Raw genomic sequence first — 52,809 nt, 5'->3', positions numbered from 1 at the left:
GGTACCCCGTAGGGGAATCGAACCCCTGTTTATAGAGTGAAAATCTATTGTCCTAACCACTGAACGAACGGGGCAACTTCCGCTCTCGCGTCGTTGCTACATAATAATAGTACCATCTTTTTTAAAAAATGTCAACAACTTTTTTTATTTTTTTAAAACTTCCCACTCTTTCTCTTTAAATCCTATTAAAACCTTATCGTTTCCAATAACTAGAGGTCTTTTTACTAACATTCCGTTTGTTGAAAGTATCTCTAAAAGTTCATCTTCATTATTTTCAGCAACTTTCTCTTTCAAATTCATCTCTCTATAAAGAATACCACTTGTATTGAAGAATTTTTTTACAGGTAATCCACTTAACTCTAACCATTTTTTCAATTCATCTTTTGTTGGGTTATTTTCTACAATATGTCTAGCCTCAAAATCTACTCCATTTTCCTCTAACCATTTTCTAGCTTTAACGCAAGTTGAGCATTTAGGGTAGTTTAAAAATAAATATCTCATAAGTATCCTCTCCTATTCTTTTTCATATAGCTTAACATTAAAAAAGAAAAAAGGGAAGCACATTCTTCCCTTTTTTTGTATACTATTATTTAGTTAAGGCTTTTTTTAACTCTTCAACTTTATTTACTCTTTCCCAAGGTAAATCTAAATCAGTTCTTCCGATATGTCCGAAAGCTGCTAAATCTTGGTAGTTAAAGTTTCCGCTTCTTAACTCTAAATCTCTTTCAATTCCTCTTGGTGTTAAATCAAATACATTTTGAACCGCTTCAGCTAATTTTATCTCTTCAACTTTTCCAGTTCCAAAAGTTTCAACTTTTACAGATGTAGGTTCTACTACTCCAATTGCATAAGAAAGTTGAACTTCACATTTGTCAGCTAAATCTGCCGCTACGATATTTTTTGCAACCCATCTAGCTGCATAGGCTGCTGATCTATCCACTTTTGAAGGATCTTTTCCAGAAAACGCTCCTCCACCATGTCTAAAGAATCCTCCGTAAGTATCTACGATTATTTTTCTTCCTGTTAATCCAGTATCTCCGTGTGGTCCTCCTATTACAAATCTTCCTGTTGGATTGATATGGTAATGCTTAACTTCTTCAGCATTTAAGTTGTACGCCTCTAATACTGGCTTTATTACTAACTCTTTTACATCGTGATGAATTTGCTCTTGAGTTACTTCTGGATTATGCTGAACTGAAACTACTACAGTGTCTACTCCTACAACAGCACCATTTTCATCATAAGCTAAAGTTACTTGTGATTTTGCATCTGGTCTAGCCCAAGCTAAATCCTTTGATCTTGTTAATCTTGTTAATTTTACGATAATCTCTCTTGCTAAAACTAAAGCTAATGGCATTAATTCTGGAGTTTCTTTTACTGCTCCTCCGAACATTATACCTTGATCTCCTGCTCCTCCAACATCTACTCCCATAGCGATATCAGGAGATTGCGAGTGAATTGCATTTAAAACTCCACAGTCAGAGTCAAATCCCATACCTTGCTTGTAACCAATTTCATCTATTTTATTTCTTACGATATCTTGAATATCGATATATGTTGTAGTTGTGATCTCTCCACCTACGATTACTTGACCAGTTGTACAGAATACTTCACAAGCAACTCTTGCTGCTGGATCATTTTTTATACATGCATCTAATACCGCATCCGATATTTGGTCTGCTATTTTGTCTGGATGTCCTGGTGATACACACTCTGAAGTAAAGTAAGTTAAATTTTTCATTTGTTCCTCCTAAGATTAATCAAAAGAGATAAAAAAAGCCTTTTATCTCTCCAGAAAGATAAAAGGCTAAATGCTCTTTATAGGTCATCTTTCTGGAATTAGCACCACACCTCTAAGGTAGGTTGCTGAAACGTCATAGGGCCAGTCCCTCAGTCTCTCTTGATGATTTTTTTGTTTTTGTTTTTTACTGCTAAATTATATCGTATTTGTATCTTTTAGTCAATACTTTTTTATTTTTTTTCTTCAATTAATGTTAAGTTTACCATCTTGTTGAATATTGTTGCAATATAATTAAGTTGAGAAAGTCTATTATTTTTTACAGCTTCATCTTTATCCATAACCATTATAGATTCGAAGTATCTATTGATGATATCTTCCGTTGACAGAATTACATTTAAGTATCCTATATAGTTTTTAGCCACTAGCATCTCTTCTGCATCTCTTGCAACTTCTTGTGATTTTTGGAACAACTCTTTCTCTATATCTTCAACTAAAAGATCAGAATTAACGATTACTCCTTCAAATCCTTTAGAGATATTTCCAACTCTTTTCATTAATGAAACTAAGTTATTGAAACTATCCATTTTTGTGAATTCATCTACAGCTTTTATTCTTAATAGAGTATCTACTAAATTATCAAAACTCTTATCTACAACTGCTGATACGATATCTTTTGAATATCCCATCTCAGTAAACACATTAAGTGCTCTTTGCTTGAAGAATTCCATAATTTCATTTATAACTTCAGCTTTATCTCTTTTTAAAACTGATGCAGCTTCTAAAGTATCTACCGCTCTTTCAACTAAAGCCTTTAAAGAGATATTTAAATTAGAATCTAAAATTATATTTACAATTCCTAATGCTGCTCTTCTTAAAGCAAATGGATCTTTAGAACCACTTGGGATAATTCCAACTCCGAAACATCCACAAAGAGTATCTACTCTATCAGATATTCCAGCCACTATTCCTTCAACACCTTTTGGTAATAAATCACCTTGATATCTTGGGTAGTAGTGTTCTTCGATTCCTTTAGCTACTAATTCAGACTCTCCAGATTTAAGTGCATAATCCGCTCCCATAAATCCTTGTAGTTTTGTAAACTCTTTTTCTCCAATCATATTAGATACTAAATCTGCTTTAGCTAAAAGAATTGTTCTTTCAATAGTTTCTCTTCTTGTTTCCATTCCGATAGCTTCTATTAAATAATCCGCAATTTTATTCGATCTCTCAATTTTGTTGTAAATTGTTCCTAAATCTTTTTGGAATACAACTTGCTTTAATTTTTCTACATTTTCAATTAAAGGTTTCTTTAAATCTTCGTGATAGAAGAATCTCGCATCAGCAAGTCTTGCTGATAAAACCTTCTCATTTCCTTTTCTTACATGCTCAGAATCCTCAATACCATTTCTAACAACAACGAACTTTGGTAATAATTTCCCTTCTAAATCCAAGATTGGGAAGTATCTTTGATGAACTTGCATAGATATTATTAGTACATCTTGAGGAACTTCTAAGAAGTCTGAGTTAAATGTTCCAACTATAGGGAATGGATATTCAACTAAGTTTGCAACCTCTTTTAATAGTTCTTCATCTATTAGAACTTGCTCTCCAGTTTCTTCACAATTCTCTTTTATAAGTTTTTTTATTAACTCTTTTCTCTCTTCAACATCTATAATAACGTTGTTTTCTTTAATTTTTTCGAAATACTCATCTATAGTTGAAATTTCGAAATTAGTTCCAAAGAATCTATGTCCTCTTGAAGAATTTCCACTTTTAATTCCCTCTATTTCAAAGTTTACTATCTCTTCATTTACTAAAGCTAAGAACCATTGAATTGGTCTAGCAAACTTTAATTTTTTCTCTCCCCATTTCATCGATTTTGGGAAATTAATCTCTAATACTAACTCTTTTAAAAGTTCTGAAAGAAGAGCCTTTGTAGATTCTCCTTTTAAGAATTTTCTTACAGCTATGTATTCACCTTTTGGAGTTTCAATAATCTCTAAATCAGTTGCTTCTACTCCTTGAGATTTAGCAAATCCTAATCCAGCTCTTGAAATCTCTCCATTTTCACCAAATGCAACTTGCTTTGCAGGACCCATATTTAAAATATCTAAATCCTCTTGAGTTTCAGCTAAACCTTCAACTAAAACAACAAGTCTTCTTGGTGTTCCAAAAGTTTTTATCTCTTCAAACTTTACTCTTTTATCATTTAATTTACCTTCTAAATTCTCTTTCATCTCTTTTAGAGTTTGAACAAGGAATCTTGCAGGTAGTTCTTCCATCCCTATTTCAAAAAGTAATCTCACTTTCTATTCCTCCTCTTTTTTCCTTTTACTTCTTTTTTAGTAAAGGATATCCTAGTTCTTTTCTATTTTGTACAAATACCTCTGCACATCTTTTAGCTAGGTTTCTAACTCTTAAAATATAAGCCATTCTCTCAGTTGTAGAGATTGCTCCTCTTGAGTCAAGAACGTTGAATGTGTGAGAACATTTTAAAACATAGTCATATGCCGGCATTACTAAGTTTTCATTTAGTGCTCTATCAGCTTCCTTCTCATAGTCATCAAACCATTTAAAATGATTTTCTAAATCTGCTACTTCAAATGAATATTTAGAGTTTTCATACTCATATTGGTATCTCATATCTCCATATTTGATTCCTGGAGCCCACTCTAAATCATAAACATTCTCTTTATTTTGAATGTATAGTGCTAATCTTTCTAGTCCATATGTTATCTCAACCGGAACAACATCTAACTCTAATCCTCCAACTTGTTGGAAATATGTGAATTGAGTTACTTCCATTCCATCTAACCATACTTCCCATCCTAATCCCCAAGCTCCTAAAGTTGGTGATTCCCAATCGTCTTCTACAAAACGTATATCATGCTTTAAAGGATCAATCCCTAAAACTTTTAACGATTCTAAGTATAACTCTTGAATATTATCTGGTGATGGTTTCATTATAACTTGGAATTGATGATGTTGATAAACCCTGTTTGGGTTCTCTCCATATCTTCCATCCTTTGGTCTTCTTGATGGCTCAACATATGCTATATTCCAAGGCTCTGGTCCTAAAGACATTAAAAATGTATTTGGGTTAAATGTTCCAGCTCCTGTTTCTATATCGTATGGATTTCCAATGATACACCCTTTTGAACTCCAATACTGTTGAAGAGCAAATATCATCTCTTGAAATGTCATTTCACTTCCTCCTAATTTCTCTTTTTGCTTTTACTTTCTAATAAGCTATCTATTATTATTAGAATAACTCCTATATTTATCCAAACATCCGCTAAATTGAATACAAATACCCATATTCCTCTAAAGTCGATCATATCAATAACAAAACCTCTACATATTCTATCGATTATATTACCAATTGCTCCACCTAAAATAAACGAGTACCCTAACTTTTCAACAACCGAAAACTTCTCTCTATTTTTGTAAAAATAAAACCCTAGTCCAAATATCACAACAACTGTAAGTATAGAGATTATATCTAATTTCCCTTGAAACATTCCAAAAGCTATCCCTCTATTTTTTACATATGTTAGATGGAAAAAGTTCCCAATTACGGGGAACGTTTCTCCTTCTATTAACCAAGTGTCTATTTCATATTTTGAGATTTGATCTAGAAAAACTAATACAAATATTATCCCTATATATAACACAGCTCACCTCTTTGAATAATTAATCAACTAGTGCCGATGTACATCTTGGACAGATTGTTTCGTGCTCAGGGTTAGTTCCTAACTCTGTTGAGTACTTCCAACATCTTTCACATTTTTCTCCATCTGCATGCTCTACTTTTACAAATAAAGCTTCTTGCTCCTCACCTTTTACGAATGAATCATCTTTTTCATTAGCAATTACTAATTGAGAAACTATGAATACCTCTTCTAAAATCTCTTTATTCTCTTGTAAGAACTTCTCTAAATCTGCATCTGCTGTATTTAATATAACTTTTGCATCTAAAGAGTTTCCTATTATTTTATTTTCACCTTGTCTTGCTAACTCTAAAGTTTTGTTTACATCTTTTCTAAGTTTAGCAATCTCTTCCCACTTCGTATCTAACTCATCATTTAAGTATTGATCGTTGTTTGCATACCAGTCAGTTAATAGTACTGACTCAGAATCTTTTAATGACTCTGGTAATGTTTCCCAGATCTCTTCTGCAGTGAATGATAGGATTGGTGCAACCATTTTAGTTAAAGTTACTAAAACTTCTGACATTACTGTTTGAGCTGCTCTTCTCTCTTTTGAATCCGCTTTCTCTGTATATAATCTATCTTTGATTATATCAAGGTAGAATGCTGACATATCGATTCCTGAGAAGTAGTGAATCTCTTGGAACAGATTGTAGAACTCATACTTTTCATATGACTCTGTTACTGTTCTCTTTAATCTCTCTAACTTATTTAATGCCCACTTATCGATTTCCATTAAATCCTCATATGCTACTGCATCTGTTGCTGGATTGAAATCTGCTGAGTTTCCTAAGATATATCTAGCTGTATTTCTTACTCTTCTGTAAGCTTCTGCCATTTGCTTTAAGATGTTATCAGAGATTTTTACATCTTCGCTGTAATCTACTGAAGCACACCATAATCTTAATATATCTGCTCCGTAAACTTTGATTACATCTTGAGGTGCAACAACGTTTCCTACAGATTTAGACATCTTTTTCCCTTCACCATCATTTACAAATCCGTGAGTTAATAACATCTTAAATGGAGCATCTCCTGTTGATCCAACAGATGTTAATAGAGATGTTTGGAACCATCCTCTATGTTGATCTGATCCCTCTAAGTATAGATCAGCTGGTCTATGAAGTCCCTCTCTAGTTTCTAATACAGATCTATGAGAAACACCTGAATCGAACCAAACGTCCATTATGTTTGTTTCTTTTCTTAACTCTAAACCTTTTAAGTTATATTTTACTAAAAGCTCTTCTCCGATTAACTCTTCTGCTGAGTATTTAACCCAAGCTGCAGATCCTTCAGTTTTTACTATTCCAATAACTCTATCTAAAATCTCTCTTTCGAAAATCTCTTTTCCAGTTACTTCATTATAGAATACAGGAATTGGTACTCCCCAAGTTCTTTGTCTCGAGATACACCAGTCAGGTCTTGTCTCTAACATTGAACCAATTCTATTTCTTCCCCATTCAGGAACAAACTTAACATCATCTAATGCTTTTAAAGCCTTTTCTCTTAAATCAGACCCTTCACATCTAATGAACCATTGCTCAGTTGCTCTAAATATTACTGGAGTTTTTGATCTCCAATCGTGTGGATAAGAGTGCTCAAACTCTTTGTAACTTAACAGATGTCCTGTTTCTGTTAAATGTTCAGCTATAACTTTGTTTGCTTTTTTATAGAATAATCCAGCAAATTGTCCAGCTTCTTCAGTTAAAACTCCTTTGTTATTGATTGGAGAGATAATTGGTAATCCGTATCTAACTCCTACAACATAGTCATCTTGACCGTGTCCTGGTGCTGTATGTACTACTCCTGTACCTGCTTCTGCAGTTACGTGAGTTCCTAAAACAACTTTTCCAGTTCTATCTAAGAATGGGTGCTTATAAGTTAAGTTTTCTAAGTCTGCTCCTACGAACTCTTTTACTAGCTCTACTTCTTTTACTCCCATATCAAGGAATGCTTTATCAGCTAAAACTTTTGCTAAGATTAAGTTTCCTTTTTCTGTTTTGTATATTCCGTACTCAAACTCTCCGTTTAATGCTATTCCAGTGTTCGCTGGTAAAGTCCATGGAGTTGTTGTCCAGATAACTAAATAAAGTGATTCAGTCATTCCTAACTTTTCCATAATCTCTTCGTTAGCTTCCATCTTTACGTAGATCGATGGAGAAACGTGATTTTTATACTCAATTTCTGCTTCCGCTAAAGCTGTTTCTGTAACTGGAGACCAGTAAATTGGCTTTAATCCTTTGAATATATATCCATTTTCATAAAGTTCTCCAAATACTTCTAATTGCTTTGCTTCATACTCTGGGTTTAAAGTTAGGTATGGATTATCCCATTCCCCTAAAATTCCTAATCTTTGGAATCCTTCTTTTTGAACTTCTACCCATTTCTTAGCGTACTCTGTACACTTCTCTCTAATTTCAAGAGGTGACATCTCTTTCATTTTAGCGCCTAACTCTTCACTAACTTTTAACTCGATTGGTAATCCATGAGTATCCCATCCAGGTACATAAGGTACTGAATATCCAGATAATCTTTTATACTTTAAAATAATATCTTTTAAGATTTTATTTAAAGCATGACCAATATGAATTCCACCGTTAGCGTATGGAGGTCCATCGTGAAGTATAAATGTTTTACTCCCCTTTTCTAATCCCTTTTCATAAATTTTTTGATCATCCCATTTTTTTAAGATGTTTGGTTCCTTCGTTGGTAAGTTCGCCCTCATTTGGAAACTTGTTTTCGGAAGGTTTAACGTTTTACCGTAATCTCTTTCTTCCATTAGACTTCCTCCTTATATGCATTTAATGTTATTTTTACTTCTGTACTATTCCCCTCTTCTGAGAAGTGTTTAATTACTCCACCATGATCTTTGATTATCTTATGAACAAAGAATAATCCAAGCCCTAATGTTTGAGGCGAATAACTTACAAATGGTTCATATATATCCTCTAATTGCTTAAATGACATTCCGTCCCCATTATCAATAATTTTCAACTCTATTTTTTCATTAATTCTTCTTTTCGATAGAATAATATCTATTCTTCTGTTGTTCTTTTTATTTAAAAGAGCATTACATGCGTTATCTATAAGCTCCTTAATAACTTTTTCAAGTTGTTTTCTGCTTCCTAATACACTACCTGTCGTAGCATTGAAAAACGAAACAGAGATATTTTCACTTTTAAATTTTTTACTATAATCTGCTATAGCTTCATTTATAACTTTATCTAAACAAACCCGCTCATATATAACTTCTTTCTCTTCAGAATAGAATTTCAAAGATTCATTATCCTCTTTAATTCTAGTTAAATATGGCTTTATTGTTGTTAATTCTTCTATTATTTTTTCATCTGGATTTTCAGAGTCTACACACTTTAAAAGTTTGTCTACAACCTCTCCACGTAATCTCAAAAATCTTGTAGCTAGCTTCTCAATTGTCATCACTCTTTGACTCTCTAAAGTATCTAACACGATTTCTTTATTATTAATTCCTATTGAGAAGTTCATCGAAAGTAGATTTAATAATTCTAACTCTTCTTGGTTTATACGAACATCTTTTGTATAGTTATCTACAAGAATAACTCCTGAAAACTTTCCAGCTCCATGAATTGGAAATATAAAGAAATTCTTTAAACCAACAGCTTTTAGAACATCATTACCTAAATCATACTTATATCCGTCATCATTTTTATATATAATTTTTTGTTCTCTAAAAGATTTCGCTAATAAACTTTCATTATTTATTGGAACTTTTGTAAATAGGATTAACTCTTTTAAATTTTTCAATTGGAATTTAAATCCTTTTCTACTTTCCTCTTTTAGGGTTCTATTGATAGATATTTCCTCTCCAATTAAATAGTCATTTTCTCTACTATATCTAAAGTACATAGCTCTACTATATCCAAGCCCTACTTCCGATGTAAATCCATTAACTAATTTTTTGATAGTTTTAAACGTATCTTGCTCTATATTCATTCCCATTAAAAGTTTATCTATAGCTTCAATTTTTTCAATATTTCTTACAAGCTCTTTATTTTGAAGAGTTAGATCCTCTTGTGCTACGTTCAACTTTTCGATCATCTCTTTAAAAGATATTGATAAAGTTCTTATCTCACCTTGTCCAACAACTTTTATGTCCTCAACTTTTTCTCCGTTTGAAATCTTATCAGCTAAGTCAGCTATTTGACTAAGGGGTAGCAATAATTTTCTAAATACTTTGCTCGAAACGGTTGAACTTATTATCATTATTAGTAAAACTAATATTCCTATATAGATAGCTGTCATAAGTTTTTCCTCAGTCAATTTTTCTTTTGAAAGGGATATAACAAAACTTCCTAAATAACTATCATTATAACCTATTAAATTATAAATTCCTACATAATATGATAAACCATTTATCTTTTTATTCAAATAATAATTTTTATAATCTTTTCTCAAAATCTCTCTATAAGTTCTGTGTGAAAAAAAGAATTTTGCTTGAAGTTCAGATTTATCAGAACTATTAGTCACAAAATAAATCTTATCTTTCGATCCTAATTCTAATCCTTCTGTTAACGAAGTTAAAAAATCCCTATTAATTGGAACTGAAACAACCAAGTAATATGTTATATCTTCAGTTCCATACGGGATTACTACTCTTCCATAGATTTTCCCTTGAACTTCTGCTAAATAATATCCTAATTCTTCAAACTCTTTCTTAGTTGATGTCTCAAGTAAGATATGAATATTATCCTCTGTTAGAGTCCCTAAGTTCCCTTTATTTCCATACTCTGCCAAAAGTTCTCCTTCAGAGGAGATTATAGTTATTACCGAATTATAATAATTTCTAAAATCCTCTTTCAGAAGGTTGTATTTCAACATCTCAGCAACTCTTTGGTTGCCTTCATTTATTCTATATTTTGCAATCTCTTTATAGACATCATTTCGAATCTCACCAAAATATGATTTATAGTTTCCCATAAGAAGATTCATTTTATTTTTAGTTGTATCCTCTACCCTTTGTTCCATGTCTTGAAAGGATGTTAATATTACAACTACAGCAATTAAAATTGAGGTTAAAAATATTGCTATATCATTGTAAAAAATTATTTTTATCAACAATGAATTTTTTTTTATTCTCATCCTCTAAATCCCCTTTTTAGTAAGTCCTACTCTTTCCCTCTCTCTATCAATATCTTTTATCTTAACTTTTATAATCTGTCCAACAGCAAGAACTTTGCTAGGATCATCTATAAACTTGTCTGATATTTCAGAAATATGAAGTAAAGCGTCATTTTTTAAACCTATATCTATAAAGGCACCAAATTTAACAACGTTTCTTACAGTTCCCTCTAATTCCATTCCTGGTTGAAGGTTGTCTATTTTTAAAATGTCTGATTTTAATATCGGTTTTTGAATACTATCTCTAGGGTCTCTTCTCTCTTTAACTAAGGCGTCAAAGATATCCTTTACAGTTTCATATCCATATCCATTTTCCTGTGCAAATTTTGCATAATCAAATCCTAATAAAATCTCCTTAGCTTTTGCTAAATCACTTTCATATTCATTTAAAGATAAATTTACACATTTCAATATTTGCTGAGCTATTCCGTATGATTCAGGATGTATTATTGTGTTATCTAAAGGATTTTCACCTTCAAGTATAATTAAGAATCCTGCCATCTGCTCATAAGCTTTCGCTCCTAATCCTTTAACTTTTAAAAGTTGTTTTCTATTTTTAAAGTTTCCATTTTCTCTTCTGAAATCCACTATGCTTTTCGCAACACTTTTTTTAACTCCAGATACATATGATAAAAGTGCCCACGAAGCTGTATTTACATTTACTCCAACATTATTTACAACAAGTTGAATAACTTCCTCTAACGATAAATCAAGTCTTTTTTGATTAACATCGTGCTGGTACATTCCAACTCCAATGGATTTTGGATCTATTTTAACCAACTCTGCTAACGGATCTTGAATTCTTCTTCCGATAGAGATTGCTCCTCTAACCGTTACATCTAAATCAGGAAACTCTTCAACTGCAATTTTTGAAGCCGAATATATCGAAGCACCCGCTTCGTTTCCAATTAAGTATTTCACATCAGAGTCTACAGTTTTTAAAACCTCTGCTACAAAGCTCTCTGTTTCTCTTGAAGCTGTTCCATTTCCTATAACAATGATATCGATATTATATTTTTTTATAAAATCTTTCATTTTTTTCTCTGCATCTTTAAGCTGATTCTCATGATGCATCTCTTTAACTAAATAGAAAACAGTATTCTCTCTAAAGAATCCATCCTTATCTATAATAGCTACCTTACATCCTGTTCTATACCCTGGATCTAAGGCCAATATATTCTTTTCATGTAGAGGTGGTTGCATTAAAAGGTTTTTTAAATTTTCTTTAAATACCAATATCGCTTCATCCTCTGCTTTTTCAGTTAATATATTTCTAACTTCTCTTTCAATAGAAGGTAAAATTAGTCTATCTAAAGCATCTATTACAATCTCTTTATGAAGACCATTCAACTCTTTATTTTTGAAATCTTTTAATAGGTATCTTTCAACGCTCTCTCTATCTTTCTCTTCAAAATTTAAAGAAACCGCTAATATACCTTCATTTTCTCCTCTATTTAAAGCTAAAACTCTATGAGATAAGGCCTTACTTACAGGTTCTGTATACTCGTAGTAATCTTTGTATATCTGTTTTGCATCTAACTCTTCAGCTTTTTTAGTTTTTTTAGCAACTATCAAAGCTTTTTTTAGCATATCCTCTCTTAATCTCTCTCTATACTCCAAAGTTTCAGATAGATTTTGAGCGACAATCAATTTTGCTCCCTCAATAGCTTTTTCTATACTTTCAACCTCTTCTGTTATATAAGCCTGACTTTCCTGCTCAAGCTCATTCAACGAATTTAGTGTATAAATTTTTTCAGATAAAGGTTCTAATCCTTGCTCTTTTGCTACGTCTGCTTTTGTTTTTCTTTTCTTTTTGTAAGGGAAATAAATATCCTCTACTGTTTGAAGTTTTTCTGCTGAATTTATCTGTAACTTCAGTTCATCAGTTAACTTCCCTTGCTCTTCAATTAATCTGATAACCTCTTCTTTTCTTATTTCTAAGTTTCTAAGATAAGTTATCGACTCAGATATTTTTAAAATATTTGTTTCATCTAAATTTCCAGTAACTTCTTTTCTATATCTTGCAATAAACGGAACTGTTGCTCCCTCATCTAAAAGTTTTACCGTATTAGTGATCTGCTCAACATTTAATCCTGTTTCCTTTGCAATTCTATTAAAGAGTGTATCCATTAATCCATCTCCTTTTCATAGTTGAATTTACCTTGTATTATACCATATTTTAATAATCAATGTCTAACACAAACAGAAAAAAAGGTGCCTTTTCAGGCACCTAAATTTATGCAATTAGTTTTTCTTTGCAGCTTCGAACTTTGCCCAAACTCCAGCTTTGTCTAATAAAGACTTAACTGTTCTTGTAGGTTGTGCTCCGTTCATAAGGAACTTAACGATTTCCTCTTCTTTAAGAGTTACTTTTCCTTCTTCTAATGGATAGTAGTTTCCTAAGTAAGCTACTGCCTTTCCATCTCTTCTTGATAAAGCTTCCATTGCAGCTATTCTGTATACAGGTCTCTTTTTGCTTCCCATTCTAGTTAATCTTAATTTTAACATTTAAAATCACTTCTCCTTCTTATATTTCTATTTTTTTATTTTTGGTATCTCTATATTTCTATTTAAAATGGAAACTTCATTCCACCTTTTCTTCCGCCCATTCCAGGAAGTTGTGGGAACTTTCCAGTTGAGAACATCTTCATCATCTCTCTCATCTGTTCAAATTGCTTCAATAATTTATTTACATCCGCTACGTCTGTTCCACTACCCTTAGCTATTCTTTGTTTACGACTAGCTTTTAATATCTCTGGCTTTTTTCTTTCCTCTTTAGTCATCGATTGAATAATGGCTTCGACCTTTTTCATCTCTTTTTCAGCTGGTGCTAAATCTCCAATTTGACCCATACCTGGAATCATTTTCAAGATACTTCCTAGCGAACCTAACTTTTTAATATTTTGTAACTGCTTTAAGAAATCATCTAAGTCAAACTTTTGAGTTCTGATTTTTTCTTCAAGAGACTTTGCATCCTCTTCTCCGATTGCTTCTTGAGCCTTTTCAACTAAAGAAACAACATCTCCCATTCCTAAAATTCTTGATGCCAATCTTTCAGGATGGAAAAGTTCTAAATCATCTATTTTCTCTCCAGTTCCAACAAATTTAATTGGTTTTCCAACTACTGATTTTACTGATAACGCAGCTCCACCTCTTGTATCTCCATCAAACTTTGTAAGTACCACTCCATCAATGCTCAGTGCATTGTTAAATGATTGTGCAAGATTTACAGCATCTTGTCCTATCATTGCATCCACTACTAAAAGAATCTCTTGAGGTCTAACAACTTTCTTAACCTCTTTTAACTCCTCCATTAGCTTCTCATCTATATGTAATCTACCAGCAGTATCTATTATTAAATACGTTGCTCCAGATTCTTTAGCTTTTTGTAAACCTCTTTCACAAATTCCTACTGCATCGTTACTTCCAATTTCAAAGTAAACTTCTGCTCCTATTTGTTGAGCTAAAACCTCTAATTGCTTCATAGCTGCAGGCCTATATATATCTGCTCCTATTAAGAAAGGTTTTTCACCTTGTTTTTTCAAGTATTTTGCTAACTTTCCTGCAAATGTTGTTTTTCCCGCTCCTTGAAGACCGGCTAACATAACTACAGTTGGGTTCTTAGCACTTTTTGTAAGTCTTGAGTTAGTTCCTCCTAAAAGTTCAATTAACTCATCGTTTACTATTTTTATAAATTGTTGTCCAGGATTAATCCCTGTTAAAACTTCTGCTCCAACAGCTTTTTCTTGGATTTTCGCAACAAACTCTTTAACAACTTTGTAGTTTACATCGGCCTCTAGTAAAGACATTCTAACTTCACGTAAAGCCTCTTTTATATTACTTTCGCTTAGTTTTCCATGACCTCTTACTTTTTTCATTATGTCTTGGAATCTATTTCCTAAATTTTCTAACATGGCCACCCCTACTAAAAGTTTTTTTCGATTATCTCTTCTAGCTTTTCAAGTTTAAAATCTTTTTTCAACTCTTTTAGCTGTGATAGTAATTCTAAATCTCTCTTATAAAATCCTATCTTCTCTTCATAATCTCTTAAAATTTTTATTCCTCTTCTTATGTTATCATAGACAGCTTGTCTAGTTACATTATACTTCTTTCCAATCTCGCTAAGAGAAAGGTCTTCCTCGAAGTGCTCTAACAAATATTCTTTTTGTCTATCACTTAAAAGATTACTATAATAGTCAAGCAGAATAGAGACTTCTAACATCTCATTCAATTCCATAATATCACCAACATATTATATCCATTCTTATATTTTTTGTCAAGCATTTTTTCTTTACAAAACTTTAAGTTTTTTTACACTTCTCTCTATGCTATAATTTAAACAAATACAAAGTTTATGAGGTGATTTAGTGAATTTAAAAAATCATATTAAAAATATAATTTTAAATATAGATAACGGGAGTGGAGTTATTTCTGAAGAAGTTATTCAAAACACTCCTGAAAGAATTGAACTCTTTTATAAAGAAATTTTTTCTGGTCTTTCTATAGACCCATACAAATTCCTAGAAAGAAAATTCCCTGTTAAAAGCAACGATCTAATAATTGAAAAAGATGTTACTTTTTACTCTATGTGCGAACATCATTTTCTTCCTTTTTTTGGAAAGATATCTATAGGATATATTCCAAACGGAGAAATCGTAGGCTTCGGAGATATTATAAAAGTTATCGAGACCTACGCTAAAAGACCTCAACTCCAAGAAAGACTGTGTGAAGAGATTGCAGAAACAATCTATAAAGGCATTAATTGCCAAGGCGTTTATGTTCTTATAGAAGCAGAGCATACTTGCATGACTATGAGAGGGGTTAAAGCATTAGGGTCTAAAGCAATAACAACATCTTCTAAAGGTATTTTTAATGAAAATAGCAATCTTAAAAATGAATTTCTTAATCTAATAAAATAACAGGAGTAAAATATGGATAAAATATATATTGAAAATTTAGAATTTATTGGTAACCACGGTGTTTTCCCAGAAGAAAAATTTCTTCAACAAAAATTTACAATCTCTGTAGAGATGGAAACTTCTACTAGAAAAGCTGGAGTAGGTGATGATTTAAATCACTCTACTCACTACGGTTTTGTATCTGAAGATATTGAAAAAGTATTTTTTTCCAAATCCTTTGATTTAATCGAAGCTCTTGCTGAAGCGATTGCAAAAGAGATTTTAATAAAATACAATTTAATTAAAACCGTTAAAGTTACAGTAAAAAAACCTTGGGCACCTATTAGAAAACATTTTGATTTTGTTGCAGTAGAGATAACTCGTTCTAGAAATAAAGCTTATCTTTCAATAGGTACAAACATCGGTAATTTAAAAGAAAATTTAGAAAATGCTATAGAGCTAATCAACAAATTGGAGTATACATCTGTAACAAAAATAAGCTCACTTTTAGAAACAGAACCTTTCGGTGATGTTATTCAAGATAATTTTTTAAATGCTTGCTTAGAAATAGAGACCCTATTCACACCTCAAGAACTTTTAAAAGAGTTATTGAGTATAGAACTAGAGTTAGGAAGAGTTAGAGAGATTAAGTGGGGGCCTAGAATTATCGATTTAGATATTCTTCTGTTTAATGATTTGATTATACAAGATGAAAATTTAGCTATTCCTCACCCTTGGATGTGTGAACGTTCTTTTGTTTTAGATCCTTTATCTGAAATTGCTCCTAATATAGTTCACCCATTAGAAAAAAAATATATATCAACACTTAAAAGAGATCTAGATAAATCTAGATAAGGAGGAGTTTTATGATTTTTTCATCATTAGGAAAAATATTTTCTTTAGAAAACAAAACATTAATTATGGGAATTTTGAATGTTACTCCAGATTCATTCTCAGACGGCGGTAAATTTGATTCTGTCAATTTGGCATTTGAACATGCTAAAAAACTGATATCAGAAGGTGCTGATATCATAGATATCGGTGGACAATCAACAAGACCCGGACATATCGAAGTAGATTTAGAAACAGAAATTAATCGAGTAGTTCCTATCATAGAAAAGATCTCAAAAGAACTTGATTGTATAATTTCAATTGATACTTACAGATACGAAGTTGCCGAAGCTGCTATAAAAGCTGGAGCTCACATTATAAATGACGTTTGGGGATTACAAAGAGATAACGGTGAAATGGCAAAAGTTGCAGCTAAATATGATTGTGTTGTAATCGCTATGCACAATCAAGACTCTAAAATCTACGACACCGACATCATATTATCTATGAAGAAATTTTTTAATAAAACTTTTAAAATTGCAGAAGAAAATGGTTTAAATATAAATAAAATTATTATAGATCCAGGAATCGGCTTCGGAAAAGGATATGAAGAGAATATCAGTGTCTTAAATAGGCTAAACGAGCTTTCTTTTATTGCCCCTATTTTACTTGGCGTATCTAAAAAAGGCTTCATTGGAAAAGATTTAACTCTTTCTCCTGATGAAAGAGTTGAAGGAACAATTGCAGTCAATACTCTCGGAATTTCAAAAGGAGCTAAAATTATTCGAGTTCACAATGTTTTAGAACATTATAAAGCTCTTTCTATCTTGGATAAAATTATCTACCAAAATATATAGAAACTGTAAAAAAGGGAGAAAATCTCCCTTTTTTTATCAATAATTATAAAAATAACTCCCACCAATAAACTCTTTTAGTATTGATTCATCCGGAACATATCTCTCTGATATCGTCGTAAAATAACTCAGCATCCGAAGAAGTCTTCTAGCTTCTTCATAATGAGGACTTGATATTTTTATTTTTATTAACTCTCTCTCCACCGCTGGTTTTAAAACTCCTATCTCATATGCTAAACTTGTATCAAATATAACATCTGCATTCTCTTGATATGGAAATATATTCTTACTCTCTCCTCTACGAACTCTATCCCACATTTCCAACGTTTCTTCTGCATCAAAATTCCTTGAAATACTATCTCTAACAATTCTTCGCATTTTTCTAACAACACTTGTTTTTATACGATTGTGGGAATCTATATTAAGTTGTGTTAAACAGCTTATATATATTTTAAAAATATGATTTTGAGCTATTCCTTCAATAAGACTATCATTTAAGCCGTGTATACCTTCTAAAATAACCAAATTATCTTTTGAAATCCTTGCTAATTCACCTTTCTCTTTCCTTTTTCCAGAGCTAAAGTCATATCTTGGTATCTCCACCTCTCTTCCAAGCATCAAATCTTTCAAATTTCTATTTAAAAGTTCAACATCTAGAGCTTTCAAAGTTTCAAAATCTTTTTTTCCATCCTCATCTAACGGAATCAAATCTCTATTTTTATAATAATCATCTAAAGAAATCATCAAAGGTTTTATTTCAGATGCCATTAGATGAAGCTTCAATCTATTACTAAATGTTGTTTTCCCAGATGAACTTGGTCCAGCTATCGTAACTATCTTGATATCTCTGTCTTCTAATATTTTTTCCGCTATTTTTGTTATCTTTGTATCGTGCAAAGTTTCATTAACTCTTATAAGTCCAACTATATCTCCACTCAAATTAATTCTATTCAAACTTCCAACACACGAAACTTCCATTATATCATTCCATTTAGAACTCTCTTTGTAAACTTTAGCTAGCTTTCTATCATCAATCATCGGTGGTATTTGTATAACCCCATTTATCTCTTTCGGAGTTTTAAATATAAACCCTTCATCATATGAATATAGCTCAAACAAATCTACACAATATGTATTATCATAAAGTTCTTCTATAAAATAACTTTTATATCCATCTAATTCGTACATAAAAAACGAAATTATTCCAGTTGTTTCTAATAACTCCTTTAAATCTAGTCGTACATTTTCTAAATTATTTTTTGTTATACGCTCTGATGTAAAATGCATTTTCTTTATCGGTTTTCCTTCTAAAACAATCTCATTCATTCTAGATTCAATTTTTTTAAGTTCCTCTTCTGAAACATAATCTCTTCCATTAATAGTTATATATACTCCATTATTTAAAGAATTTCTAAAAGTTAATTCATATTCAGGATAAATATCATTTATAGCTTTTAATAATACCAATTTAGATGTTAAATGGTATTTTCTACTCTCAAATCGTTCCATGATTCCCTCCTTTTAATAACATTAAAATAAAAATAACTCTAAAATAGTATTTAACTAAATTTAGAGTTATCCTTTTTATATTTTTAATTTTTTTCAATCAAATGACAAGCATAGAAATGTCCTGGTGAAATCTCTCTCAGTATTGGCGTTGAGTTTCCACATTCTGGAACAGCCATAGGACATCTTTTTCTAAATCTACACCCCACTCCTGGGTTTACTGGTGAAGTTATTTCTCCTTTCAATCTCTCCCTATTCATTTTGTGCTTTAAACTTGGAACAGGAATCGCCGACAATAAAGCCTTAGTATATGGATGCACCGGATTTTTGAATAACTCCTTCGCAGGAGCTTTTTCTACTAATTCCCCAAGGTACATTACTGCTATATCATCCGAGAAATGTTTTACAACCGATAGATCGTGAGTTATAAACATATATGTAAGTCCAAACTCCTCTTGTAAGTCCTTCATTAAGTTCAACACTTGAGCTTGAATAGATACATCAAGAGCTGAAACAGGCTCATCACAAACTATAAATTTAGGATTTAATGCAAGTGCTCTTGCTATTCCTATTCTCTGTCTTCTTCCTCCATCTAGCTCATGAGGATAAGTATTTGTTAGTCTTTCACTTAAACCTACCGTTTCCATAAGTTTAGATACTTTCTCTTCTAACTCTTTTTTATTCTTACACTTTTTATGTATTATTAAGGGCTCTGCTATAATCTCACTTACAGTCATTCTCGGATTTAGTGAAGCGTATGGATCTTGGAATATTATTTGCATCTCTTCTCTCAATTTAACCATTTCAGCTTTTCCATACTCTCTTATATTCTTACCTTCAAACAGAATCTCTCCATCTGTCGCTTCAAGAAGCCTCAAAACAACTCTTCCAGTTGTCGATTTTCCACAACCAGACTCTCCTACAACTCCTAAAGTTTTTCCCCTTTCAATAGAGAACGTAACTCCATCAACTGCATGTAGCAACCCTTTTGGTGTATTAAAATATTTTTTTAGGTTTTTTACCTCTAGTATTTTATCTGCCATTTCTTCCCCCTTGTAACTCAGGTACGTTTATTATACCTTCATAAGCTAAGCATTTAACTTTATGTCCATTATCATCAAAAGTTCTTGGACTTCTTTTTGAGCACTCATCTTGTGCATGTGGACATCTCGGGTGGAATCTGCAGCCCGTTGGTAAATTTGTCGGATCAGGCATCAATCCTTTTATTGGTCTTAATCTAGTTACCTCTTCATCTAAGTTAGGTATTGAGTCAAACAATCCATGAGTGTATGGATGCTTTGGATTTTCAAAAATTTCATATAAAGTTCCTGATTCTACAATCTCTCCTGCATACATTATCGCTACTTTATCACACACTTGAGCAACTACTCCTAAATCATGCGTTATTAAAATCATTGATGTTTTTAATTTTTCTTTTAAATCGTTCATCAAGTCTAGCACTTGTGCCTGAATCGTAACATCTAGAGCTGTCGTAGGTTCATCCGCTATTAAAAGTTTTGGATTACATGCCAAGGCAATAGCAATTACAACCCTTTGCTTCATTCCTCCCGAGAATTGGTGTGGATAATCATTCAATCTATTTCCTGGAATTCCTACTAATTCCAACATCTCACTTGCTTTTTCCATCGCATCTTTTGTTGAAAGCTTTTCATGTATCTGAATAACTTCAGCTATCTGATCTCCAACAGTTAAAACTGGATTTAAAGATGTCATCGGATCTTGGAAAATCATACTTATCTGTCTTCCTCTTATAGCTCTCATATCCTCTTCTGAAACTGTAAGTAAATTTCTTCCTTGGAAGAAAATCTCACCCGACAAAATCTTTCCAGGAGGATTTGGAACCAGTCTCATTATTCCTAAGGCTGTTGTACTCTTTCCAGCTCCAGTTTCTCCAACTAATCCTAATGTTTCTCCTTCATTTAATTCGATTTCCAAGTCTGTAACTGCTAAAACTTTCTCATCATTTGTTTCATAGTTTATAGATAAATTTTTTATATTTAATAATTTTTCCATTACGTTCATCTCCCCCACTGTAATTATTGTTTTAATCTCGGATCTAATGCATCTCTCAATCCATCTCCTAAAAGATTTAGTGATAGAATTGTTATCATGATTGATACTCCTGGGAATGTAGTTACCCACCATGCATATCTCAGGTATTGTCTACCTCCTGATAGCATTGATCCCCACTCTGGTGCTGGTGGTTGGATTCCTAATCCTATAAAGCTCAATCCTGCTGTCGATAATATTGCATTAGCAACCCCTAAAGTTCCTTGTACAATTACAGGTGCTAAAGAGTTAGGAATAATATGTCTGAATATTATTCTTGCGTCACTTGCTCCAATCGCTCTTGCTGCTTCGATAAACTCTTGATCTCTTATTGACAGAACAGATGCTCTTACTATTCTAGCATATCTAGGTATCGAAGAGATACTTACAGCTATCATTAAATTTAATAAATTCGGTCCTAGTGCTGATACAATTGCAATTGCTAATAATATACTAGGTACTGCTAAGAAAATATCCATTACTCTCATTATAATATTATCTAATTTACCACCATAATATCCTGCAATGGCCCCTAAAAATCCACCTGCAATTATAGCAATCCCTACAGCTAATATTCCAACTTTTAACGATACTCTAGCTCCATGAACTAATCTTGCAAAAATATCTCTTCCAAACTCATCCGTTCCTAACCAATGAGTTGATGAAGGAGGTTTTAATCTCATTCTTAAATTTTGCTTTATAACAACTTGATCATAGTTAGCTATTTGATCCGCAAATAACGCAAGTAAAACTATTATAACCAATATAACTAAACCAAACAATGCCATCTTATTTCTTTTTAAATTTTTCCATAATTCAGCCCATTGGCTTCTTTTTTTTCCAATATTTTCATTTTTTGTAGTAGTCTCCACTTTATTCACCCCTCTATTTGTATTGCGATTTTATTCTTGGATCTACATAAGCGTATAATATATCAACTGCTAAGTTTACTATACTAAACGTTACCGCCAAGAAAATTACCGATGCTAAAACTGTCGGTGTATCTTTTTGTCTAATGGCATCAACCATCATTCTTCCTACACCAGGCCATGAATAAACTGATTCTGTTAATACAGCTCCTCCTAAAAGTCCACCAAATTGTAATCCAACTACTGTTATAACTGGTATCAAAGCATTTTTTAGAGCATGCTTATTTATTACAACTTTTTCTGCTACCCCCTTAGCTCTTGCCGTTCTAATGTAGTCTTGTCTTATAACTTCTAACATAGAAGAACGAGTCATACGAGTAATTATGGCTGCCGATCCTACCCCTAATGTAATCGATGGTAAAATCAAACTTTTTAATCCATCAAATCCTCCAGAAGGTAACCATCTTAAATTTACTGAGAATGTTAAGATTAACATTAACCCTAACCAGAACACTGGCATTGATACACCTAAAAGTGCTCCTATCATACTCACGCTATCTATTAATGTATACTGTCTTGTTGCTGAAATTATCCCTAAAGGAATTCCAATGCAAACAGCTATAATTATTCCTAAAACTGCTAATATTAGTGTATTCGGGAATCTCGAGAATATCTCTCCAAATACCTCTCTTCCTGTAGTATAAGACTGTCCAAAATTTCCTACTACTGCATTTTTAACAAATCTGATATATTGAACTATAAATGGATCATTCAATCCCATCTCTGCTCTCAATTGAGCTACAGCTTCCCTAGGAGCACTTTCTCCTAAGATAAGTTGTGCTGGATCTCCTGGTGTAAATGACATTATTGTAAATACTAGAAACGATACTCCTAACAATACTGGTATTAGTAACAGTATTCTTTTTAATATATACTTGTGCATGTGTATCCCCCTTTATTTGCTTTATACTAGAAAGGAAACCAAAAGGTTTCCTTTCTAAATTTTATTTATATGTTATTTTGTTTTGTACGCTCCGTATATTTTATGATGTCCTGCTGGGTGCATTTGGAATCCTTCAACAGTTTTTTGCTTTCCTATATTTTGAGTTGTATAAGCTATTGTAAATATAGGTGCATCCTCTTGAATTATTTCTTGAGCTTCATAGTAATACGCTTTTCTTTCTTCTGGATTTGTTGAATTTTTTGCTTTTGTTAATAATTCATCAACTTTTGGATTTTCATAGAATGATCTATTTCCTGCTCCACCTTTATTTGCAGAGTTAAATAAAGGCTCTAATCCATAATCAGCATCTCCTGTTACAGAAACCCATCCTAAAATAAACATATCGTGCTCTCCTCTTGCTGTTCCATCTAAGTATGCTCCCCATTCAAGAGTTTCAATAGTTACATCTATTCCAACTTGTTTTAATTGATCTTGAGCTATTACAGCTATATCTCTTCTTGTAGGATTATCATTTGTCCATAACTTTAACTTTAATCCCTTTTCATATCCAGCTTCTTTTAATAACTCTTTTGCTTTTTCAGGATTATAATCGTACCCTTTTGCATTAGGATTATAGCCAAATACTTTTGGTCCTATTGGCGAGTTTGCTTTTGCTCCTGACCCTTGGTATGCAACATCAATTATATCTTGTACATTTAAAGCATAAGAAATTGCTTGTCTTACTTTTTTATCTTTTAACGCTTCTTTATTCACGTTAAACCCTATGTATGCCATTGATAACGATGGTTCCTCCACATAATCTAAAGTTGGTAACGATTTTACCATCTCTTTATCCACAGGTTCTAAATCATATGCGATATCAACTTCACCAGTCTCTAATCCTATTGTTCTATTTGTTCCTTCAACTATACTTCTAAAAATTACTTTTTCAGTTGGAGCTTTTCCTAAATAATATTCAGGATTTGCTTGAAGAGTTATTCTATCTCCAGCTTGCCAACTAACAAATTTATAAGGTCCTGTTCCTACTGGATTTTGACCATAAGCTGAACCACCTTTTTCAACTGCCTCTCTATTTAAAATCGATGCAGCTGTATGTGATAGATGACTTAATAAGGCACCAAACGGTTTATCTGTTTTTATTCTTACTGTATTATCGTCCACTACTTCAACTGAATCAATGGCTTTAATTATATGTGATACTTGAGGTGATGATTTCATTCTATCTAACGTGAACTTTACATCATCCGCTGTTAGAGGTTCTCCATTATGGAACTTTACACCTTTTCTTAATTTAAATTCAGTTGTTGTATCATCAATTTGAGTCCAACTTTCAGCTAAACCAGGAATTATATTCATATTGATATCTTGTTTTACTAATGAATCATAGATTTGTCCTGCCACTCTAGAAGATGGTTGATCATTTGTTGCATGAGGATCTAAAACTTTCGCATCAGCTCCTTGCGCTACAATCAAAGTATCTTTACTTGCTACTGCATTTAAACTATTTCCTAAAAATATTGCTAAAGCACTTAATAAAAGTATTTTTTTCTTCATTTTTATCCCCCTATAGTTTTTTTTGTTTAATTTTAAGATTTTATTTTTTTAATATTCTTAATAAAATATAACCTTTTATATCGTACAAATCAAATTTATTTAATAAATGAGCTCCATTTAAAAAATAAATTTTTTCAATATTACTGAAAAAAGAAAAAATATTTTTATTTTGTTCTTTTTTTCGGTATTGATTTATTTAATTACACCTGTTATAATATAAAAAATAAAATTTTGGAGGATTTATAATGAAAAAATTATTTTTACTATTAACTTTAATTTTCAGTTCTTTAACTTTCTCAAAAGAAGAGGATATCTCTGGAAAATGGATTACCGAAAAAGCTAAAAACGGAAACCAAATAATCGTTGAATTTTACAAAGTAGAAAATAAGTATTTTGGAAAAATTAATGAGCTAACTATCCCAGTTTATGAGAAAGGTCACAAATTAGAAGGACAAATGAAACTAGATTTAGCTAACTCTGATGAAAATTTAAAATCAAGACCTTTAGTTGGTATAAACTTCGTTAGTGAATTCACATACAACCCTGAAAAAGATAGATTTGAAAACGGGTTCATCTACAATCCAGAAAATGGAAAAACATACTACTGCTCAATTTCCTTTAAAGATGCTAATACTATCATTGTTAAAGGAAGCTTAGATAAATCTGGACTAATTGGTTCTAAACAAACTTGGACAAAAATTAAATAATCTTTATTATAAGTAAAACCTCCTAATTTCTTAGGAGGTTTTTACTTTTTATACGACTAAATTTAATTAAGGTGGCTAAATTTTATTTTGCTTTTTTTTCTACTTTTTCTTCGCTCTTTTTTTGCATAGCTAAATACTTCTCTGGTCCATAGTAAGCTCTTAAGTACATCTCTTTTAAGTCGCTCATTAATGGATATCTAGGGTTTGCACCTGTACATTGGTCATCGAATGCATCCTCTACCATTTGATCTAATTTAGCTAAGTATTCTTGCTCAGAAATTCCGTATTCTGCAATTGTTGATTTTATTCCAATTTCAGCTTTTAATTCTGCTAATTTCTTTCTTAATAACTTAGCTTTCTCTTCTGGAGTTTCAGTTCCTTTTGTTAATCCTAAGTAGTCAGCTAATTTTGCATAACGCTCTTTTGCGTTAGGATATTTATATTGTGCAAATCCTGCCATCTTGAATGGTTTATCAGTTGCATTAAATCTAATTACTTCATCTAATAATAAAGCGTTTGCTACTCCATGTGGTAAGTGGAAAGCTGCCCCTAATTTATGAGCCATTGAGTGACATATTCCTAAGAATGCATTCGAGAATGCCATTCCAGCCATACAAGATGCGTTTGCCATCTTTTCTTTAGCTTTTACTGCTGTCGCTCCTCCTTTTACAGATTCTGGAAGATATTTAAATGTTAATCTTGTAGCTTCTAATGCTAATGGATTAGTAAATTCTGAAGCTAATACTGATACATATGCTTCTACAGCATGTGTTACAACGTCTATTCCTGATGCTGCTGTTAATCCAGCTGGCATTGATAACATTAATTGAGGATCTACTACTGCTACATTTGGTGTAATTTCGTAGTCAGCTAGAGGATATTTTACTCCTGTAGCATCATCAGTTATAACTGCGAATGGAGTTACTTCTGATCCTGTTCCTGCTGAAGTTGCTACTGCCCAGAACTCAGCTTTCTCTCCCATTTTAGGGAATTTAACTATTCTCTTTCTAATATCCATGAATGTCATAGCTAAATCTTTGAAGTTTACAGATGGGTGCTCATACATAACCCACATAATCTTAGCAGCATCCATTGCTGATCCTCCACCAAGAGCGATGATTACGTCTGGATTGTATCCTCTCATTAATTCTGCACCTTTTTCAACTACACTTAAAGTTGGATCAGCTTGTACATCTGAGAACACTCTGAAATCTACTCCGATATTTTCTAAAACTGTAGTTATATGATCTGTATATCCTAATGTAGCTAATTGTTGGTCAGTTACGATTACAGCTTTTTTCTTTCCTTTTAACTCTTCTAAAGCTACAGGAAGAGATCCGAATTTGAAGTAAACTCTTTCAGGAATTCTAAACCATAACATATTTTCTCTCCTTTTAGCAACTGTTTTTATATTGATTAAGTGTTTAACTCCAACGTTTTCAGAAACAGCGTTTCCTCCCCACGATCCACATCCTAAAGTTAATGATGGTGCTAATTTGAAGTTAAATACATCTCCGATTGCTCCTTGAGCTGCTGGCATGTTGATTAATGTTCTACCAGTTTTCATTGTTTGTCCAAATAAATCAATTTTATCTTTAGCAATTAATTCATCTGCGTATAGAACTGAAGTATGTCCCATTCCTCCTAATTCGATTAATCTGTCAGCTTTCTTTAAAGCATCTTCAAAATTAGTAGCTTTGTACATTGCTAATACTGGAGATAACTTTTCATGAGAGAATGATTCTTCTAACTCTACTGATTCAACTTCTCCGATTATTACCTTTGTAGTTTCAGGAACATTTACTCCTGCCATTTTAGCTATTTTATATGCTGATTGTCCTACGATATCTCCATTTAAGTGTCCATCGATAACTATTGTTTTTCTTACTTTATCTACTTCTTCACCTTTTAAGATGTAAGCATTTCTTGCTGCAAACTCCTCTTTTACTTTATCATAGATTGACGCTGGTATGATTACTGCTTGCTCAGATGCACAAATAACTCCGTTATCAAATGTCTTAGATAATAAGATTGAGTTTACTGCCATTTTTATATGAGCAGTTTCATCGATGATTACTGGTGTATTTCCAGCTCCAACTCCGATTGCAGGTGTTCCTGACGAGTAAGCAGCTTTAACCATTCCTGGTCCTCCAGTTGCTAATATAAGATCCGCCATCTTCATTAAATCATTTGAAGCTTGAACTGAAGGTTCTGCTATCCATCCGATTATATCTTTTGGTGCTCCAGCTTTTACTGCTGCTTCTAAAACTATTCTAGCAGCTTCTATAGTTGCATTTTTTGCTCTTGGGTGTGGAGAAAAAATGATTGCATTTCTTGTTTTTAAAGCTAATAAAGCTTTGAATATTGCAGTTGATGTTGGGTTAGTTGTAGGAACGATTCCTGCAATAACTCCGATTGGCTCAGCTATTTTTTGTACTCCGTAAGCCATATCTTCTTCTATTACTCCACAAGTTTTTGTATCCTTGTATGAGTTATAAATATATTCTGAAGCAAAGTGATTTTTTATAACTTTATCTTCAACAATTCCCATTCCAGTTTCTTCTACTGCCATTTTAGCTAATTTTATTCTAGCATTATTTGCAGCTAATGAAGCTTCTCTAAAGATTTCATCTACTTTTTCTTGTGTAAATTTAGCATATTCTTTTTGAGCTAATCTTACTTTTTCTATTGTATTTATTAGTGTCATAAACCATCACTCCTTTGTGAATTTTTATTTTATAATGCTAGTATACTTGTGTTTTAGTGTTTTTAAAAATATTTTTTTGCCTACTTTTCAAATTTTTAACCATCACTTTTTAACCATTTTGCAATTGTCAAACCATGATTCAACTTTTTTTTATTTATATTAGCTTTTTTTATTTTTTTGAAGTATATTGTATTAAGCTTTGATTTTTCTAGGAAGGAGTATATCTAAAATGAAAGAAAACTATTTAAAAAATGTATGTTTAAAAGAATTGAATCTTTCTAATAATTTTGAAAATCTTCTAATTTCTAATCTAAATTTTGAGCAATTAATTGCCGTAAAAAGTTTAAATGGAAATTTTTTAGTCCTTGCTGGTGCAGGTTCTGGTAAAACTAGAGTTATTATTTACAGAGCACTTTTGTTACTTAAATTACAAATTCCACCCAAAAATATTTTAATTCTAACATTTACAAGAAAAGCTATCAATGAAATTAAAGAGAGAATTCAAGCTTTTATTCCTGATTCAAATATAAACATTGAAACTTTTCACTCTTTAGCCTATAAGTCACTTAAAAAGTATACTCAAAATAAAAACTTTCAAATTTTAACTTCTGATAACGCGCTCGAGTTTGCTAACTCCTCTATTTATTATACTCAGATTTCAAAATTTTTGACTAAAGATGAAATTATAAAATGTACTACTTCTATAAAAGATAGATATACCGAATCATTTTTTTTCAAAAGCTTAAATAAAACTTCTAAAAATATTTTATTAAATTTTTTTAATGATATAAACCTCCGAAAAAAACAAACAAATTTCTACACTTTTGATGACCTACTAAACGCATTCTATAAACAGCTTCATTTAAATATAATCCCTACAGATTTTAAATATATTATGATTGATGAATATCAGGATACAGATTCTATTCAAGTAGATATCTTAAAAATATTTTCAAAAAATAGTTTCATTATGGCTGTAGGAGATGATTATCAAAGCATATACAGTTTTAAAGGAGCCTCTACAGAAAATATTCAAAATTTCTCCAATGATTTCAATGACAGTAAAACTTTTATTTTAAAAGAAAACTATCGATGTTCAAAAAATATTTTAAATCTATCTAATGAATTTGCTAAGTGCTTACGCTACTCTTTTAGAAAAACTTTAACAACAAAAAATACTTCTGACTTTTTACCTACACTCAATATTTTTAAAAATCATACTGACGAGATAAATTTTATAATATCTCAAATAAAAAAAATTTTATCCTCTGATTTATCATCAAATATAGTTATTCTTTTCCGAAACTATATTCATATGGAAAACATTATAAAATTTTTTAATGAAAATAATCTTACTTTTAATATCACTCAAAATATTTTTTTAGAAAACATCTTCAAAGATCTATCTTTTAATGAAAATAGTCGAGTAACTTTATCAACTATACACAGCTCTAAAGGTTTAGAGTGGGATTATGTTTTTATTCCACTTCTTCTAGATGGAATTATTCCAACCTCCATGGGAAGCGAGATTAATATAGAAGAAGAGAAAAGATTATTTTATGTTGCTATAACCAGAGCTAAAAAAGAGCTTATACTCACTTATCCTCTGAATTTTTATAACTCATGTGGATTTTTTTCTAAGCCTTCCCCTTTTATAAATAATATTGATTCTATTTTTTTCAATATAAAAAGAGGGTAGTATCTACCCTCTCCTAAATTCAATTATAAATTTCTCTATCCCAATACTCTCTTCTATTCCACCACTTTTTACTGAGTGCTCCACTTTTAATAGATTTTCTATAGACTTCAATAAAAATTCCTCATTAAATGAAGACATATACTTCAATTTTAAAAATATAGGATATTCTCTCATCATTCCTCTTGACGTTTTAAAATATTTTTTGATTTTTTCATAGCTTGATGCTTTAAACTCATTATATGATATATTAGCTCTTAACTCACCAGATTTTTTCAATCCAACTAGTTTCAGCGCCAAATTAAGCTCCTCTGTCATTAAATATAAAAATAGCATATACTCTTTTGTTTTCTTTAAATATTCTATAAGTATGCTAATATTATCAGTTATCATGAAGTCTTCAACCAATTTTTTTAAATTATACTCATCACTTACTGATAATATTGGTAATATTTCTTCTAAAATAAAAGTTTTTCCGTTTAAAAAACTCTTTATCTTCTCGACTTCATTTTTCACTTTAAAAAAGTCATCACCTAAAACTTCTGCTAACTTCTCTGATTCATACTCTGAAATTTGTAATTCCTTCTCTATATAAAAATGTATTCCTTTTTTTTCCAAGGCTTTTCTTGCAACTATAGTTTGGCCAAGTTTCTCTGCATTTGTTAAAACTCTTTTTCCAACTTCGTTTATTGCTTTTCCATAGTCATTTAACTCCTCTTCATAGACAACTATAACCTCTTTTTTAGTTAAATCGTAATCTCCAACAATCTTAAGAAGATTATCTAACTTTTTAGATTTATCTGCTCTTTTTAAAACAATCATCTCTTTTGCTACAAACATTGAGTTAATCGATATACTCTCTAAAAATTGTTCCTCCTCTCCTTGAGAGGCATCATAAATTTTAATTGGAATATGAGGATTTGATTTTTTTATTTTTTCCACTAACTCTTCATATTTTAATGGAAGCGGGGTATCACCATAAATAAAATAAAACATCTCTACCACCTTTTGATTTTTTTATATATTATAACATAAAAAATAAAAGAGAGGCTAGCTCTCTTTTATTTCATTAAAACCATTAGTCTTTCTTTGTTAAAATTTTTGATGCATTTAAAACTGCTAAAACTGATACTCCTACATCGGCAAAAATAGCTAACCATAAGTTTGCAATTCCTAAAACTCCTAGTACCATAACAACTATTTTTACTCCCAAAGCGAATCCAACATTTTCAATAACAACCTGATGATTTTTTCTTCCTAAATTTAAAGCTTCTAGAACTTTATAAGGATCATCATTCATTAAAACTATGTCTGAACTTTCAATAGCTATATCACTACCTATTTTCCCCATAGATATTCCTATATCCGCCATTGCTAAAACAGGGGCATCATTTATTCCATCTCCAACAAAAATAGTTCCTTTTTTACTTTTAGCTTTTATCTCTTCAAGTTTTGAAACTTTATCTTGTGGTAATAAATTTGTACATATTTTATCGTCATCAATTCCTAAAGCTTCTCCTATATATCTTCCTGTTTTTAGATTATCCCCTGTCAACATATATACATTTATTCCTTGAGCATTTAACTCGTCAATTGTTTTTCTTGATGTCTCTTTAATCTCATCCTCAACAATTACTCTTCCAAGAAGTTCAGAATCCACTGCGATATACACAACCGTCCCAAAATCTTCTGCTAAATCAATCGCTATATTATGGCTCTCTAAAAACTTTCTACTTCCTACTAATATCTCTTTTCCACAATAAAGGGCATTTACTCCATAACCTGCTTTTTCATTATGCCCTTGAATATCCCATTCAGAAACTTCAACACTACCATAGTTTAATATAGCTTTTCCTATTGGATGATTTGAATAAAACTCTCCAGCCTTGGCATACTCTAACAATTCATTCTCTGTTCCTTTGAAAACTTCAACTGCCGTTACCTTAAATCTTCCTTTTGTTAAAGTTCCTGTTTTATCAAATACAACAGTATCAATATTTTTTAATCTTTCTAGATAGTTTCCACCCTTAATCAAAATTCCCTCTTTCGATCCTTTCCCTATAGAACTAAAGAATGTTAAAGGAACTGAAAGCACAAGAGCGCAAGGGCAAGATATAACTAAAAATATCAATGCTCTACTAAACCATAACTTAAAGTTACCATCATACATCAATGGAACTAAAACTGCAATTAAAATAGATAGTGTAACTACAATCGGTGTATAATATCTAGCAAACTTTGTTATAAACTTTTCTGCATGTGCTTTTTTACTTCCTGCACTCTCTACCATCTCAATTATTCTACTTACAGTTGATTGAGAATATAACTTAGTCACTTTAAACTCTATTGTTCCATTTATATTTATCGATCCACTTAAAACTTCGCTTCCAATCTCCCCTATTACAGGAACTGATTCCCCTGTTAATGCAGATTTATCCAGTGTCGTATTTCCTAAAGTAATAACACCATCTAAAGGAACTCTCTCTCCTGGTTTAACAATTAAAATATCTCCAACATTAACTTTTGAAGGATCAACAACTTCTACTGTACCATTTTTATTTTTTAAGTTTGCAAACTCTGGCTTTATACTCATCAGTTTTTCTATTGATTTTTTAGAGTTATTTACAGCCATCTCTTGGAAATATTCTCCTATTTTATAAAATATCATAACTCCCGCTGCTTCTCCAAACTCTCCTAATGCAAGTGCACCAATAGTTGCAATACTCATCAAGAAATTCTCATCTAAAAACTTTCCTCTTTTAATATTTTTAAAAGCATTCAGTAGAATATCATAACCTGACAATCCATAAGCTATAACTAATATTATATCTTTTTGTAAACTTTTAGGTAAAGTTAAACCAACTATAAATAAAGTTATCCCAACTGTGAGAATTATTAAATCTATTTTTGATAAGATATCTCCCGACGATGAATGAGTATGATTATGTAAATGCTCATCTAACTCTTCCTCTTTTAAATATGTTCCTGGCTCAACTTTATCTGCAATCTCATTTATTTTTTTTAAAAGACTCTTTTCATCTGTTTCTTCAACTAAAGTAAACTTAACTTTCTTAGTGTAAAAATCCACATTGACATCTTTTATTTCTTTCACTTTATCTAATTCATATTGAATCTTTGAAGCACATCCTCCACAATGAAGGTTTACAATCTCATACTCTCTTTTCATGTGTCATCTCCTTTTAAGGTATATACCAATACCCCCTATATCTATAATCTAAAATATCATAATTTATCTCTTTTGTCAAAATTTTTTTGAATATTTCTAACTTAAATAGTATAATATAAATTATTGAAAAAAAGGAGTCTGGTATGAAATACAATATTGATGACATTTTAAATATTTTTATCGAAAATATTAATAGTAACAAATTTATTAGAGCTATCTTTTCAAATCCAACAAAAGAAAACCCTTATAAAAAAATAAATTTAAAACCCGTTGAAATAAAAGGAGAACTTTTTATTCAAATTGAAAGTTTTAAAGATAACAAAGCTTTTCACAAAAATTACACACTAGATGAATGCTTTGATCATTTAAAAGATATTACAGAAAGTTTCAAACAAATTCTTATATCTGCAACAGAAGAAGAGATTCAGGTCTTACAAAACAAAAAAGGATTTTCTCTAAAAAGAAAGAGTGTTATAGGAAAAAAAATTGAACTTTCTCATAACAAACAAAAAAACTATATTCTTCAAGACAATACACCAATTCCATTTTTAATAAAATTAGGTGTTATGTCTGAATCAGGTAAAGTTACTAAAGAGAGATTTAATAAATTTAGACAGATCAATAGATATTTAGAGTTTATCGAAGATACTTTAAAAGAGTTACAAGAAAAAAATCTAATTCAAAATAGTATGAAGATCGTTGATTTTGGTTGTGGAAAATCATATTTAACTTTTGCTCTTTACCACTATTTAAAAAATGTTAAAAATTTAGATATCGAAGTAATTGGTTTAGATTTAAAAGAGGATGTAATCACTCACTGTAACTCGATTGCTCAAGAGTTAGAGTTCAACAATCTAAAATTTTTAAAAGGAGATATCAAAGAGTTTCATGAGTTCGATAATGTTGATATGATATTCTCTTTACATGCTTGTAACAATGCAACTGATTACTCTATTTTAAAAGGATTAGAACTTGGGGCAAAAGCTATTCTTGCTGTTCCATGCTGCCAATCTGAAATAAATCAAAAAATTGATAAATCTTCTACCACAGAGATAAAAGGTGTGCTTTCACCTTTCGGAAATCACGGAATCTTACAGGAAAGATTTAGTTCCCTAGCTACAGATGCTTTAAGAGCTTTATCTTTAGAACTTTGTGGATTCAATACAAAAGTTATGGAGTTTATAGACATGGAGCACACACCTAAAAATATCCTTATTAAGGCTATTAAAGGTAATCCAACAGAGGAAAAGTTAACTCTAAAAAGAGAGGAATATAATAGATATATACAATTTTTAGGAGTTAATCCGCTTTTAGATAATCTACTTAAAACTATTTTAAAAAATAAACAAATAAAAAAGACGGAAAATAAAATCCGTCTTTTTTATTTTATCTTTCTAAAATGTATAGTATGCCTCCTACTAATAGAGCTGGAATAACATTATATAACGTAACCATAAATGCCGATTTCTTACTCAATGCCAGAAGTGGAAATAAGGCATCACCATCATTACAGATTGCATTAGCTGCTAATGCTGAAAAAGGTATCGCTCCTGATATATAAAGTGCTGCTAAAAGAATTTGAGGACCACATCCTGGAATCAATCCTATTAAAATTGCCATAATCACAACTAAAAAACCACCGCTATCTAAAATATTTTTTAATACAATCTCTCCACCTATATAATTCAAAAATATTTCATAGCTAAAAAAAGCTACAAAAACCCAACTCACTAAAAAAGCGACTTCCTCTGCTGTATGAATTAAAGTCTCTTTTAGTGATCCCAATTTGCTTTCTGTTTTATCAAAATCACTTCCTTTTACAAGTTTCCTACTCAAAAATGTATAAAAAATACAAAGAAAAGTTCCTAAAAAAGCTATAATTTCAATTAGATTTAAATCGCCTTCATGCTCTACATGAGAGTGCCCCTCTAAAAGATGCTCAATTGCAAAAGGAGTTGAAACTATAACTAAAATCCAAAATATTTTATACCAAACTGTGTGTGTCAACAAATATATCTCTTTTATATCAGATTTTCTATGTAAAACTTTATCAACTATATCACCCTTTTTGTGAGCTATATGATTATGAATTTTGTGTCCACTTTCTTCGTTTACAAAACCACTTTCCGAAGTCTGATTAAAATCTTTATTCATAACTATATTTTCACCAACTCCAAATCGGTCTATCAGCAATCCAGAAACTATTCCAACCACTCCGCTTATCAATAATATTTTAAAATACGCTGTAATATTTCCAACAATTAAAACAAAAGCAGCATCCCCCATTGTTGTTATAAAAGCTGCAACTAGCGCTCCAAAACTAATCTTACCCAAAATAAAAAGTGGTACTACAACTATAGCTCCTCCACATCCAGGAATTAATCCCAAAAGAGCAGATAAATACACACCATTTTTACTACTTTTTTCCAATAGTTTTATTACAACTCCATTAAATTTATAATCTATAATCCCCATAGTCAAAATAGATAACGATACAAATACTCCAACTTTAAAAAAGGCATCTACTCCAGCTGAGTAAATTATATGATACAATTCCATCTTCTCACCTCGTATAAATATTTTCTTCTCTTATCTTTATACTATTTTTTTTATTAATTCTTTCAATAAAAAAACCAGCACAAAGTACTGGCTTTAATATTTATTACATTCTTTCTAAAGTTTCAATTCCTAAAAGGTTTAATCCCTCTTTTAAAACTGCAGCTGTTCTTTCAGCTAATAATAATCTCGAATAAAGAATTTCATCCTCTTGATTTAATATTGGACAAGCGTTGTAGAATCCATTGAACTTCTTCGACAATTCAAATAAGTAATCTGCAACTAGATTTGGTCTACAGCTATCTGCTGCTTTTAATATAACTGCTGGGAATTGAGTTAAGTGATGTGCTAATGTTCTTTCTGTTTTATCAGTAAATGTAACTGCTACATCCTCTCTTAAATCTTTTCCATTCTCTACTGCTCTTCTTAAAATAGATTTTATTCTAGCATAAGAGTATTGTAAGTATGGTGCTGTATTTCCTTCGAAACTCAGAATTTTATCCCACTCAAATATTACAGCTGTCTGTCTATTTTGAGATAAATCAGCATATTTTATAGCTCCAGTTCCAACAACTTCTGCTATATTATCTTTTTCCTCATCTGATAATTCAGGATTTTTTTCATTTACAATCTCTAAAGCTCTTCTTTTTCCTTCATCTAAAAGCTCTTCTAATCTGATTACATTTCCTTTTCTTGTTGAGAAAACTCCATCAGCAAATCTCATGATTCCAAACCATACGTGTTGCTTCTCTACATTCCATCCTAACATATCAGTTATTCTGAAGAATTGTCTGAAGTGATCTTGTTGTCTCTCATCAGTTACATAGATTAATTTATTTACATTATAGTTGCTTAATCTGAATTTTACTGTAGCTATATCTGATGTTGCATATAGGAAAGCTCCATCTCTTTTTTGAATAATACAAGGGTGTAACTTCTCCTCTTCTGGGAAGAATACAACTTTTGCACCTTGATCCTCTACTGCAATCTCTTTCTCTTCTAACTCTTTAACAACACCTGGCATTAAATCGTGATAGAATGATTCTCCATAGTAAGTATCAAAATTAATTCCCATTCTAGTATATAACTTTCCATACTCATCTAAAGATACTTTTATAAACTCTTGCCATAATCTGTAGTTCTCTTCATCTCCATCTTGAAGTTTCTTTAACTCTTCTCTAGCTTGATCTTCAAGTTCTGGATGCTCTTCACTTTGTCTAGTGAATTCAACATATACTCTTTCTAACTCTTCAATTGCATTTTCTTTGTAAGCTTCTGCATTTAACCAGTTTCTATATCCTATAATTAGCTTTCCAAATTGCGTTCCCCAGTCTCCAATGTGGTTGTCTGCAACAACATTGAATCCTAAATATTTATACATTCTTTTTATAGAATCACCTATTATAGTTGATCTTAAATGACCTATATGCATTCTTTTTGCGATATTTGGTGAAGAGTAATCAATTATTACATCTCCCTCTGTATTTAATCCTTTAAACTCATAGTTCTCTTTAGATATCTTCTTAACTAAATCTGCTAAGTATGAATCTTTTAAAAAGATATTTAAAAATCCTGGTCCAGCAATCTCAATTTTTTCAATAACATCATTTACAACTAAGTTATTTACTACATTTTCAGCAATCGCTCTTGGATTTCCTCCTATTATTTTCGAGTTCATCATTGCAAAGTTTGATTGGAAATCTCCAAATTTTTCATTTGTTGCAACAGTTATCTCTACTGGTTTTAACTCTTTATCTGAATACAAATTTTTTACTGTATCTAATAAAATTAACTCTATCTGTTTTTCAATAGTTAACATAATTTACTCCTTTTGTTGTGAAATAAAAAAAGGACCCGAAAGTCCTAAAAAAGAATAACTCCAGTCTACCGCCTTCCTTACGGTTTTGGTCGCCGTTTCATATACGTGGTAATCAGATAATGCCTATATACAGGGTCCGTGAAACAAGGGTTTCCGTGACGTATCTGAGTTATAGACAACAGAGCCAATCCCAATAGCGACCTTAGGCCCAAAACCTCCAGATAACAGCGAGTAGACCAGAAATATTTACTCTTAAGACAATTATATCACTTCTATATTATTTTTTCAATTAAAAAATCCTTTTGAATAGTATATTTTTTATAACTAAACTATTTCTGGATTATATGTTGAATCTAAATAAAGCTCTTCTAATTGTTTGTCATCAACTTTGCTTGGAGCTTCAGTCATCAGACATTGACCTTTATTTGTTTTAGGGAATGGTATTACGTCTCTTATAGATTGCTCTTTTAACATAACCATTAACCATCTATCGATTCCAAATGCTAATCCTCCATGAGGTGGTGCTCCATATTTAAATGCATCTACGAAGAATCCAAACTTATCTTGAGCTTCTTCTTTCGATAATCCTAGTTTTTCAAATACTTTACTTTGAATTTCTGGATTGAATATTCTAATTGATCCTCCACCAATTTCTGAACCATTTAATACTAAGTCATAAGAGTTTGTTCTTACTGCATCCATTTCTCCATCTAAGAACAGTTGCATATCCTCTTCTTTTATTGATGTGAACGGGTGATGTTGAGCCTTATATCTTTGCTCTTCTTCATCATACTCGAACATCGGGAAATCTACTACCCATAGGAATTTAAATTCATCATTATCAATTAATCCTAACTCTTTTCCTAATTTTAATCTAACTGCACCTAAAGCTCCGTAAACAACTTTTGCTCTATCTGCAACTATCATAATTACATCTCCAACTTTTGCTTCAGTTCTAGATATAATTGCTGCCATCTCTTCCTCTGTGAAGAATTTAGCGATTGGAGAGTTCACTCCCTCTTCTGTTAGCTTTATCCAAGCCATTCCTTTTGCACCAAAATATGTTTTTGCATAATCTTCGTACTCAGTTAATATCTTTCTAGAGAATTGCTCAGCTACACCAGGAGCTACTACAGCTTTAACTACTCCTCCAGCTTCTACTGCACTTTTGAATCCTTTGAATCCACAAGTTGCCATTATATCAGTTAAATCTTTTAATTCTACACCAAATCTTGTATCAGGTTTATCTGAACCAAATCTTTCCATAGCTTCTGCATATGGCATTCTTGGGAAATCATACTCAGCTGATTCTCCTGTTACATTTTTGAATACTCTTTTTGCTAATCCTTCAATCTCGTTCATTATATCTTTTTGCTCAATGAATGACATCTCGATATCTAATTGAGTAAATTCAGGTTGTCTATCCGCTCTTAAATCCTCATCTCTGAAACATTTAGCTATTTGGAAGTACTTTTCTACTCCTGAAATCATCAATAATTGCTTGAATAATTGAGGTGATTGAGGTAATGCATAGAAATCACCTGGATTTGTTCTACTTGGAACTAAGAAATCTCTTGCTCCTTCTGGTGTTGACTTAGTTAAGATTGGAGTATCTACATCTAAGAATCCTTTTTCATCCATATAGTTTCTTATAGACATAATCATTTTATGTCTCATTTTTAAATTTCTAGCCATATGTGTTCTTCTTAAATCTAAGTATCTATATTTTAATCTTATATTTTCACTTAAATTATCATCTCCAGAGATTTGGAATGGTAACACATCACAGTTATTTAAAACTTCTAATTCAGTTACAAAAACTTCGATATCTCCTGTTGGAATATTTGCATTCTTACTTTGTCTCTCTCTTACAACTCCAACTACTTTTATAACTGATTCATTTTTTAATTTTTGTGCTCTTTCTACAACAGCAACTTCAGCTACATCTGTATGGAATATTATTTGAGTTTTTCCCTCTCTATCTCTTAAATCGATAAAAGTTAACCCACCTAGGTCTCTTTTTGTATCAACCCATCCAGATAAAGTAACTGTTTCACCAATATTTGAAGCTCTTAATTCCCCTAAGTTATGAGTTCTATAATACGTCATCTCTTTTTCTCCTTCTATTATTTTAATATATTTTTTATATTTTCTATGCTAACTTCCTCTTGAGTTCTGTTAATGAAGTCTTTAAGCATTACAACACCTTTATTCATTTCATCTTCACCAATTATAATAACATTTTTTGCTCCAACTTTATCAGCCTTTTTCATATGAGCTTTCATTCCTTTTGAATTGTAATCAATTACAACCGATTTTCCAGCAATTCTTAAATCGTTTGCTATTTTGAAAGCACAATCCATTGTTGTTTCTCCTAACCAAGCGATATATACATCTAAATCTCTTCTTGGGAATTCATCTCCTAATAGCATCATTATTCTTTCAACACCAGCGGCAAATCCAAAAGCTGGAATCTCTTTATCTCCAAGTTGCTTTAAAAGATTATCATATCTTCCTCCACCTAAAACAGTTCCTTGTGATCCTAACTTATTCGTTACAATCTCATAAACTGTACTTGAATAGTAATCTAATCCTCTAACTAATCTTGGGTCCTCTTTATAATTAACACCAAAAATTGTTAAATATTTTTTTACTGTTTCATAGTGGTTTTTCTCTTCCTCTGTTAATGAATCTGTTATGATTGGTGCATCAGCTGTCAGCTCTTTACACTTGTCTACTTTACAATCTAAAACTCTCAAAGGATTTTTTTCCATTCTCATTCTACAATCGTCACATAACTCTTCTCTCATCGGCTCTAAGAAGTTTAATAGAGTTTCTCTATATTTAACTCTGCTCTCTTTTTCTCCAACTGAGTTTATTGTTACTTCTAAATCAGTTATTCCTATTTTACTTAAGAATGAGTATCCCATAGCTATTACTTCAGCATCTAAAATCGGTGAACTTTCTCCTAATACTTCAACACCTATTTGATTAAATTCCCTTTGTCTTCCCGCTTGAGGTCTTTCATATCTAAACATAGAACCAGCGTAGAAGTATCTTGAAACTTCCTCTTTTGCGTAAATTTTATTTTCTAAGTAACATCTAACAACTGCTGCTGTTCCTTCAGGTCTTAATGTTATACTTCTTTCTCCTCTATCTTGGAAAGTATACATCTCTTTTTCAACTATGTCAGTTCCCTCTCCTACTCCTCTTTTGAATAAATCTGTCTCTTCAAATATTGGAGTTTTTATCATAGAATACCCATAGTTTTCAAAAAATTGCTGAGCTGTTCTTGTTATATAGTCGTACTTTATTCCATTATCTCCATATATATCCTTAGTTCCTCTAACTGCTTTAATCAGTTTCATTTTATCACCTCAATTATTTTAATTTCCATAATTTTTCTAATTTCTCTTCAATCAACTTCTCATATCTATTGTTTCCAGGAATATAATATCTTTTTTTATGTTCTTTATATTTTTGATCAACAAAATTATTCGGATAATCGTGTGGATATTTATAACCAACTGCTCTATCCCCTATATGAATAGGTACTGGTTCTAAATCCCCATTTTCGATATCTTTTAGTGCTTTATCAATAGCTAAATAGCTACTATTACTTTTTGTCGATATAGCCAAATAGATTACTGCTTGAGATAAAATTATTCTTATTTCTGGCATTCCTATCCTTTCACTAGCATTCATAGCACTATTAGCTATTATCATTGCCTCTGGATTAGCCATTCCTATATCTTCACTTGCGTGAATACAAATTCTTCTTGCTATGTATCTTGGATCTTCTCCACCATGAAGAAGTCTTGCCAACCAATAAACAGCTGAATCTGGATCGCTGCCTCTTATGCTTTTTATCATGGCAGAAATAAGATTATATTTATCCTCTTCTTTATGATAAGAAGCTCTTCTTTCTCTAAAAAGATCTATAATCTCTTTTTCACTGTAACCTGCACAACTACTTTTATAAAGTTCTAAATAGTTCAAAGCTATCCTACTATCACCTTGAGAGATATCTAAAATAACCTCTCTCACCTCTTTTGGAAGTTGAGATTCTAAAAGCTCTTCTCCTTTTTTTAAAATATTATTTATATTTTCTCTTGTAAGGGGCTTAAATTCAAATAATAAGCATCTTGATAAAAGTGCATTATTCAAACTATGATATGGATTTTCAGTAGTAGCTCCAACTAAAATCAGTATCCCCGACTCTGTATAAGAAAGTAGTGCATCTTGTTGGGTTTTATTAAATCTATGTATCTCATCCAAAAATAGAATTGTTCTTTTCCCATATAACTCGAGATTTCTTTTTGCTTTCTCAACTATTTCCCTCAAATCATTTAAACTTGCTATTGTAGCATTTAAAGTTTCAAAGTTATAATCTAACTCTCTTGAAATTATCTCTCCTAAAGAACTTTTTCCACAACCTGATGGTCCATACAAAATCATATTAGAAAGATTTTTTCCCTCTATTATTTTTCTAAGAACACCATTTTGACCTAAAATCTTCTCTTGACCTTGAAACTCATTCAACTTTTTAGGTCTTAAACGAGCTGATAGAGGTTTTGCTTTTTCAAAATTTCCACCAAATATACTTTGCATCTAATCACAACCTATTTTTTAAAATAAAAAAGCGTATTGTGTACCCCAACACGCCTTTAACTCTTTTAACTATTTTACTAGATACAGAAGAAGTGCTGAAAGTATGAATAAAAATGCGACTACTTCAGTTGCTCTGGCTAGTGGTCCTCCGTCTTTTGAAACTCCAAATACTGTATTTGAACCTCCCATTCCCATGCTTCCTGACATTCCATGACTTCTATCTGGCTGTACAAGAACTAGTACTATTAAAGCTACAGCAAATATGAATAAAAATATTGTTAAAACTGCTTCCATAACTTTACTCCTCCCAAGTTTCGTCTTCTATCTTATACAATATTATAATATATATATTCATAAAATAAAAGAAAAAATTATAGAAGTTTTGCAGCTAATTCAGCTAAAGCTGAACGTTCACCTTTTTTTAGAGTTACATGTCCTACAATGCCTTCGTTTTTTAATTTATCTGCTAAATATGTCAACCCATTTGTATCTGCATCCAAGTACGGACTATCAATCTGGTCTGGGTCTCCTGTAAGAACAATTTTTGTATTTTCTCCAGCTCTAGTTATTATTGTTTTTACCTCTAGTGGTGTTAAGTTTTGAGCTTCATCTATTATTACATATCCATTCGGAATACTTCTTCCTCTTATATATGTCAAGGCTTCTATTTTTAACAATCCCATAGTTTGAAGACCTAAAATAACTTTTTCACCTGTTTTTTCTCCTTTTTCACCTGCTAAATAATCTATATTATCATATATAGGTTGCATCCAAGGTCTTAATTTCTCCTCTTCACTTCCAGGAAGATATCCTAAATCTTTCCCCATTGGTATTATAGGTCTTGCGATTAAGAGTTTCTTATACTTTCCTCTTTCTACAACCTGCTCAAGTCCTGCAGCAATAGCTAAGAGTGTCTTTCCTGTTCCAGCCTTTCCAACTAAAGTTACAACTCTTATATTTTCATCCATCAAAAGTTCCATAGCATATTCTTGTTCATCATTTCTAGCTCTTGCTCCCCAAGCTGAAATTTGTCCCTCTAAATTTCTTCTAATTTTTCCACCAATATATCTTCCAGAAGTTTTTTCATCACCACATTTAAATCTCACAAACATATTTTCAGTAAAATGATATCCTTCTCCTAATTCCCAAACATTTATCTTTCCAGCTTTATCAAATTTTGTATATATATCTCTTGGAACTTCAATTTCTACATAACCATCATCTAAAGTTGTATAATCCGTTCTATCAGTTTCATAATCTTGAACCTCTACACCTAAGGAGTCCGCTTTTATCCTCATATTTATATCTTTTGTTATCAAAACCACTTTCATATCTGGATTTTTATTTTTAATTCCTAAAGTTGCCGATATTATCATATTATCTACGGAATCTCTTTTTAAAGCTAGCGGTAATAGTTCTAAATCGTTCTCAATCTCTACTTTGAAAAAAATCCCTTTCTCTAGATTAACACCTTTTGCTATACACCCTTTTTTTCTTATTGCATCTAATTCTCTTGCTGCTAATCTAGCTTGAATAGCTGTTGTACTATTTCTTTTTAGATGGTCTATCTCTTCAATAACAAAAATTGGAACAATAACTTCATTATCCTCAAAACTGTATATACTTCTGTGGTCATGTATTAAAACATTTGTGTCTAGAACATAGATTTTTCTCATAAAATCATCCCCTTAACTGAATTTTTTTAAGAACTCCTTTTATTGCATCTTCTAAAGTCGAATATCCATTTAACTCATCTTTACTCACCAGAGAATCTATTTCCTTTTTACTATATCCTAAAGACTCTAAGGCCATATACAGCTCATCTTCTATTGCACTATTCAGTATATCTCCTGATGGATCTTCCATCGCCATCAAGTTTAAAGTTTTGATTTTATTATTTAAATCTATTATTATTTGTTTTGATTTTTTCTCTCCTAATTTTGGAACTCTTTTTAAAGTTTTAAAATCTTCAGTTAATACAATCTCTCTTATATTATCAATTGAAAATGTAGACATTATTGATAAAGCTAAAGACAACCCTATCCCACTTATACCTATTAACATTTCGAATAACACTCTTTCTCTTTCCTGTAAAAATCCAACTAACTTAAAAGCATCCTCTTTTATTACATTGTATATATATAACTCTCTTTTATCTCCAATTTGTACTTCATCATATGTTTTTAAAGTTATATATACTCTATAGCCTACGCCGTTTACATCTATTCCTAAATATTCTGGTTTTTTTATTTTTACTACTCCGTTTAAGTATTCAAACATTCTTTATCTCTCTCCCTTTAACACTTTTTTTAAGTATTTACTTGTATATCCTTTTTTTGAAGCTGCAACCTTCTCTGGTGTTCCAGTCAAGATAACTTTTCCTCCACCATCTCCACCTTCAGGTCCTATATCAATTATGTAATCTGCATTTTTTATAACATCTAAATTATGTTCAATTATTATTACTGTATTACCTTTTTCCACAAGTCTATTTATAACTTCTAATAATTTTCTTATATCTTCAAAGTGTAATCCAGTTGTAGGTTCATCTAAGATATAAACAGTTTTTCCTTTTGATACTTTTGCTAACTCACTAGCTAATTTTATTCTCTGAGCTTCTCCTCCAGATAAAGTTGTTGCTGGTTGACCCAACTTTATATAATCTAATCCTACATCAACTAATACTTTCAATTTTCTTTCTAATGTCGGTATATTTTGGAAAAACTCATAAGCTTCTCCAACACTCATATCTAAAACATCTGATATATTTTTTCCTTTGTAATAAACTTCTAAAGTTTCTCTATTATATCGCTTTCCTCTACAAACCTCACACTCAACATAAACATCTGGTAAGAAGTTCATCTCTATCTTTATGATTCCAGCTCCTTGACAAGCTTCACATCTTCCACCTTTCACATTAAATGAAAAACGTCCTTTACTGTAGCCCTTCGACTTAGCATCTTTTGTTTGTGAGAATATATCTCTTATATCATCAAAAACTTTTGTATATGTGGCTGGATTAGAACGAGGAGTTCTTCCTATCGGACTTTGATCTATATCTATAACTTTTTCAAGTTTTTCAATTCCTTCAATTGAGTCATACTCTAAAGGATATAGCTTTCCACTATTTAATTTATTAAACAAGACAGGGTATAAAGTTTGATTTATTAAAGTTGACTTTCCACTTCCACTAACTCCTGTTACCACAGTTAAAACTCCCAGAGGAATGTCCACATCAACATTTTTTAAATTATTTCCCTTTGCTCCTTTTAATTTTATGAACTCTTCACTAACTCTTCTCTCTGATGGTATTGGAATCCCTATCTCTCCTTTTAAAAACTTTCCTGTCATTGATCTTTCATTTTTCATAACCTCGTCTGGTGTTCCTGCAGCTACAATCTCTCCTCCAAAAACTCCGGCTCCTGGACCCATATCTAATATGTAATCAGCTTGATACATTGTATCTTCATCATGCTCTACAACAATCAATGTATTCCCTAGCTCTTTTAATCTATTTAAAGTAGCTAAAAGTTTATCATTATCCCTTTGATGTAATCCAATACTCGGTTCATCTAAAACATACAACACTCCTGTAAGACCAGATCCAATCTGAGTTGCTAGTCTTATTCTTTGTGATTCTCCACCAGATAATGTTTTTGTTTCTCTTGCCAAACTCAGATAATCCAATCCCACATTTATCATAAATGACAATCTTTCTTTGATTTCTTTTAAAATCTCTGCTGCAATCTGTCTCTCTTTTTCTGTTAGCTCTATTGTTTCAAAAAATTTAAGTGCTTCTTTTATACTTAATTCAGTTATCTCTATTATATTTTTTTTATAAACTGTTACAGCTAAAACTTCAGGTTTTAATCTTTTCCCATTACAAACTTTACAGATTTTATCAATCATAAATCTATTTTCAATCTCTTCTCTTGAACTTTCAGAAAATGATTCATTATATCTTCTCTCTAAGTTTTTCACTATTCCTTCAAACTCTTTCTCTCCATGGAAACTAAACTCTTTAGAATCATAATCAACTCTAAATTTCTCTCCATTAGTTCCATAAAATATAATATCCATCTCTTTTTTTGTTAACTCTTTTACTGGTTTATCTAAATCAATCTTATATTTTCTGGCCATTGATTCAAAAATTGTCCAAGTATAACCTTTTTTAGCAGAAGCCGCTCCAGGAATATATATCCCTCCCTTCAATATAGAGAGATTCTCATCCTCTAGCAATCTACTTTCATCTATTTCTAATTTCTTTCCAATCCCTTTACACTCTGGACACGCACCAAACGGAGCATTAAAAGAAAATAGTCTGGGATTCAAATCCGGAATGCTTACGTCTTCATGATCTGGACATGAAAAATTTTCACTATATAGCTGTTCTCCATCAGACCAATTTATAATAATTTTTCCTTCCGATAACTCTATTGCTTGCTCAATACTTTCAGTCAAACGCGATTTAAAATCTTTATCTTCCTTATCTACAACTAATCTATCAACAACCACTTCAATGTTATGTTTTTTATTTTTATCTAAATTTATTTCTTCTTCAATATATAAAATTTCTCCATTTACTCTTGCTCTTACAAATCCTTTCTTTACCAAATTTAAAAAAAGATTTTTATGAGTTCCTTTCTTGTCCTTTATAACTGGACTCAAAAGCATCAATCTCTCTCCGTTTTGAAATTTCTCGTAAACATTCTCTACAATTTCATCTACACTTTGTCTTTCAACTAATTTATTACATACAGGACAATGAGCCTTTCCTATATGAGCAAATAGCAATCTCATATAATCGTATATCTCTGTTACTGTTCCTACTGTTGATCTTGGATTTTTATTTGTTGTTTTTTGTTCAATTGATATCGCTGGAGCTAACCCCTCTATACTATCTACCTCTGGTTTTTTCATCTGTCCTATAAATTGTCTTGCATAAGCTGACAGACTTTCAACATATCTTCTTTGGCCCTCAGAATAAATTGTATCAAAAGCTAAAGATGATTTTCCACTTCCACTAACTCCTGTTACAACAACAAATTTATATTTTGGAATCTCTATATCAAAATTTTTCAAGTTATGCTCTCTAGCTCCCTTTATAACTATTTTATCTAACACTTCTACTCCTCCTTTGAAAAAACCCTCTTAAAAAATTTAAGAGGGTCGAATTTAATAATATTCAATTAATCCATTATCATAAAAACTAAAATAGGATTCATCACTCACTATAATATGATCTAGTAATTTTATGTCCACTTTTTCTAATAATTCCTGCATCTCTAATGTCAATTCTATATCTTTTTTAGATGGTGTTAAATTTCCACTTGGATGATTATGAGCAAATATTACACCCTTAGCTCTATTATGTATCGCTCTTTCTACAATCTTCCTTGGATATACAACACTTCTATCTATGGTTCCTTTAAACAGAATTTCATCTGCAACAATTTTATTATCGCTACTCAAGTATATAACTTTGAACTCTTCACTTTTCAAGGATCCTACATCATCTTTTAAATAATTTATAAGATCTGTTTTTCCTTTTAAAGTTTTAAAATCTGCTGATTGTATATTTTTAAAATAATGATTCGACATTATATCTCCAATCACTTTTAAATATAATGCCGTCTCTGTTCCAACACCTTCAATATCTTTCAGATCATTTATCTCTGCTTTTATAACTGTATCTATTGTTTTAAATTTTGCTAATAAATTTTTAGCTATTCCTTTGCAATCCTTCAATTTGATTGAATATGTCAAAATCAACTCTAATATCTCGTAATCCTCTAATCCTTTATAACCAACTCTTAAATATTTCTCTCGTAATCTCTTTCGGTGTCCTTGCATTTGTTCTTTTTCCAAGACAACCACCCCTTATTAGAAATTATTGAAACAAGTCATAAACCTCATCTTTTGTTTTCATAACTTTTGGAATATTCATTGCTGCTTTTAAAATTGGATAAGCTAAAACCGCTCCGGTTCCTTCACCTAAACGCATCTGCATATCTAAAAATGGTTTTAACTCTAAAGCATTCATAACAACCTTCATTCCAGGTTCTTCACTCATGTGAGTCGCTATTAGGTATCCCTTTACTTTAGGCTCGATTCTTGTAGCTACTAAAGCTGCAACACCTGAAATAAATCCATCAATCAACATAGGTTTTCTTTCTAAGGCGGCTCCTAAGTATAATCCAACCATACAAGCTATATCTAACCCACCTACACATCTTAAAACTTCTAGCGCTTCTTTATTAAACAAATCATATTTCTCTACTGAAGTTTTTATTATATCTTTTTTTCTTTTTAGTCCTTCGTCTGAAAGACCAGCACCACATCCAACAACTTTTTCGATATTTTCTTTTGTTAAAGCGTATAAAATTGCTGAACTAGTAGTGGTATTCGCAATTCCCATCTCTCCGTTTGAGAAAAAATCATACTCTTTCTTATTTTTTATCATCTCCACACCAACTTCAATGGCCTTTATTACTTCCTCAATACTCATAGCTGGTTCTTGAACGAAATTTTTTGTGCCATACGCAACTTTTTTCAAATAAAGGTGCTTATATTCTCTTGAAATATCTCCTTTTATTCCTACATCAATCAAATTAAGAGGAATATCTAAGCTTTGACATAAAATACCTATAGCTGCAAACGAGTTTAACATAGCCTCTGAAACAATTTTTGTATATTCCAAAGGGCATGATGATACTCCCTCCTCTATAACTCCATTATCAGCTGAAGCTATAAAGTGACATCCCCTCTCCAACGTGTTTAATGGTTTACCTGTTATTCCTGCTACCGTTACTGCTAGATCCTCTAAGATACCCAAGCTTTTTTGCGGTTTCATCCTAGTATCTAGTATATCTTTACATAACCTCATGGCCTCTACATCTATTTCTTTAATCTCTTTCTGAACTTTTATTAATCTCTTCAATTTATCCCCCTATGTTGAATCCTTTTAATATCGGATATCCATCAGAAAACTCAATTATAACTACTCCTGCATTTTTTACACTAAACTTCCAATATGCATCCAATCCATTTGAAAAATAATGACTTAAAATGGTATTTATAATACCCCAATGAGTAACTAAAACTGTATCTTCATCTAAATTAACTTTTTTATCTATAAAATTTATTGCTCTATTTTGAAGCTCTACAACACTTTCCCCAGTTATGTAATTATAATTTTCCCAACTTTTCTGGCTTTTTTCCAACTCTTCAGGATACTTTTCTAAAAGCTCCTCATAGGTATGTCCCTCAAAAATTCCAAAGTTTAACTCTCTTAAATCTTCATCTACAAAGATTTTTAATTCTTTAGAATTTATTATTTCTGCTGTATCTAAAGCTCTTTTTAAATCACTTGAATAAATTTTATGATAATTAATCTCTTTTAGTATATCTCTCGTTTTTTTAGCTTGTTCTTTTCCCTCTTCTGTAAGTCCTGGGTTTAAAACTCCGTAATAAACACCCTTTACATTGAGTTCTGATTCACCATGTCTAACTAAAATAACTTTTCCCATAAATTTCTCCTCTTATAAAAAGATATACATTAAAACTAGTGATAAAACAGACGATAATTCTAATAACGCTCCTAATGTATCACCTGTTATCCCACCTATTTTTCTTGTCATCAGCTTTCCAAAGAAAAATCCACTAACTCCTAAAATATTTAATATCAAAAATAAATTCAAGAACGGTAATCCAAAATATTGCGCTACTAAATACAATATACCTGTTACTACCGTATATGCTATCGCTGCTCCCGCTTTATCTGTATTTTCAACAAAAGTCTTTCCCATACCTGTTGGTCTTGCATATGGTTCGAAAGCACAATTTATAACTCCATTTATTCTAGATAAGATTGGAACTATCAACATTATAACCCCTTGACTTACTCCAAATAACTCTGAAGTTTCTACTAAAAATGCTATTTTAAAAATAAAGTAAAGAACTAAAACTAAAACTCCATTTGTTCCAACTCTTGAATCTTTCATTATCTCTAGCATTTTTTGTTTACTTCTATAACTAAATATCCCATCAAAAGTATCAGCTAAACCATCCAAATGTAAGCCACCTGTTATTATTACATCTAATGTCACTAATATTATTCCCATTAAAATAGGTGATGGAATAATCGTTTCTAATAATGCTGCAACAACAAAGTTTATAATTCCTATTACTAAACCTACTATTGGAAACCATTTCATTGAATTTCCTAAGGCTTTTGAATCAAATTTATTTCCTCCCGGAAATGGTAATCTTGTCATAAATTTAAAAAGTAAAGCTAATCCGTTCATTTTTTCCTCCAACTCTATTTTAATTTTAATTCTAACCCAGAAACTATTAAGTAAGCTTCGTGGCTTTCTTTTGCTACTAATTGATTTATTCGTCCTCCAATATCTCTAAAATATCTTCCTAATGCATACGGAGGAACTAAACCCATCCCGACTTCATTTGAAACAACCACCATATCTAAAGAACTTTCTTTTATAAAATCAACTAAATTTTGTACCTCAGTTTTAATCTCATCTTCAATAACTCTTAACTCATCTTGAGTGATACTATCCCAGTCTATTTCTCTATCCATAATCATATTATTAGTTACCATATTAGTTAAACAATCTAATAGTACAACTCCTGATAATTTTTTATACTCTGATAATGTCTCACATATATTTTTGTATCCCTCTATTGTTATCCAGTCTTCTCCCCTTTGAATCTTATGAAGACGAACTCGTTCTTTCATCTCATCATCAAATGATATGGCTGTCGCAACATATATTTTTTCTTTTTGCATTTCTAAGACTTTCTTTTCTGCAAAAGAGCTTTTTCCACTTCTAGCTCCTCCAGTTACATATATTATTTTCCCCACTTATATCACCCTTATCCTATAATACTTTAATAGTATCACAATATAATCAAAACTTCAATAAACGAAAAAGAGTGCTTGAATAGTTCAAACACTCTACTTTTTATCTATTATTTTTGGAAATGTCTTTCTAATAATCCTAAGAAAGCTCTTCCATGTCTAGCTTCATCTTTAGCCATTTCATGAACTGTATCGTGAATAGCATCGAATCCTAATTGCTTTGCTCTTTTAGCAATATCGAACTTCCCTGAAGTTGCTCCATATTCAGCTTCTACTCTTCTCTTTAAGTTCTCTTCTGTAGAATCAGTTACTACTTCTCCTAATAATTCAGCGAATCTTGCAGCATGTCCAGCTTCTTCAAAAGCGATTCTTGTATAAGCTTCTGCTACTTCTGGATATCCTTCTCTATCTGCAACTCTAGCCATTGCTAAGTACATCCCAACTTCCATACATTCTCCGTTGAAGTTTGCTCTTAATCCTTCAATGATTTCTTCATCTCCGCAAGCTAATCCCTCTCCAACTTTGTGCTCAGTTGCCCATACTCTTGCTCCTGACTCATCAAATGGAACACACTTATCTAATCCTACTTTACATAAAGGGCAAGTTCCTAAAGCCTCTTCAAATACTTCTCCACATACTGTACATTTTACTTTTGCCATTTTTAATCCTCCTCGATTTTCTCTTATCTATATCTTTTTCTTTTTAAATTTGTTTTAATTTCTTTTTTGTAATTATTACAATTTTGTTCACAAAGATAATATACACCTTTTTCGTAAATATGTCAAACCTTTTTTTACTTTTTTTGTATAAAAAAAGAAAATTAAAAATTATCAGTAAATACATAAAGAACTTTTATAATAACTACCTACTATATTTAAAACTTTAATCTTAAAAGTATTTGATAAATAAAGGGAGGAACTTTATGTTAGTTAGGGTTTTGAGTTCGAGCTATCTTGGAATTGAACCTTTTTTAGTAGAGGTTGAGGTCGATGTAACGAATGGTTTGCCTATTTTTAATATCGTTGGATTAGGTGATGCTACGATTTCAGAAAGTAGAGATCGTATTCGTTCTGGAATTAAGAATATGGGATATCTTTTAGAACCTCGAAGAATTGTTGTAAATTTAACCCCTGCAAATATTAGAAAAAGAGGATCACATTTCGATTTACCCATAGCTATCGGTATTATGATCGGAATGAGGTTTATTTCTGACTACACTGGAATTTTACGAGATTATATTATGATGGGAGAGTTATCTTTGACTGGTGAAATCAGACGTGCTGATGGTATTATTAGTGGTGTTTTACTAGCTAAAAGTAAAGGTTTTAAAGGTGTGATTATACCCGAAGAAAATTTGGAGGAAGCTTCTATCATAAAAGATATCGAGATAGTTCCCGTAAAGAATTTAAGAGATGTTGTTAAGTTTATTGAGGAAGGGATTATCAGAAGCAAGAGAGTTATAAACACCTCTAAGTTTTCAGAAAATCTACTTGATATGTGGGATGTAAAAGGCCAAATCAGAGCAAAAAGAGCTCTAGAAATTGTTGCTGCTGGAGGACATAATATTATTATGATTGGGGCTCCTGGAAGTGGAAAGTCTATGCTTGCTAAAAGATTGACGACCATTTTACCTCCTATGTCCGAGAAAGAGATTATAGAAACTACTAAAATCTATAGCATTGCTGGGGAATTAAGTGAAAGGGTTCCTATCGTTACCAATCGACCATTCCGTGACCCACATCATACCTCAACAGCAACTTCTATAATTGGTGGTGGGCGAACTCCTAAACCAGGCGAGATTAGTCTTGCAAATAATGGAGTACTTTTTTTAGATGAATTTACAGAATTTGATCGAATCGTAATTGAGAGTTTAAGAGAACCCCTTGAAGAAAAACGAATATCAATAACTAGAAGTTTAGGAAAAATGGAATTCCCTGCAAAAATTATATTTGTTGCGGCCTGTAATCCATGCTTCTGTGGTCTTGGATTTGATGAAGAACTATGCACCTGTACTCCATATGATTTAAGAAGATATTCTAAAAAACTATCCGGACCTATTATAGACAGAATAGATTTATACGTTGAAATATATAGATTAAATGATAAAGAGATTTTAGATGAAGAAAGAGGCGACTCTTCAAAAGTTATTAAAGAGCGAGTTATTCGTGCTCGAGAAATACAAAACTTAAGATTTTCCGGAAATAAATTAAATCGCGATATGAATAATTTTGAAGTAGAAAAATTTTGTACTCTAGATAAAGAGTGTGAAAATATTATTAGAACTGCTATCAGAAGTTTAAATCTATCTATGCGAACTTATCATAAAATATTAAAAGTAGCTCGAACCATTGCCGATTTAGATAATGCGATCAACATTGAAAAAAATCATTTATTAGAAGCTATCAATTTTAGAAAAAATTAGGGAGTATACCAAATTTAGTGTAAATTAACTTCTTAGCTATCAAATTTTAAATGTCCAAATAGGCTATCTTAA

General features: G+C 31.4%; 42 protein-coding genes, 1 tRNA gene and 1 riboswitch. Of the genes, 7 read left to right on the top strand and 36 right to left on the bottom strand.

The window, feature by feature from the left end; translation table 11 throughout:
• Positions 1–2: 2 nt before the first annotated feature.
• The 12 genes from L992_RS06195 to ylxM form a co-directional block, all read right to left on the bottom strand.
• A tRNA-Glu gene (locus L992_RS06195) sits at positions 3–74 on the bottom strand.
• Between the two features lie 70 nt (positions 75–144).
• On the bottom strand, positions 145–501 hold the full coding sequence (locus L992_RS06190) for an arsenate reductase family protein (protein ID WP_047382390.1): 357 nt from the start codon (positions 499–501) through the stop codon (positions 145–147).
• Between the two features lie 85 nt (positions 502–586).
• On the bottom strand, positions 587–1,741 hold the full coding sequence (gene metK / locus L992_RS06185) for a methionine adenosyltransferase (RefSeq protein WP_047382392.1): 1,155 nt from the start codon (positions 1,739–1,741) through the stop codon (positions 587–589).
• Between the two features lie 81 nt (positions 1,742–1,822).
• Positions 1,823–1,910, bottom strand: a riboswitch (SAM riboswitch).
• 61 nt (positions 1,911–1,971) lie between these two features.
• Positions 1,972–4,047: a glycine--tRNA ligase subunit beta gene (gene glyS / locus L992_RS06180; protein ID WP_047382393.1), complete on the bottom strand. Its 2,076-nt coding sequence runs from the start codon at positions 4,045–4,047 to the stop codon at positions 1,972–1,974.
• Positions 4,048–4,072: 25 nt separating this feature from the next.
• Entirely contained in the window at positions 4,073–4,945 is an 873-nt protein-coding gene (glyQ, locus tag L992_RS06175) for a glycine--tRNA ligase subunit alpha (RefSeq protein ID WP_047382395.1), read from the bottom strand.
• 11 nt (positions 4,946–4,956) lie between these two features.
• A complete protein-coding gene (gene lspA / locus L992_RS06170; RefSeq protein WP_047382398.1) occupies positions 4,957–5,415 on the bottom strand; it encodes a signal peptidase II in 459 nt (152 codons plus the stop codon).
• A gap of 19 nt (positions 5,416–5,434) precedes the next feature.
• Entirely contained in the window at positions 5,435–8,230 is a 2,796-nt protein-coding gene (gene ileS, locus L992_RS06165) for an isoleucine--tRNA ligase (protein ID WP_047382400.1), read from the bottom strand.
• Positions 8,230–10,569 carry an ATP-binding protein gene (locus L992_RS06160; RefSeq protein WP_047382401.1) on the bottom strand — a complete coding sequence of 780 codons (2,340 nt, stop codon included), beginning with the start codon at positions 10,567–10,569 and terminating at the stop codon, positions 8,230–8,232. Before L992_RS06160 ends, ileS begins: the two co-directional genes overlap by 1 nt.
• 3 nt (positions 10,570–10,572) lie before the next feature.
• A complete protein-coding gene (locus tag L992_RS06155; protein ID WP_047382403.1) occupies positions 10,573–12,738 on the bottom strand; it encodes a Tex family protein in 2,166 nt (721 codons plus the stop codon).
• Between the two features lie 114 nt (positions 12,739–12,852).
• Positions 12,853–13,116, bottom strand: coding sequence for a 30S ribosomal protein S16 (gene rpsP / locus L992_RS06150; protein ID WP_023051405.1), 264 nt, complete (start codon positions 13,114–13,116; stop codon positions 12,853–12,855).
• 62 nt (positions 13,117–13,178) lie between these two features.
• Complete coding sequence (gene ffh, locus L992_RS06145; RefSeq protein ID WP_047382405.1) at positions 13,179–14,522, bottom strand: signal recognition particle protein; 1,344 nt, start codon at positions 14,520–14,522, stop codon at positions 13,179–13,181.
• A gap of 11 nt (positions 14,523–14,533) precedes the next feature.
• On the bottom strand, positions 14,534–14,845 hold the full coding sequence (gene ylxM / locus L992_RS06140) for a YlxM family DNA-binding protein (RefSeq protein WP_047382407.1): 312 nt from the start codon (positions 14,843–14,845) through the stop codon (positions 14,534–14,536).
• 148 nt (positions 14,846–14,993) lie between these two features.
• Between ylxM and folE the strand changes: the two genes are divergently transcribed.
• From folE to folP, 3 genes are read left to right on the top strand one after another with little or no spacing between them, the layout of a single operon-like run.
• Positions 14,994–15,527, top strand: coding sequence for a GTP cyclohydrolase I (folE, locus tag L992_RS06135; RefSeq protein ID WP_369797070.1), 534 nt, complete (start codon positions 14,994–14,996; stop codon positions 15,525–15,527).
• Positions 15,528–15,539: 12 nt separating this feature from the next.
• A complete protein-coding gene (gene folK / locus L992_RS06130) occupies positions 15,540–16,361 on the top strand; it encodes a 2-amino-4-hydroxy-6-hydroxymethyldihydropteridine diphosphokinase (RefSeq protein WP_047382411.1) in 822 nt (273 codons plus the stop codon).
• A gap of 11 nt (positions 16,362–16,372) precedes the next feature.
• Positions 16,373–17,194 carry a dihydropteroate synthase gene (gene folP / locus L992_RS06125; protein WP_047382412.1) on the top strand — a complete coding sequence of 274 codons (822 nt, stop codon included), beginning with the start codon at positions 16,373–16,375 and terminating at the stop codon, positions 17,192–17,194.
• 36 nt (positions 17,195–17,230) lie between these two features.
• Here the strand turns inward: folP and L992_RS06120 are convergent, their stop codons facing one another.
• The 6 genes from L992_RS06120 to L992_RS06095 form a co-directional block, all read right to left on the bottom strand.
• A complete protein-coding gene (locus tag L992_RS06120) occupies positions 17,231–18,700 on the bottom strand; it encodes a uridine kinase (RefSeq protein ID WP_047382414.1) in 1,470 nt (489 codons plus the stop codon).
• A gap of 83 nt (positions 18,701–18,783) precedes the next feature.
• The gene (locus L992_RS06115) at positions 18,784–19,740 is read right to left on the bottom strand and encodes an ABC transporter ATP-binding protein (protein WP_047395066.1); all 957 of its coding nucleotides are present in this window, start codon (positions 19,738–19,740) and stop codon (positions 18,784–18,786) included.
• A complete protein-coding gene (locus tag L992_RS06110; protein ID WP_047382417.1) occupies positions 19,730–20,731 on the bottom strand; it encodes an ABC transporter ATP-binding protein in 1,002 nt (333 codons plus the stop codon). The genes L992_RS06115 and L992_RS06110 overlap by 11 nt, the downstream gene beginning before the upstream one ends.
• Before the next feature lie 23 nt (positions 20,732–20,754).
• A complete protein-coding gene (nikC, locus tag L992_RS06105) occupies positions 20,755–21,639 on the bottom strand; it encodes a nickel transporter permease (RefSeq protein ID WP_047382419.1) in 885 nt (294 codons plus the stop codon).
• 13 nt (positions 21,640–21,652) lie between these two features.
• The gene (gene nikB, locus L992_RS06100) at positions 21,653–22,579 is read right to left on the bottom strand and encodes a nickel ABC transporter permease (protein WP_047382421.1); all 927 of its coding nucleotides are present in this window, start codon (positions 22,577–22,579) and stop codon (positions 21,653–21,655) included.
• Positions 22,580–22,651: 72 nt separating this feature from the next.
• Positions 22,652–24,154, bottom strand: coding sequence for a glutathione ABC transporter substrate-binding protein (locus L992_RS06095; RefSeq protein ID WP_047382423.1), 1,503 nt, complete (start codon positions 24,152–24,154; stop codon positions 22,652–22,654).
• 245 nt (positions 24,155–24,399) lie between these two features.
• Here L992_RS06095 and L992_RS06090 point away from each other — a divergent pair, with 245 nt between their 5' ends.
• Positions 24,400–24,861, top strand: a complete 462-nt coding sequence (locus tag L992_RS06090) for a DUF2147 domain-containing protein (protein ID WP_047382425.1) — start codon at positions 24,400–24,402, stop codon at positions 24,859–24,861.
• A gap of 82 nt (positions 24,862–24,943) precedes the next feature.
• Here the strand turns inward: L992_RS06090 and adhE are convergent, their stop codons facing one another.
• Complete coding sequence (adhE, locus tag L992_RS06085; protein WP_047382427.1) at positions 24,944–27,568, bottom strand: bifunctional acetaldehyde-CoA/alcohol dehydrogenase; 2,625 nt, start codon at positions 27,566–27,568, stop codon at positions 24,944–24,946.
• A 229-nt stretch (positions 27,569–27,797) separates the two neighbouring features.
• Here adhE and L992_RS06080 point away from each other — a divergent pair, with 229 nt between their 5' ends.
• Positions 27,798–29,267: an ATP-dependent helicase gene (locus L992_RS06080; protein ID WP_047395062.1), complete on the top strand. Its 1,470-nt coding sequence runs from the start codon at positions 27,798–27,800 to the stop codon at positions 29,265–29,267.
• 3 nt (positions 29,268–29,270) lie between these two features.
• On the opposite strand, the gene L992_RS06075 is transcribed toward L992_RS06080, so the two are convergent.
• Together L992_RS06075 and L992_RS06070 are read right to left on the bottom strand one after the other, a co-directional pair.
• Complete coding sequence (locus L992_RS06075; RefSeq protein WP_047395060.1) at positions 29,271–30,260, bottom strand: hypothetical protein; 990 nt, start codon at positions 30,258–30,260, stop codon at positions 29,271–29,273.
• A gap of 82 nt (positions 30,261–30,342) precedes the next feature.
• Positions 30,343–32,451 (bottom strand): heavy metal translocating P-type ATPase, encoded by a 2,109-nt coding sequence (locus L992_RS06070; protein ID WP_047395057.1) that lies wholly within the window; start codon positions 32,449–32,451, stop codon positions 30,343–30,345.
• 143 nt (positions 32,452–32,594) lie between these two features.
• On the opposite strand from L992_RS06070, the gene L992_RS06065 reads away from it, so the two are divergent.
• Positions 32,595–33,887, top strand: a complete 1,293-nt coding sequence (locus L992_RS06065) for an SAM-dependent methyltransferase (protein ID WP_081982726.1) — start codon at positions 32,595–32,597, stop codon at positions 33,885–33,887.
• On the opposite strand, the gene L992_RS06060 is transcribed toward L992_RS06065, so the two are convergent.
• From L992_RS06060 to L992_RS05990, 15 genes are all read right to left on the bottom strand, one after another.
• On the bottom strand, positions 33,838–35,010 hold the full coding sequence (locus tag L992_RS06060; protein WP_047382437.1) for a putative manganese transporter: 1,173 nt from the start codon (positions 35,008–35,010) through the stop codon (positions 33,838–33,840). The genes L992_RS06065 and L992_RS06060 overlap by 50 nt on opposite strands.
• A gap of 103 nt (positions 35,011–35,113) precedes the next feature.
• A complete protein-coding gene (gene argS, locus L992_RS06055) occupies positions 35,114–36,826 on the bottom strand; it encodes an arginine--tRNA ligase (protein ID WP_047382438.1) in 1,713 nt (570 codons plus the stop codon).
• A gap of 324 nt (positions 36,827–37,150) precedes the next feature.
• Complete coding sequence (gene aspS, locus L992_RS06050; protein ID WP_047382440.1) at positions 37,151–38,935, bottom strand: aspartate--tRNA ligase; 1,785 nt, start codon at positions 38,933–38,935, stop codon at positions 37,151–37,153.
• A 17-nt stretch (positions 38,936–38,952) separates the two neighbouring features.
• Positions 38,953–40,194: a histidine--tRNA ligase gene (gene hisS, locus L992_RS06045; RefSeq protein ID WP_047382441.1), complete on the bottom strand. Its 1,242-nt coding sequence runs from the start codon at positions 40,192–40,194 to the stop codon at positions 38,953–38,955.
• Positions 40,195–40,207: 13 nt separating this feature from the next.
• Positions 40,208–41,437 (bottom strand): replication-associated recombination protein A, encoded by a 1,230-nt coding sequence (locus L992_RS06040; RefSeq protein WP_047382445.1) that lies wholly within the window; start codon positions 41,435–41,437, stop codon positions 40,208–40,210.
• 69 nt (positions 41,438–41,506) lie between these two features.
• On the bottom strand, positions 41,507–41,731 hold the full coding sequence (secG, locus tag L992_RS06035) for a preprotein translocase subunit SecG (RefSeq protein ID WP_047382446.1): 225 nt from the start codon (positions 41,729–41,731) through the stop codon (positions 41,507–41,509).
• Between the two features lie 77 nt (positions 41,732–41,808).
• On the bottom strand, positions 41,809–43,113 hold the full coding sequence (locus tag L992_RS06030) for a PhoH family protein (protein ID WP_047382448.1): 1,305 nt from the start codon (positions 43,111–43,113) through the stop codon (positions 41,809–41,811).
• A 4-nt stretch (positions 43,114–43,117) separates the two neighbouring features.
• Positions 43,118–43,717, bottom strand: coding sequence for a Holliday junction branch migration protein RuvA (ruvA, locus tag L992_RS06025; protein WP_047382449.1), 600 nt, complete (start codon positions 43,715–43,717; stop codon positions 43,118–43,120).
• Positions 43,718–43,720: 3 nt separating this feature from the next.
• Entirely contained in the window at positions 43,721–46,561 is a 2,841-nt protein-coding gene (gene uvrA, locus L992_RS06020) for an excinuclease ABC subunit UvrA (RefSeq protein WP_047382451.1), read from the bottom strand.
• 51 nt (positions 46,562–46,612) lie between these two features.
• Positions 46,613–47,305, bottom strand: coding sequence for a DNA repair protein RadC (gene radC / locus L992_RS06015; protein ID WP_047382453.1), 693 nt, complete (start codon positions 47,303–47,305; stop codon positions 46,613–46,615).
• Between the two features lie 22 nt (positions 47,306–47,327).
• Entirely contained in the window at positions 47,328–48,377 is a 1,050-nt protein-coding gene (gene cobT, locus L992_RS06010; protein WP_047382454.1) for a nicotinate-nucleotide--dimethylbenzimidazole phosphoribosyltransferase, read from the bottom strand.
• Position 48,378: 1 nt separating this feature from the next.
• Complete coding sequence (locus L992_RS06005) at positions 48,379–48,966, bottom strand: histidine phosphatase family protein (protein ID WP_047382455.1); 588 nt, start codon at positions 48,964–48,966, stop codon at positions 48,379–48,381.
• Positions 48,967–48,978: 12 nt separating this feature from the next.
• Positions 48,979–49,743, bottom strand: coding sequence for an adenosylcobinamide-GDP ribazoletransferase (cobS, locus tag L992_RS06000; RefSeq protein WP_047382456.1), 765 nt, complete (start codon positions 49,741–49,743; stop codon positions 48,979–48,981).
• Positions 49,744–49,757: 14 nt separating this feature from the next.
• Positions 49,758–50,318 (bottom strand): bifunctional adenosylcobinamide kinase/adenosylcobinamide-phosphate guanylyltransferase, encoded by a 561-nt coding sequence (gene cobU / locus L992_RS05995; RefSeq protein ID WP_047382458.1) that lies wholly within the window; start codon positions 50,316–50,318, stop codon positions 49,758–49,760.
• Between the two features lie 107 nt (positions 50,319–50,425).
• Positions 50,426–50,974 (bottom strand): ferritin family protein, encoded by a 549-nt coding sequence (locus L992_RS05990; RefSeq protein ID WP_047382460.1) that lies wholly within the window; start codon positions 50,972–50,974, stop codon positions 50,426–50,428.
• Between the two features lie 263 nt (positions 50,975–51,237).
• Here L992_RS05990 and L992_RS05985 point away from each other — a divergent pair, with 263 nt between their 5' ends.
• Positions 51,238–52,737: a YifB family Mg chelatase-like AAA ATPase gene (locus L992_RS05985; RefSeq protein ID WP_047395055.1), complete on the top strand. Its 1,500-nt coding sequence runs from the start codon at positions 51,238–51,240 to the stop codon at positions 52,735–52,737.
• Positions 52,738–52,809: the final 72 nt, after the last annotated feature.

The sequence above is a fragment of the Cetobacterium sp. ZOR0034 genome, assembly GCF_000799075.1.
GTDB lineage: Bacteria > Fusobacteriota > Fusobacteriia > Fusobacteriales > Fusobacteriaceae > Cetobacterium_A.
The sequence above is the reverse complement of the archived record's forward strand: the minus strand, read 5'-3'. Positions and strand labels throughout refer to the sequence as shown.

Excerpts from the sequence above, each read along its gene's own strand:
- L992_RS06190 (WP_047382390.1), bottom strand. The coding sequence starts at position 501 with ATGAGATATTTATTTTTAAACTACCCTAAATGCTCAACTTGCGTTAAA.
- metK (WP_047382392.1), bottom strand. The coding sequence starts at position 1,741 with ATGAAAAATTTAACTTACTTTACTTCAGAGTGTGTATCACCAGGACAT.
- glyQ (WP_047382395.1), bottom strand. The coding sequence starts at position 4,945 with ATGACATTTCAAGAGATGATATTTGCTCTTCAACAGTATTGGAGTTCA.
- ileS (WP_047382400.1), bottom strand. The coding sequence starts at position 8,230 with ATGGAAGAAAGAGATTACGGTAAAACGTTAAACCTTCCGAAAACAAGT.
- L992_RS06160 (WP_047382401.1), bottom strand. The coding sequence starts at position 10,569 with ATGAGAATAAAAAAAAATTCATTGTTGATAAAAATAATTTTTTACAAT.
- L992_RS06155 (WP_047382403.1), bottom strand. The coding sequence starts at position 12,738 with ATGGATACACTCTTTAATAGAATTGCAAAGGAAACAGGATTAAATGTT.
- rpsP (WP_023051405.1), bottom strand. The coding sequence starts at position 13,116 with ATGTTAAAATTAAGATTAACTAGAATGGGAAGCAAAAAGAGACCTGTA.
- ffh (WP_047382405.1), bottom strand. The coding sequence starts at position 14,522 with ATGTTAGAAAATTTAGGAAATAGATTCCAAGACATAATGAAAAAAGTA.
- ylxM (WP_047382407.1), bottom strand. The coding sequence starts at position 14,845 with ATGGAATTGAATGAGATGTTAGAAGTCTCTATTCTGCTTGACTATTAT.
- folK (WP_047382411.1), top strand. The coding sequence starts at position 15,540 with ATGGATAAAATATATATTGAAAATTTAGAATTTATTGGTAACCACGGT.
- folP (WP_047382412.1), top strand. The coding sequence starts at position 16,373 with ATGATTTTTTCATCATTAGGAAAAATATTTTCTTTAGAAAACAAAACA.
- L992_RS06120 (WP_047382414.1), bottom strand. The coding sequence starts at position 18,700 with ATGGAACGATTTGAGAGTAGAAAATACCATTTAACATCTAAATTGGTA.
- L992_RS06115 (WP_047395066.1), bottom strand. The coding sequence starts at position 19,740 with ATGGCAGATAAAATACTAGAGGTAAAAAACCTAAAAAAATATTTTAAT.
- L992_RS06110 (WP_047382417.1), bottom strand. The coding sequence starts at position 20,731 with ATGGAAAAATTATTAAATATAAAAAATTTATCTATAAACTATGAAACA.
- nikB (WP_047382421.1), bottom strand. The coding sequence starts at position 22,579 with ATGCACAAGTATATATTAAAAAGAATACTGTTACTAATACCAGTATTG.
- L992_RS06095 (WP_047382423.1), bottom strand. The coding sequence starts at position 24,154 with ATGAAGAAAAAAATACTTTTATTAAGTGCTTTAGCAATATTTTTAGGA.
- L992_RS06090 (WP_047382425.1), top strand. The coding sequence starts at position 24,400 with ATGAAAAAATTATTTTTACTATTAACTTTAATTTTCAGTTCTTTAACT.
- adhE (WP_047382427.1), bottom strand. The coding sequence starts at position 27,568 with ATGACACTAATAAATACAATAGAAAAAGTAAGATTAGCTCAAAAAGAA.
- L992_RS06080 (WP_047395062.1), top strand. The coding sequence starts at position 27,798 with ATGAAAGAAAACTATTTAAAAAATGTATGTTTAAAAGAATTGAATCTT.
- L992_RS06075 (WP_047395060.1), bottom strand. The coding sequence starts at position 30,260 with ATGTTTTATTTTATTTATGGTGATACCCCGCTTCCATTAAAATATGAA.
- L992_RS06070 (WP_047395057.1), bottom strand. The coding sequence starts at position 32,451 with ATGAAAAGAGAGTATGAGATTGTAAACCTTCATTGTGGAGGATGTGCT.
- L992_RS06065 (WP_081982726.1), top strand. The coding sequence starts at position 32,595 with ATGAAATACAATATTGATGACATTTTAAATATTTTTATCGAAAATATT.
- L992_RS06060 (WP_047382437.1), bottom strand. The coding sequence starts at position 35,010 with ATGGAATTGTATCATATAATTTACTCAGCTGGAGTAGATGCCTTTTTT.
- argS (WP_047382438.1), bottom strand. The coding sequence starts at position 36,826 with ATGTTAACTATTGAAAAACAGATAGAGTTAATTTTATTAGATACAGTA.
- aspS (WP_047382440.1), bottom strand. The coding sequence starts at position 38,935 with ATGACGTATTATAGAACTCATAACTTAGGGGAATTAAGAGCTTCAAAT.
- hisS (WP_047382441.1), bottom strand. The coding sequence starts at position 40,194 with ATGAAACTGATTAAAGCAGTTAGAGGAACTAAGGATATATATGGAGAT.
- L992_RS06040 (WP_047382445.1), bottom strand. The coding sequence starts at position 41,437 with ATGCAAAGTATATTTGGTGGAAATTTTGAAAAAGCAAAACCTCTATCA.
- secG (WP_047382446.1), bottom strand. The coding sequence starts at position 41,731 with ATGGAAGCAGTTTTAACAATATTTTTATTCATATTTGCTGTAGCTTTA.
- L992_RS06030 (WP_047382448.1), bottom strand. The coding sequence starts at position 43,113 with ATGAGAAAAATCTATGTTCTAGACACAAATGTTTTAATACATGACCAC.
- ruvA (WP_047382449.1), bottom strand. The coding sequence starts at position 43,717 with ATGTTTGAATACTTAAACGGAGTAGTAAAAATAAAAAAACCAGAATAT.
- L992_RS06005 (WP_047382455.1), bottom strand. The coding sequence starts at position 48,966 with ATGGGAAAAGTTATTTTAGTTAGACATGGTGAATCAGAACTCAATGTA.
- cobS (WP_047382456.1), bottom strand. The coding sequence starts at position 49,743 with ATGAACGGATTAGCTTTACTTTTTAAATTTATGACAAGATTACCATTT.
- L992_RS05990 (WP_047382460.1), bottom strand. The coding sequence starts at position 50,974 with ATGGCAAAAGTAAAATGTACAGTATGTGGAGAAGTATTTGAAGAGGCT.
- L992_RS05985 (WP_047395055.1), top strand. The coding sequence starts at position 51,238 with ATGTTAGTTAGGGTTTTGAGTTCGAGCTATCTTGGAATTGAACCTTTT.